The 57,671-nt window shown below is 32.7% G+C and carries 45 protein-coding genes (1 of these 45 running past the window's edge); 24 read left to right on the top strand and 21 right to left on the bottom strand.

The annotated features are described in order from the left end of the window. Positions 1 to 128: 128 nt before the first annotated feature. Positions 129 to 1,766 (bottom strand): hypothetical protein, encoded by a 1,638-nt coding sequence (locus BBI01_RS07985; protein ID WP_065394164.1) that lies wholly within the window; start codon positions 1,764 to 1,766, stop codon positions 129 to 131. A gap of 803 nt (positions 1,767 to 2,569) precedes the next feature. On the opposite strand from BBI01_RS07985, the gene BBI01_RS07990 reads away from it, so the two are divergent. From BBI01_RS07990 to BBI01_RS08030, 9 genes are all read left to right on the top strand, one after another. Continuing rightward, complete coding sequence (locus tag BBI01_RS07990; RefSeq protein WP_065394165.1) at positions 2,570 to 4,945, top strand: hypothetical protein; 2,376 nt, start codon at positions 2,570 to 2,572, stop codon at positions 4,943 to 4,945. A gap of 5 nt (positions 4,946 to 4,950) precedes the next feature. Continuing rightward, positions 4,951 to 5,928 carry an HNH endonuclease gene (locus BBI01_RS07995; protein ID WP_065394166.1) on the top strand — a complete coding sequence of 326 codons (978 nt, stop codon included), beginning with the start codon at positions 4,951 to 4,953 and terminating at the stop codon, positions 5,926 to 5,928. A gap of 491 nt (positions 5,929 to 6,419) precedes the next feature. Continuing rightward, the gene (locus BBI01_RS08000) at positions 6,420 to 8,630 is read left to right on the top strand and encodes a type VI secretion system Vgr family protein (RefSeq protein ID WP_123862111.1); all 2,211 of its coding nucleotides are present in this window, start codon (positions 6,420 to 6,422) and stop codon (positions 8,628 to 8,630) included. 11 nt (positions 8,631 to 8,641) lie between these two features. Beyond that, entirely contained in the window at positions 8,642 to 9,655 is a 1,014-nt protein-coding gene (locus tag BBI01_RS08005; protein ID WP_065394167.1) for a polysaccharide deacetylase family protein, read from the top strand. 2 nt (positions 9,656 to 9,657) lie between these two features. Continuing rightward, positions 9,658 to 9,918, top strand: a complete 261-nt coding sequence (locus BBI01_RS08010) for a hypothetical protein (protein ID WP_065394168.1) — start codon at positions 9,658 to 9,660, stop codon at positions 9,916 to 9,918. 4 nt (positions 9,919 to 9,922) lie between these two features. Beyond that, a complete protein-coding gene (locus BBI01_RS08015; RefSeq protein WP_065394169.1) occupies positions 9,923 to 10,252 on the top strand; it encodes a DUF4280 domain-containing protein in 330 nt (109 codons plus the stop codon). Positions 10,253 to 11,151: 899 nt separating this feature from the next. Beyond that, positions 11,152 to 17,409 carry a P-loop domain-containing protein gene (locus BBI01_RS08020; protein WP_065394170.1) on the top strand — a complete coding sequence of 2,086 codons (6,258 nt, stop codon included), beginning with the start codon at positions 11,152 to 11,154 and terminating at the stop codon, positions 17,407 to 17,409. Further along, positions 17,366 to 18,070, top strand: coding sequence for a hypothetical protein (locus BBI01_RS08025; protein ID WP_065394171.1), 705 nt, complete (start codon positions 17,366 to 17,368; stop codon positions 18,068 to 18,070). The genes BBI01_RS08020 and BBI01_RS08025 overlap by 44 nt, the downstream gene beginning before the upstream one ends. 602 nt (positions 18,071 to 18,672) lie before the next feature. Further along, positions 18,673 to 19,377: a hypothetical protein gene (locus BBI01_RS08030; protein WP_065394172.1), complete on the top strand. Its 705-nt coding sequence runs from the start codon at positions 18,673 to 18,675 to the stop codon at positions 19,375 to 19,377. Positions 19,378 to 19,411: 34 nt separating this feature from the next. Here BBI01_RS08030 and BBI01_RS08035 read toward each other — a convergent pair whose 3' ends face one another. Further along, positions 19,412 to 20,020 carry an alpha-ketoglutarate-dependent dioxygenase AlkB family protein gene (locus tag BBI01_RS08035; protein ID WP_065394173.1) on the bottom strand — a complete coding sequence of 203 codons (609 nt, stop codon included), beginning with the start codon at positions 20,018 to 20,020 and terminating at the stop codon, positions 19,412 to 19,414. A 39-nt stretch (positions 20,021 to 20,059) separates the two neighbouring features. Further along, a complete protein-coding gene (locus BBI01_RS08040; RefSeq protein ID WP_065394174.1) occupies positions 20,060 to 20,860 on the bottom strand; it encodes an XRE family transcriptional regulator in 801 nt (266 codons plus the stop codon). 61 nt (positions 20,861 to 20,921) lie between these two features. On the opposite strand from BBI01_RS08040, the gene dinB reads away from it, so the two are divergent. Further along, positions 20,922 to 22,070, top strand: a complete 1,149-nt coding sequence (gene dinB / locus BBI01_RS08045) for a DNA polymerase IV (RefSeq protein ID WP_065394175.1) — start codon at positions 20,922 to 20,924, stop codon at positions 22,068 to 22,070. Between the two features lie 17 nt (positions 22,071 to 22,087). Beyond that, the gene (locus BBI01_RS08050; protein WP_065394176.1) at positions 22,088 to 25,141 is read left to right on the top strand and encodes a DNA polymerase III subunit alpha; all 3,054 of its coding nucleotides are present in this window, start codon (positions 22,088 to 22,090) and stop codon (positions 25,139 to 25,141) included. A gap of 53 nt (positions 25,142 to 25,194) precedes the next feature. Here BBI01_RS08050 and BBI01_RS08055 read toward each other — a convergent pair whose 3' ends face one another. The 5 genes from BBI01_RS08055 to BBI01_RS08075 all read right to left on the bottom strand — a co-directional run bounded on the left by BBI01_RS08055 (position 25,195) and on the right by BBI01_RS08075 (position 30,280). Further along, positions 25,195 to 25,587 (bottom strand): hypothetical protein, encoded by a 393-nt coding sequence (locus tag BBI01_RS08055; protein ID WP_065394177.1) that lies wholly within the window; start codon positions 25,585 to 25,587, stop codon positions 25,195 to 25,197. Beyond that, on the bottom strand, positions 25,574 to 27,664 hold the full coding sequence (locus tag BBI01_RS08060; protein ID WP_065394178.1) for a hypothetical protein: 2,091 nt from the start codon (positions 27,662 to 27,664) through the stop codon (positions 25,574 to 25,576). Before BBI01_RS08060 ends, BBI01_RS08055 begins: the two co-directional genes overlap by 14 nt. Further along, complete coding sequence (locus tag BBI01_RS08065) at positions 27,645 to 28,763, bottom strand: site-specific integrase (RefSeq protein WP_083190055.1); 1,119 nt, start codon at positions 28,761 to 28,763, stop codon at positions 27,645 to 27,647. The genes BBI01_RS08060 and BBI01_RS08065 overlap by 20 nt, the downstream gene beginning before the upstream one ends. 76 nt (positions 28,764 to 28,839) lie before the next feature. Next, a complete protein-coding gene (locus BBI01_RS08070) occupies positions 28,840 to 29,136 on the bottom strand; it encodes a hypothetical protein (protein WP_065394179.1) in 297 nt (98 codons plus the stop codon). After that, complete coding sequence (locus BBI01_RS08075) at positions 29,123 to 30,280, bottom strand: tyrosine-type recombinase/integrase (RefSeq protein ID WP_065394180.1); 1,158 nt, start codon at positions 30,278 to 30,280, stop codon at positions 29,123 to 29,125. The genes BBI01_RS08070 and BBI01_RS08075 overlap by 14 nt, the downstream gene beginning before the upstream one ends. Positions 30,281 to 30,394: 114 nt before the next feature. Between BBI01_RS08075 and BBI01_RS08080 the strand changes: the two genes are divergently transcribed. The 3 genes from BBI01_RS08080 to hisS all read left to right on the top strand — a co-directional run bounded on the left by BBI01_RS08080 (position 30,395) and on the right by hisS (position 32,664). Further along, entirely contained in the window at positions 30,395 to 30,703 is a 309-nt protein-coding gene (locus BBI01_RS08080) for a single-stranded DNA-binding protein (RefSeq protein WP_083190056.1), read from the top strand. A 14-nt stretch (positions 30,704 to 30,717) separates the two neighbouring features. Then, positions 30,718 to 31,170, top strand: coding sequence for an HRDC domain-containing protein (locus BBI01_RS08085; RefSeq protein WP_228393959.1), 453 nt, complete (start codon positions 30,718 to 30,720; stop codon positions 31,168 to 31,170). 126 nt (positions 31,171 to 31,296) lie between these two features. Continuing rightward, positions 31,297 to 32,664, top strand: a complete 1,368-nt coding sequence (hisS, locus tag BBI01_RS08090) for a histidine--tRNA ligase (RefSeq protein ID WP_065394182.1) — start codon at positions 31,297 to 31,299, stop codon at positions 32,662 to 32,664. A gap of 110 nt (positions 32,665 to 32,774) precedes the next feature. Here hisS and BBI01_RS08095 read toward each other — a convergent pair whose 3' ends face one another. After that, a complete protein-coding gene (locus BBI01_RS08095; protein ID WP_065394183.1) occupies positions 32,775 to 33,740 on the bottom strand; it encodes a dimethylarginine dimethylaminohydrolase family protein in 966 nt (321 codons plus the stop codon). A 228-nt stretch (positions 33,741 to 33,968) separates the two neighbouring features. Here BBI01_RS08095 and BBI01_RS08100 point away from each other — a divergent pair, with 228 nt between their 5' ends. The 5 genes from BBI01_RS08100 to BBI01_RS08120 all read left to right on the top strand — a co-directional run bounded on the left by BBI01_RS08100 (position 33,969) and on the right by BBI01_RS08120 (position 37,978). Further along, positions 33,969 to 34,832, top strand: coding sequence for a PH domain-containing protein (locus BBI01_RS08100; RefSeq protein WP_065394184.1), 864 nt, complete (start codon positions 33,969 to 33,971; stop codon positions 34,830 to 34,832). 131 nt (positions 34,833 to 34,963) lie between these two features. Then, positions 34,964 to 35,848: a PH domain-containing protein gene (locus BBI01_RS08105; protein ID WP_083190057.1), complete on the top strand. Its 885-nt coding sequence runs from the start codon at positions 34,964 to 34,966 to the stop codon at positions 35,846 to 35,848. 11 nt (positions 35,849 to 35,859) lie between these two features. After that, on the top strand, positions 35,860 to 36,708 hold the full coding sequence (locus BBI01_RS22495; protein ID WP_123862112.1) for a PH domain-containing protein: 849 nt from the start codon (positions 35,860 to 35,862) through the stop codon (positions 36,706 to 36,708). Positions 36,709 to 36,719: 11 nt separating this feature from the next. Then, positions 36,720 to 37,364, top strand: coding sequence for a GNAT family N-acetyltransferase (locus BBI01_RS08115; protein ID WP_228393960.1), 645 nt, complete (start codon positions 36,720 to 36,722; stop codon positions 37,362 to 37,364). A gap of 62 nt (positions 37,365 to 37,426) precedes the next feature. Further along, on the top strand, positions 37,427 to 37,978 hold the full coding sequence (locus tag BBI01_RS08120) for a PH domain-containing protein (RefSeq protein WP_065394188.1): 552 nt from the start codon (positions 37,427 to 37,429) through the stop codon (positions 37,976 to 37,978). Positions 37,979 to 38,050: 72 nt separating this feature from the next. Here the strand turns inward: BBI01_RS08120 and BBI01_RS08125 are convergent, their stop codons facing one another. From BBI01_RS08125 to BBI01_RS08135, 3 genes are all read right to left on the bottom strand, one after another. Continuing rightward, entirely contained in the window at positions 38,051 to 38,287 is a 237-nt protein-coding gene (locus BBI01_RS08125; protein WP_065394189.1) for a YtxH domain-containing protein, read from the bottom strand. Positions 38,288 to 38,384: 97 nt separating this feature from the next. Then, the gene (locus tag BBI01_RS08130; protein WP_065394190.1) at positions 38,385 to 39,227 is read right to left on the bottom strand and encodes an isoaspartyl peptidase/L-asparaginase; all 843 of its coding nucleotides are present in this window, start codon (positions 39,225 to 39,227) and stop codon (positions 38,385 to 38,387) included. Between the two features lie 357 nt (positions 39,228 to 39,584). Then, complete coding sequence (locus BBI01_RS08135; RefSeq protein WP_065394191.1) at positions 39,585 to 40,475, bottom strand: cyanophycinase; 891 nt, start codon at positions 40,473 to 40,475, stop codon at positions 39,585 to 39,587. Between the two features lie 197 nt (positions 40,476 to 40,672). Between BBI01_RS08135 and cphA the strand changes: the two genes are divergently transcribed. Beyond that, positions 40,673 to 43,303, top strand: a complete 2,631-nt coding sequence (gene cphA / locus BBI01_RS08140; protein ID WP_065394192.1) for a cyanophycin synthetase — start codon at positions 40,673 to 40,675, stop codon at positions 43,301 to 43,303. Positions 43,304 to 43,419: 116 nt separating this feature from the next. Here the strand turns inward: cphA and BBI01_RS08145 are convergent, their stop codons facing one another. From BBI01_RS08145 to BBI01_RS08185, 9 genes are all read right to left on the bottom strand, one after another. Continuing rightward, positions 43,420 to 43,911 carry a MepB family protein gene (locus BBI01_RS08145; RefSeq protein ID WP_228393961.1) on the bottom strand — a complete coding sequence of 164 codons (492 nt, stop codon included), beginning with the start codon at positions 43,909 to 43,911 and terminating at the stop codon, positions 43,420 to 43,422. Between the two features lie 164 nt (positions 43,912 to 44,075). Next, positions 44,076 to 45,260: a hypothetical protein gene (locus BBI01_RS08150; RefSeq protein WP_065394194.1), complete on the bottom strand. Its 1,185-nt coding sequence runs from the start codon at positions 45,258 to 45,260 to the stop codon at positions 44,076 to 44,078. Positions 45,261 to 45,455: 195 nt separating this feature from the next. Next, positions 45,456 to 46,289: a type 1 glutamine amidotransferase gene (locus BBI01_RS08155; RefSeq protein ID WP_065394195.1), complete on the bottom strand. Its 834-nt coding sequence runs from the start codon at positions 46,287 to 46,289 to the stop codon at positions 45,456 to 45,458. A gap of 33 nt (positions 46,290 to 46,322) precedes the next feature. Next, positions 46,323 to 47,441, bottom strand: coding sequence for a carboxylate-amine ligase (locus tag BBI01_RS08160; protein WP_065394196.1), 1,119 nt, complete (start codon positions 47,439 to 47,441; stop codon positions 46,323 to 46,325). A gap of 30 nt (positions 47,442 to 47,471) precedes the next feature. Next, on the bottom strand, positions 47,472 to 48,425 hold the full coding sequence (locus tag BBI01_RS08165; RefSeq protein WP_065394197.1) for an ATP-grasp domain-containing protein: 954 nt from the start codon (positions 48,423 to 48,425) through the stop codon (positions 47,472 to 47,474). Positions 48,426 to 48,476: 51 nt separating this feature from the next. Beyond that, positions 48,477 to 49,190 carry an alpha/beta hydrolase-fold protein gene (locus tag BBI01_RS08170; RefSeq protein WP_065394198.1) on the bottom strand — a complete coding sequence of 238 codons (714 nt, stop codon included), beginning with the start codon at positions 49,188 to 49,190 and terminating at the stop codon, positions 48,477 to 48,479. 21 nt (positions 49,191 to 49,211) lie between these two features. Then, a complete protein-coding gene (locus tag BBI01_RS08175) occupies positions 49,212 to 50,426 on the bottom strand; it encodes an ATP-grasp domain-containing protein (RefSeq protein ID WP_065394199.1) in 1,215 nt (404 codons plus the stop codon). Between the two features lie 141 nt (positions 50,427 to 50,567). Next, entirely contained in the window at positions 50,568 to 51,983 is a 1,416-nt protein-coding gene (locus BBI01_RS08180; RefSeq protein WP_065394200.1) for a M17 family metallopeptidase, read from the bottom strand. 5 nt (positions 51,984 to 51,988) lie between these two features. Continuing rightward, positions 51,989 to 53,110, bottom strand: a complete 1,122-nt coding sequence (locus BBI01_RS08185) for an alpha/beta hydrolase-fold protein (RefSeq protein WP_065394801.1) — start codon at positions 53,108 to 53,110, stop codon at positions 51,989 to 51,991. A 201-nt stretch (positions 53,111 to 53,311) separates the two neighbouring features. On the opposite strand from BBI01_RS08185, the gene glgB reads away from it, so the two are divergent. The 4 genes in view from glgB to BBI01_RS08205 are tightly spaced (at most 15 nt apart) and all read left to right on the top strand, a layout consistent with a single transcriptional unit that may run on beyond the window. Continuing rightward, on the top strand, positions 53,312 to 55,252 hold the full coding sequence (glgB, locus tag BBI01_RS08190; RefSeq protein WP_065394201.1) for a 1,4-alpha-glucan branching protein GlgB: 1,941 nt from the start codon (positions 53,312 to 53,314) through the stop codon (positions 55,250 to 55,252). 2 nt (positions 55,253 to 55,254) lie between these two features. After that, positions 55,255 to 56,661 carry a glycogen synthase gene (locus BBI01_RS08195; protein WP_065394202.1) on the top strand — a complete coding sequence of 469 codons (1,407 nt, stop codon included), beginning with the start codon at positions 55,255 to 55,257 and terminating at the stop codon, positions 56,659 to 56,661. A gap of 1 nt (position 56,662) precedes the next feature. After that, on the top strand, positions 56,663 to 57,199 hold the full coding sequence (locus BBI01_RS08200) for an FEKKY domain-containing protein (RefSeq protein ID WP_065394203.1): 537 nt from the start codon (positions 56,663 to 56,665) through the stop codon (positions 57,197 to 57,199). Positions 57,200 to 57,214: 15 nt separating this feature from the next. Then, positions 57,215 to 57,671 carry the 5' portion of a glucose-1-phosphate adenylyltransferase gene (locus BBI01_RS08205; protein ID WP_065394204.1) on the top strand. The gene runs 812 nt beyond the window's last position, so the window shows 457 of its 1,269 coding nt (coding positions 1-457); it begins with the start codon at positions 57,215 to 57,217; the stop codon falls past the right edge of the window.

Below are 57,671 nucleotides of genomic sequence, written 5' to 3' on the forward strand. Positions count from 1 at the left end.
TCAATAATGACACTACTATAAACTATGACATTGGTGAAAATAAAATTTCAAAAAGAGAGGATGTTGAAATACCTCCAGCTGCATAGTTAAAATTGCCCAACTGTCAGATCAGATTCAAACTATTACAATTAACGTTTAGTGGTTGATTTATATTTTGATTTCTTAGGATCTTGTTTTATAATCTGTTTTTGTGGGATATTATTAATAGTTTGCAATGTACTTTTATTGCGTGATGAAACTCTCTCTTTAAATTCCTGTTTAATATCATTGGGAGCTTTCCAAAGATAATCTTTTGTAACATCTTGATATATTTTATCCCAATCTTGATTCTTTAAATTACTAGGCAAGGAGTCTAAATATTTAGATATCTCATAAGCCGATTTGTATTTTGGAGACATCTTTTCTAAATCTTCAAACTTATTTTTTGCAATCTGAATATCTTTATTAAGCAAAGCTATATATGCATCTCTTTCGATTTGATCTAAAAGTGGTATTTGTTGCAACTCCTCACTAAGTGTTTTAATTTGTGCACTATCAATTGTTGTAGGATAAAGTAATTTTAAAATTAATGAGTATTGTTCAGTGTCATTATGATGTTGTACAGTATTCAATGTTCTTCTATTTTCTAAATATTCTTTGTACTGTTTTTCAATAAATTCTTTTTCTTGTCCATAATAAGCATAAAGCATACTGTCAGATTTTTTTGAACTTCTAATCATTTTCCTTTCAACTTTTTTTAATTTTTTTTCAAATGATTGTATAAAATCTAAAGAATTATCGTCCGTAATAACATCTGTAACGCGATATTCATCCATTACAGGAATTAATTGAGGCTTGAATAGAATTGTGGAATCATGTTTAATTAAATTCCCGTTCAGATTAGTATTTCGATTGATATTATCAGGGGTATCTCCTTTGAAAGTTCTTATGAAATCAATAATTTTTTGATAATCGGCATATGTATCAACATTGAAACTGGTATTATTAGGGATATTAAATTTAGCTCCTAGTCCAGTTATTCCTATTGTTTTAATAGAAATATTTACATGTTTGTTATTTATTTGGGCATCAGCTGCAATTGCTGGTAAGCTGCTTATATTAATATTTGATTTACTCGAAAAATTATAAAAAGTAATTTCAGCTCTTATGCCAATCGCATGTCTAATTTTAGGTAACCCTGGGCAATTATTATCAGTATACTGTAAGTAATCAATAATAATATATTTAGCTTTTGCCCCGAGTGTACTATTGATGCCAAACGCTTTAATAGCAGCTGTATTATCTTGATCAAAGACATAATGTCTGAACTGGAAGCCTGATGTAAGATCTTTTACCATCAAAGGAAACTGAAAAAAACATTTTTCAACTCCTACCTGTCTCAATTTTCTTATTTGCTCATCTCTTATGTTGTCTTTTCCATCAACATCGAATAATTTCATGGTAGGGACACCATTTTTTATACAGAATTCTCTTTTTAATATTTCTTTATTTATAGAATCCTTATATGATTTTACACTTATACTGTCCATCTTATTTTTTAATAACAAAGACAGTAAAGGTTTTTCTTTAGGTAAAACTTGATCAATCGTTCCAAATCTCGAAATAACATGATTTAAAATTTTGTAATTTAAAATTGCTTTGTCATAATAGTTCTGATCAGCGGTAATGGCATTAATATATATATTAGGACTCTTTTCACTTTTTTCTTGTGCTATAATAGTGGTTGCTCCTAACACAATCATCATTAAGAATAAAATTGTTTTCATGGTTTATATTTTTTAGTTAAAAGATTTCGTCTTCATCATATTCTTGATAATTAATTCTCAGGTGGATTATTTTAATACTTTGAAGATGTTTGAGTTTAAATTTTAATTTGGTTTTTCCCATTTTGCTAACTTTAGTTTGTTTTAAATTATAGTAAAAACACGTTTTTTTAGAATGTCCAAAACGTTATATAATGTTTTATGTATACTGGAAATATGATTAAAATCAAATGGTGTTATTATTAAGAATATTATGGATTCTTAATTACTGTCTGCTTTGAAAGTAAACGAAACTTTTTTATCATGTGTTTGGAATTTGTGGCTATTATAGTTCCTAAATTTAGGGATTTTTGAATAAATTAGAATACCACAAAAGGGGTATTTTTTACTTAATTGATTAAGGTTTTTCAGAGTAAATGTGAAAAATAGTACTTCAAAGTTTTTTAGTTTATAATAGTAATAATATGAAGTACTTTTTATTTTTTTTAGATTAACATTTTGATGTTTTCAAAAAACGATACTAAGTTAATTATCACTGCTAAGGAAGTCTTCTCTTTGACTATATTATTTATAAGATATCGTTATGAAACTATTAGAATACATAAAAGAGTAAAAAGTTTGAGATAAGACCTTTGAGATTTTGTATTTTGGAAGATTGCTAGTTCTGCTTTAAAATAGTTTCTCTAGGTTTACATTTAATTGATATACAAATTTGACAATGTGCTTGTATAAATTTTTTTGAATAGATTTAATGAAAATTATTTACATAGAATAATTTTTATAATTAAAAACTAATATATCATTTTATGAGTTTCAAGTTACTAGCAATACGTCCTTTAATTGAATGTGAATCAATTTTTCTTAAAAATCTAAGAAAAAACTGTATTTACAGATTTTACAACGAATATGATTATGAATTTTTGGATAATGATAATGAAAAGGTTTCTGCAATTGATGTACAAAACAGATTTTTAGAAAGTGAAAATCAAAAAGAATTAGAGTATTATGAAATAACAACAATACAATATATTCAAAAAGTACCAGATTTTTTTTATGGAAAAAATGTAAGCGTATCTGCAATTGTCGGAAAAAATGGAAGTGGAAAAAGCACTTTGCTTGAACTTTTGTATTCATTCATTTTCAATATCAGTAAAAAAAGCAAAATATTGAAGTTTAAGTATGGTGAAGTGAACTATAATAAAATAGATTTGGAAATTTATTATTTATATAATAATGAATATTATAAAATTGTACATAAGAATACAGCTTCAGAGGTTAAAACTACTGTTTTTAAAGCCATTGATAATGATAATTTTATCAAAGTAAAAAATGTAACTGAAATTTTATTTAAGTTTTATTCATTAGTGATTAATTATAGTATTTACAGTCTGAATAGTAAAGTTTCAGGAAACTGGGTTAAAACACTATTTCATAAAAATGACGGTTATCAAACTCCAATAGTAATCAATCCTTTCAGAAATGAAGGTAATGTAGATGTAAATAATGAATATAATTTAGCTCAAGCAAGGTTAATACTCAATCATTTTGTTATTGAAAATGACACTTTGGTTGACGGTATAGAGCTATACAAAGTAAATTATTTTCTGAATATTACCAAAGCTCAATATATAGCTAATGATCAATCTGAAGGAGGAAAAGAAAAGTTAATCATAGATGATATCATCACATTTGTTGATATAAATAAATTTGCAGGGCCAAATAAAATCTCAGATCTCATAGACATTATTTTTAGTAAAAAAAATAGTGCAGCAATTAAGTCATTAAAGCTGTTTATTAGAGGAAGAGTTGAAGACAGGAATTTTTTATTAAATGACTTATTTATAAACCATCAAGAAAAAATTAGCTATCTATGCTTATTGTACATTTTTAAAAAGCTGAAAAGAATTTCATACAATTATGATGAATATAAAAAATATCACTTTTTATTTTGGGGGGATAATGACATTTTTAAAATTGATATTGAAAAATTTAAAAAAAATTTAAGAAAAAAGACTGGAGTTGAAAGTCTAGATGAATCTCTTCCTATTAGAATATTTGATTTTCAAATTCTGGAGTCCTTTAAATCTTATATCCAAAAACATCCTATATTAAATTTAATTGATATTAATTTTGAAGAAAAGATCCTTGAAATTATAAATTTATCTTCTAAACAAAATCATTCAAATATCAATAATGTTGTTGATTTTGTATTTGATAAGCTTAGCGATATCGTTGATAATAATAGAATAATTGTTTTGTCAAACTATATTGCTGATTTAAGTAGAGACAATACACACATTACATTTAAGTTCAAGCAAGCTATCAACTATTTTATTAGTAATATTTTTGGTTTGATAAATATTAAATCTACATTCGATGAAAATAATCAAATAAATAAAGACTTATACAATGTTGAGATTGGAAAAAAGTTTTTAAATAAAGATATTTATAATATTCCCATTTCTTTTTTTGAGCCAGAAATATTAATGAAAAAAAATGGAAAAGAATATCCATTTAATAGGCTTAGTTCAGGAGAACAGCAGATGATTCATTCAATACTTAATATTACTTATCATCTTTATAATATCAAATCAATAGAAGAAAAAGGTAGAAAAAAAGTATATAAGTATATTAATATCATTTTTGATGAAGTTGAGTTATATTTTCATCCTGAATTCCAAAAAAATTTTATTAGTAATCTTATTCAAAATTTAACTATTTCAGAATTTAAAGATTTTTCTTTTAATATTATTTTTTCTACACATTCTCCATTTATACTATCAGATATTCCAACCGAGAATATTTTAAGATTAAGCGAAGGAATACCATTAAGTAGTAATGATGGAGCAAATTCTTTTGGAGCAAATATTCATGACTTATTAGCAGATGAATTTTTTTTAGGAGGTAACACAGTAGGAAAGTTTGCAAGTAATAAAATAGATAAAATTATTAATCAAGTTTATTGCCAATATAAAATAAACGAAATTAATAATGATATTGAAAATTCATATTTTTCTGCTAAGACCAATGCTGTTTTAATAAAGTTAAAAGAAGAGATAGAAAATGAATTAAAAGATTTATCATTATATAAAAATCAGGATATTTCAAAAATCATTTCTATGATCGGGGAGCCATTAATAAGTAAGAAATTGGATGAAATGTTTAAAGAAATATCTAAATAGATCTTATGCTATATATTAATGAATATTCTGAGGCACTAAACTTCTACAAAGAGACTGTTCCATGCTGGCTTAAAGTTAAAATCCATGGCAAAAAACCTTCTAAAAAAGGAGAAAAGCGTACATGCGATTATTGTAAGCGTACAGATTGTAAAAATTTGAAAACTAAACTTCATCAACATACTTTCAGTAAGCGAGTAAAAGATTTTTTTACTTTAGATGTTATAGATCAATTATTAATGAATGAGCCTCATCTATTAGTTGATTTGGATGATAAATTTGATAAGGAAAATTTCAGTAAAGATGATCGTGAGGCATTATATAGTCTTTTTAAAGAATCAGGTTATAAAACATATTTTCAGACTAATAATGGGAAGCAATTTTTAAATCATTTAAATCGGTCAACTTGCACATATTGTAATAGAAATTATACATTGTCAATAACATCAAAGTATGCGTCAGCCCAACTTGACCATTGGTTTCCAAAAGATAAATTTCCGATTTTAGCACTATCATTTTACAATTTGATTCCCGCATGCTCATCTTGCAACCATATGAAAGGAAGCACGGATAAAAATAAAGATTGGTGGAGAGGTGAAGCTTTGAGTAACTTGCTACACCCTTATTTTGCTGAGTCTAACCATAAATTTAAATTTGATTTTAATTTTGATAAGAATACAAAAAAGCTTTTTGTTCTCTTCAGGGATATAGAAGGAAATAAAACTCTAAAAACACTAAAATTTAATCTTATTGAAGATATTTATCAGGCTCATGCTCAATTGGAACTTAAAGACCTTTATGATCTTAGGAAAAAATATCCCCAGAATTATCTCAAATATTTATTAGATAAATTGCATGAAAAGGAACCTTCTGAAGCTGAGAAATATAGACTACTTTTTAATATAGAGAAAAATGAAGAGGATTATCATAAACGTCCTTTTAGTAAATTTAAAAATGATATTATTGAAAAATTGTTAAGCCTTTGATATGATTTGTGAATTTGCAAAGTAAAATTTAAATCCTTTTTGATTTACATCATCCTAGATATAAATTTTTTTATGGGATCTATGTTAGCTCATTTATCTATGTATTCTTGTGGAATTATATCTACTTTCTTGTTTAGTAGGACTTTTGCATTTGTAGATATTCTTACTTTCCATTCTTTTTCTAATTCTGTCAATTACAAAAGAGGATATGAAAAACTAATAGTTATTGTGAACACTACACAAGTTAATGCTAATTAATAGAGTATAACCTTGGTTTAAGAAATGATTTTAGTACCAGCAGATAATGCTTATTTTAATAAAAGTTATCTTAACGTTGTTTTGGACACTATAATTATGAATACAAAATTCCATTATTATCTTTCTCATCAATCGTAGTTTTACGACACTTTTTTAAGTTTTTCAAAATTAGTATATGTGGTATTATACATTTGTCTATATTTGGTGATATAAACACAAATACCACAGTATTAATGAGAAAGAATACTTCCAATTCTGAAAAGATTTCAGAGAACCATATAGCAGGTATTAACCGTGTGGTTAAACTTGATATTGTGGTTGAAGGGAAATCTATCAGTCATTTTAAACACTTCCGTTTACAGCAGAGTGCCAGAACCCATCACTATTTTGAACTGACTTTAGCTCATGATTCTTTGGGTGAAGTACAGAACCATAATCTTGAAGAAGCCCAACAATTTTTAGGAAAACGAATTACAGTAACATTTAAATATAAAGATGCTGAAAACGAAAGCCCTGAAAGAACTTTTGTTGGTGTCATTACAAAGATTGCATTTAGTCAGGAGCAAATGAGCCTTGGTAATATTGTGCTTAAAGGCTACAGCCCAACAATTCTGATGGATTCAGCTCCACATACTCAGAGTTTCGGAGGTAATCAATCTGTAAATACTGCTATCATTGCAGATAGAATTATTAAGGAAGCATTAGGAACGAGTATATTTGATTTCAGAATAGAAACTCAAAATAAGGGTTATATCAATTACAGTGCACAGTATTGTGAAACACATTACAATTACCTGACAAGATTGGCAGAAGCTTACGGAGAACAATTTTACTATGATGGGTACATATTACATTTTGGAAAACTCCCTCCATCTGAAAAGCCTATACAGCTTATCTATGGAAGCAATGTTACAGATGTACAGGTAGAATTAAAAGCAGTACACACTAAACCTGAATACTTCGGTTATAATAGCAGTAGTCATGCTAAAATGAACGGTTCTAACAATGAGATTAAGCATTTAGGAGACCTATCATCCAAAGCCTATGAGTTGAATGATAATATTTTCAGAACAAGGTCACTTACTCCCACTCCTATCAATGCCAATATGTTTTTGGATGTGGATGACTCTCAAAAGAGTGCAAGAGGAAGTAAAGCAGTAGAAGTTTTTACGGTTTCAGGAAAAACAACAGTTCCTTTTCTGTTCATAGGGTGCGTTGCAGATATAGACATGAGAAATCAGGATAGTAATCAGACCTCCCATTTCACAACCCTAATGATGACAGAAATAAGCCATGAAGTGGATGCCAGAGGTTATTATACAGGAAGTTTTGAAGCTATAGCCGAGGGAACAGGCTTTATGCCTAAACCTGATTTTGTTACACCTAAAGCAGAACCACAGGTAGCTACGGTCATTTCTAATGCAGACCCTTTAAATCAAGGCAGAATACAGGTGCAGTTTGATTGGCAGTTGAATGATACTACTAATTTTATCCGAATGATGAGCCCAGATGCTGGTGGCACAGATGCAGTAAGCCAGAATAGAGGCCTTGTAACTGTTCCAGAAATTGGAGACCAAGTGATGGTCAACTTTGAATATCATAATCCTGATTTCCCTTTCGCAATGGGTGGAATGTTCCACGGTGGTGTAGGCTTGGGAGGTGGTATGGATAACCGTGTAAAATCCCTACAGACCAGAAGTGGCCATAGGCTTGTCTTTACAGAGGATGAAAGTATTTTACTGACCGATAAAAGTGGTAATGAGCTCAGATTTGATACAAAGGGAAGTAACATCAACATTACTGCCCATGAAACCATTACTATAAAATCTAAGAACCTTAAGTTTGATATTGAAGAGAATATTGAAACCAAGGCAGGAAAGAATATGGATACCAATGTGGGGCAAAATATAAAGATTATTGCCAAGCAGGAGATAAGCCAAGACAGTGGCAAGAAGACTATTATCAATGCTGGAACTAATACTGAAATTTCAGCAAGAGCCCACTTAGACTTGTATGGCAAAGAAAAATTCATAGGATATACTGATGGACAGACAGAGTTCGGAGCAAAAGACAGAATGCATGTATATGGAGCTAACTCATTATTAACAGCTAAAGATAAGATTGAGTACAAAGCTCCTCAAATGAATAAGCTCCCTCAAAATGGTGAGTTTGAGTATACTAAAGAAAAGCAAATAGTAAGTGCCCAATGGATGGATGCAGATATGAATAAAGAAATTGCAATGGCATCTTATGATGAGGAAATAAGTTTATTGGTTTATACTAGAAACTATGAAGAGGGAGAATCGATTACACTAACTGTATACGAAGTAGATGATAAAGACATAAATAATGGAGAGAAGGAAATAACTCTTACGGGGAATGTTAAAAAAGATGGTTTTGCAGAGTTAAAGAGAAGTGTAAAAGTAGAAAAACAACAAGCTTAATTGTTAAAGTCATGGGAGATACTAAAATATTAGCTATACGGGAATTAAAAGACTCTAAGCCTGTTAAGATTGTGCAGAGAGAAATCTATTTAACTTTTGATGATGGAATACAAGCAGGAACGGAAGAAGTCTTACAATTATTAAAGGAAAAAGGAATCAAAGGAACATTTTTCTTAACGGGGATACATTTATATTACTTTATTGAGAAAAGTAAGGATAGAAAGAGAGCTTTAGATGTATTAAAAGATATATATGAAAATCACGCTATAGGTAACCATAGCTATTCACATGTAAATGATTTTTATAAAAATGCCTATAAGGAAGGGATTAAATATATAGGAGATGGAAGTAAACCAGAAGATAAAAGAAGTGTATTTACTGATTTTACAAAATGTAAAGAACAAATTTTATATTACTTAGATGAAATTTATGGAAAAGGAGCTATAAAGAATAGGAGTGTTCCTTTATCTAAAAATCAGACTGTCCCATTGGCTAGATTTCCAGGAAGAAATACCTGGCATACTAAAGAGTTTGTAGATATTGATTCCGATAATAGTAAGGATACAAAAGATGAAGCCAAAGAATTATTTGAAAAAAGAGGATATCAAGTATACGGTTGGGATTGTGAATGGAATATAAAGAGTTGGGATTTTAAAAATGCTTCTGTTGCAAAAGTTCAGGAAAAAGTTACTAATAAAACTATGGATTTTGGTAATGATGATGATGTCCATCCTTATTATGATATGTACTCGAAACAATATATTGGATTTGATAGGGTTTCAGAATCTTGGGAAACTGTTCGTGATGAACTATTAGATATGTCTTATTATGGAGGTTTATGGGATGCTGTTGGAAAGAAAAATGGAAAAGTTATCTTGTTAATGCACGAAAGAGCATTCAGAAATGGAAAATTAGTTAATGGAGTTGTAGATTTGAAAAACAAAGATGAAATAAACAAATTGGGGCAACTTATTGATTATTTTCAAAAACGGAAAGCTGATTTTAAAACATTAGATAAATACTAACTATGAAAAAAATATTTTTAAGAATGTTATTACTTCTTTGTACTGCTTTATTTATTGTAGGATTGTATTTTTATCCGTTTGAAACTAATAAACAGTGTGGAGAGCTCTCATTATGCTGGGTTAAATTTGGCGTATATGAGTATGATTATGACTCAGAGGTGGGAAAGGCTTATTTTGGTAAAGATATCCAGTTTTATAGAAAGGTTGGAGGTTTCTGGGAGTATATGGGATTGAAAGAAATAGATTGTCATAAAAAACAATAAAAGAATGTCTCAATATATAACAGATACCACCCAACTAAAGTGTGATAAAGGAGCTTCACGAACGCCGCTCACAGTAACAAGTCAATCCTTTATGAGCATTGATGGAAAACTACAGGCCACAGAAGAGGACAAACAGCCCAACATTAACATAAAACCCTTTGGAGTATGTAGTATTTTAAGATCTTCCTGTACTCCTTCACCAATTAAGTGGGATAATACCTCTGATTTTGAGATTGAAGGTAAAAAGGAGCTATTAGACAATTCTACCTGTCAGTGTTCTGTTGGAGGCGAAATTTCGGTTGTAAATATTAGTCAAAATTTTGTTGAAGAATGATACTGTTTTGCAAGGTGGGGAATAATATCTTGTATAGCCAAAGAAACATTCAAATAGCTAAGTTTTTTTGCATATCTAAAGGGACTGAAAGTAAAAATTCACCATTGTTAAGTAGACTTTTTTAAGATATTTAACTTAGAACTCTAATTGTGGCTATTTAAGAGGAGAGTATCTATAGGTAAATTAATACATGCTGATCAGATAATTTTTGGACCGACACTAGTGAGTGCATATGAGCTATGTTATATCATGTTGTATTTTTGATTTATTTCAAAATTTATACGTAAATTAAAATAGAAGGTGGTTGTATTTTCAATCATTTGGAATGAAAAATTGATATTTTTTAATATTTCAAAAAAAAGGATTGTCCATTTTTGATATAAAATTACTAAAATGAAGGAATGTTTTTTATTGTGGATTTCCGTATTTATAGATAAATATTTCTAGTTATTTTTAATTTAAAAGAAGAACTGAAAGAAGAAATATGGTTATTTATAATCTTGATGGAATACTTAAGTGTTTGATATGAAAAGTAGATATTTTTTCTGTAGCAATATAAACTTCAATTCGGTATTTATTTGTAAATTAATCAAAAAATAATAACAAGAAAACTTTAATTGTGATTTTGGAAATTCTGTTTGCTACAGTATTTCTTTTTTCTCAAAATCTCATATCATAAACCAACGGTTCGCAAATGTACTACATATGAATTTATATACAATCCGTTTATAAGGGGTTCAACCAAAGCTCCAAAAGAGATTTATCATCCTTTTTTCACTACACTAATGTTTTACCGATGGGACAAAATTATTGAAAACCATACTAATTAGAGAAATGGCAATTAAAAAATAGTTATGCAAAATTATATTAATAAAATTTAAAACAAAACAAATCAAATAATGTCAAATGAGTTAGTTGCTTATTCTAGGGCTGGAGATATTTTTCATTATCGCTGGGCTGCTCGCCGTTGCTTATCACTAATTTATCCTATTTCTTCTTTAAAATCTGTTATTATAGAAGGCTCGAATGAGGATGGTAAACAGGGAGAATATGTTATTGATGTTTCAGAATATTATGATACAACGGAAGGAGAGACTATTATCAAGTATTATCAACTTAAGCATACAACTCAACAAAAAGATAATCCATTTGTTATTAGTGATTTAAAAGAAACGATAGAAGGTTTTGCAAAAAGATTCTCTCAACATTTGCAAGAACCTAAAGTACCAATATATTCTTTCCATATAGTTACTAACAGACCAATAGAAGCTTCTTTCAAAAAAAATATTTCCTATTTAGCTGATGGTAAAAAAGTTAATGGAAGGTTTCTGAAAACAATTGAAAAGTACAGTGGATTGACTTCTGAGAATTTATTTAATTTCTGTTCACTTTTAGAATTCCAAGATAGTGAGGGTAATTATAACAACCAAAAAAATGAATTGAGATGGGAATTGTCTCAAATTTTTGCAGGAGCAGTAGATAATGCTCAGGTTGAAAATATTGTTGCTCTTGTACAAGAAAAGATATTACCAGATTCCAATAGAATAATTACCCGAGAGGATATTTTAAAGCGTTTTGGTTTCTCTTCTGAAAAGGAACTCTTTCCAGCACCAGCAATATGGGAGGTTTCTGAAAATATTGTTGAAAGAACACAGCATTTGAAGCTTATTGAGACTATTTCAAATTCTAAATATCCGGTAATTGTGCATGCTTCTGGTGGAGTTGGTAAATCTGTTTTTTGCAGAAAACTTATAGATACTTTACCTTCTCATTCTATAGCAGTAGCTTATGACTGTTTTGGAGCAGGACGTTATCGAAATCGTAGTGAACCAAGACATAGGCATAGGGACGCACTGGTTCAAATTGTAAACGAATTAGCAGTGAAAGGATTATGTGATCCTCTTATAGTCCAAGACAGTACTTTGGATAGTAATATCATGAAGAAATTCTTATGGAGGATTGAAGCGGCTATAGAATCATTAAAAAAGACAAATGAATCAGCTAGATTATTTATATTGATTGATGCTGCGGATAATGCGGAGATGGCAGCGCAGGAAAATAGCGATCCATGTTTTGCTAAAGAACTATTACTTGAAAACATACCAGAAGGATGTAAACTTGTTTTATTATGTAGAACAGAACGAATCGATTTATTAAAGCCGTCTTCTAAAATTTCTAAATTAGAACTTACAACATTTACAAAATCAGAATCATTATTAAATCTACAAAAATGGTTTCCCGAAGCTGATCAAAAGGATGGTTACGAGTTTCATCGTTTGACAAGCGGAAATCCAAGAGTGCAGGCAAATGCTCTGAATACTAAAGCATCTAGTATTTCAGAATTACTAAATCGGCTTGGACCTGCAGGAACGACTGTTGAAAAACAAATTGAATTACAGTTAGATAGCGCAGTATCTGCAATAAAAGATTTTTTATCTGAATCATATCAAGATCAGATTCAAGCGATATGTATGGGATTAGCAAGCTTACCACCGCATATTCCTATCCAAATTTTAGCAAAAGCAGCTAGAGTAAGCCCTGATGCTGTTATCAGCTTTGTTGCAGATATTGGTCGCTCTTTATGGCTTTCTGGTGAATCAGTACAATTTAGAGACGAACCTACTGAAACATGGTTTAGAAAAACTTTTTTTGCAAAAAAGAAAGATTTTGAGTCGTACATCAGGTTGTTAGAACCATTAGCTAGTCAATATACGTATGTAGCAGAAATATTACCTCATTTATATTTACAGTCAGAGCAATATCAGAAACTGATTGATCTTGCCCTTTCAGAGGATCATTTACCACAAGATAATCCAATTGATGCAAGGAACGTAAGAGTATATAGATTGCAATTTGCATTTCGTGCTGCACTTAGGGCAAAACAATATGATAGTGCCATTAAGATTGCTATGCGTGCAGGTGAGGAAGTTGCTGGTAATCAAAGACAACTTAATTTGTTTCAAAAAAACATCGATTTGCTGGTTGCATTACAGGACAAACAACAAGTTCAGGATATTGCATTTAAGAGGTTGTTATTTGGTGATTGGAATGGTTCAGAAAATATATACACCGCTTCCTTACTTTCAGGTATTCACGAGTACAAAGGAGAAGCCAGAGGATATCTGAGAGCTGCGGTGAATTGGTTAAAAATATACTATGAGGAAGATAATGATGAAAATGATCATTATTCGCATAATAAAGTTACTGCGGGTGATGTTTTAGAAATTGCCTATTCATATTTTAATATTTATGGAGTAATAGATTGTATTGACTTTCTTAATCGTTTCAGATCTAAGAAATATGCTTTTGGAATTCTAAAAGACTTAACAAAGAGATTGATAGATCTAGATAATTTTGAAGCAATCGACAGTTTCCTTGAAAATTGCACTCAAGAACCATACTATATTCTCGCACTTGTTAGTGAACTTGCAGAAATTGGTAAAGTCCCTGAAAAAAAATACCTTCAAAATTGTGTGGTACTCCTATCTTCTTCAAAATTTAGAATAAAGAAACCGGATCAATTCTATAATAATACAAGCTTAACTTCTGCTATTGTAGCTTTTATTGAGGCGTGTGTATATAACAATTTAGAATCTCACATGCTTCTTCGAATATTAAGACATTATATTCCTGAGAGAGCTTCGTCAATGATTTACAATGGCTATCAAACAACAGAAAGAACAATTTATTTGAAAGCATTAGCTATAAGAAGTTATTTAAATGGAGAAGCCGAAATTGATATTGAAACCATTTTACCTAAAAATCTTATTGGGATAAAGAAAAAATCATACGATGATAACAATGAAATAAAAGAGTTTCGAGAAGTAATTTATGGACTATTACCATGGTACTTAATTAGAATAAAAGTTCTTAGTCAAAATATCCTGAATTTTCTAGAGGAAGTTTCTGCTGCTCAACAAAAATCAAAAGAATCAAGGGCTAGAAGATATAAATCCCATGATACTTTAGAAAATGAAATAGCATTTATTCAGTCATTGATTTTGATTATATCTACTAGGATAGAACGCAATGATTTATCTTGTTTTTATGAAAATTACATCGAAGACAATAAGAATTTATGGATTCCTGATGAACTTGCTCTTGTTAGAACAGCATTTAGAACATCTCATATTGCTCATATAAAAGAAAACCTTGAGTATAAACTCTATAACCGAATTAAAAGCATAACTAATAATGGTCCGGAAGAAACAGCTGAAAGATTTATCGGATTGGCAAGAGCTGTATTTAATACAGCCCCTGAAGATGCTAGTATTTATTTTGAAGAAGCTGTAAATATAGTGTCAAAATTTGGTGATGAAATTGTATTAAGATGGGAAAGCTTAGTCTCCATTTCTAAGCAAAGTTGTTTATCAAATACTGTTTCAGATCAGCTTGCATACCGGTTCATTCGTTGTGCGGAAATAGTAGCGGAGTATGCAGGTGATAGGGATTGGAATAGCAACGAAGCAATTGCTGTTTGTACAAAAATGTCTAGTGGGATGGGATTAGCAGGATTGAGTAGATGGCGAGATAAAAATGTGGGGGGATTTACGTCTCAGTTTAAAGCACTACTTGTAGAGCTTATAAAATCTGATAAGATTTCTTCTTCGGAAGCTTGGGGAATGTTAAGATTCTTGCCTGATCATCACCATCATGAAAATTTACTTTCCTTATGTATAGAAAAAGAAAAGGATAAAAAAATCAAGGAGGATATTTTCAGCGATGCGCTTTATCTCCTTCAAATAGAAGGGACAAGTTTTGAATATTACAAAAAAATTGAACAAATAGCATTACAAAGTAATATTGAAAGTAGTGAGCTAGATCGTATATTATCTTGTTATCAAGATAAAAAAGAAATTGTTGATCATAATCCTGATAAAATACCACCTTCACAACAGATTAAAGATGAAATGGACTGGGATGAATTATTTGGAGAGCGGGATGTTCTTAATAATGATGTATTTGAGGAGTGTATACAGTCATTGAAGGCAAAAAGAAAGCATTCTTTTATTAATATTGAGTCTTTTTGGAAGGAAATTTTGCAAAGACTAAATAGTAAAGATTATTTTAGATTTATTGATGTAGTACTGAATTCAACGATAAATCGCTATGAAATAATAACTTTTTTCAAATTACTTTCCGAGATATGGAAGAATAAAGTGAGTTTTAGAAAAAAAAGGCTATCTATTATCAATCAAATAGGGATTAATTTTGCTGTAGATCTTGCCAGCCCATACTCTTACAAAATTTTTGTAGAGGAGCTTAATTTAGATGAATCTGAAATAGATAAGCTAAAGGAAGGTATACTTGAGGGTTTGGCCAGCAGGCATGAGCTTTCCAATGCTTATATGTTCTTTGGTTTTGTAAGTGTTGCAAGTTCGCTAATTAGTTCTAACCAAGCTTTAGATTTAACCGATTATGCATTGAAAAGATTCGAACTTCATATTGAAAAAGATTTTGGAGAAGGAGAATGGTCAGATTCACTAATGACTTCAAAATCTATTAGTAATCAAATAGCTGGTTTTATTTGGGCCTCGCTTGGTTCTCCACGCTCTAAAGAACGCTGGAGCAGTGTACATAGTGTAAGGACTCTCTGTAATTTTAATTGTATAGAGATCATTGATGAATTGATTAAATGGCTAAAGGAAGAAAAAATAGGTGCCTTTGGTCATGTTAAATTTCCATTCTATCAACTTCATGCTAAAATGTATTTGTTGATTGCTTTTGCGAGAGTTTCAAAAGAATGCTCTGAATTGTTAATTCCTTATAAACATTTGTTTATCCATTATGCAACTGAAGAGCAGCATATTCTTATTCGGAAATTTGCAACAGAAATTATACTCAATATATCTGGAGATAAAAAATATGTTTTCGAACCCAAAATATTGGATAAGTTACAAGCATTTGGTAAAAGCAGTTTACCCTTGATAAATCTTGAATATGGAGAGATGGTTGATAGCTATTGGCATATTAATGAGGAAATTAATATAGAGCATGACTTTCATTTTGGCCTCGACATGGGAGACTATTGGTTTAAATGTTTGGGTGATGCGTTTGGAATACCCACAAAGCAAGTGGAAGATTTGGCAGCAGAAATAATCATAAATGAATGGAACTTAGGATATTTGAATGGTTATATGAATGATCCCAGACATATTATATGGGATCGTTCATATGGAGAGAGGGATACTTGGTATCATAAAACTGATTATCCTAGAACAGATGACGCAACCTTTTATTTGGCATATCATTCAATGATGGTTGTTGCTTCTAAATTACTTGAAAAAATGCCATTAGTTTCAAAAGGAGATTGGAATGCCGGGTTTGATTATTGGATTGAGAGGCATTTGCTGACATGTGAGGATGGATGGTGGTTGGCAGATTTTCGTGATCCCGTACCATTAAAACGTCCCGAATGGATGTTTGAGGATAGGAATAATTGGCGATCATCCATTTCTGAAAAATGCTTTTATACTGCATTAGTAACAGACTCAGAAAATGATGATATATGGATAAATGTCGAAGGTACTTGGGAAGAAACTAACCTTGATAAAAATGAAAGAGTTCTTGTTAGATCTGCACTGGTATCAAAAGATAGCTCCTCATCATTGATGAATGCATTAGAAACTTGCAGTGATCCCTATGATTATAAGTTACCCTATTATAAAGAAAAGGATATGGAAATTGATTCAAATAAATTTAAATTAAGGGGTTGGATTGTGAAAGATTATTCTTCAAAAAAAATTGATGAATATGATCCGTATGCTGATAACATAGATTATCCTCCTTATATCATAGGTGAAGACATAATAAATAAATTGGGCTTAAAATCAAATCCTATTGGAAAAAAATGGTTTTTACCAAAGTCTTTAAACGTTTCTCTTAAGTGTCAAATTTGGAGCAGCTATAGACGGAATATTACTGAAAATCCTGGCCAATCCGGTAAAATTCTAAAGGCATCGTTAAATTTTTTAAAACAATTGTGTAAAGAGTTTGATTGTGAACTCATTTTAGAAGTTGAAATAAAAAGAGATATCACATATAAATATCGTAGAGACGATGACAATTACAAATATTCAAAACCAATACAAAAACTATTTTTATTATCAGAAGATGGAAAACTCAGAACAACAGAAAAAGATTATAAACTTGGGTAAACTCTTTGTGAAGGAATTAGAGCTAGAACCAGGTGTTGATACCTTGTCACGATGGATGGCTCATTATCTTGCAGAAAAGATTTCATACGCAGAAGAATCAATAGGAATGGATAAGGATAAAGCTGAAAAGGAATGTTTTGAAATTATATTGTCATTATGGAAAAATCGACATACTCTTCCCCGGGGAAGAAGACCATTTTATAATTTTGAAAGTATTATAGATACATTAAATCAATTGAGTCCTGATAACGAAGAACCTTATTTTTATACTGCTATGCAGAGAGATGAGACTACTGAATTTGCAACAGAACATTTTGATTACAAATCAGTAGAGGATTGGTTAAATATTGTTAAGGAAATTGATAAAACGGCTAGAATATGGATTGAATATTCTTTAAAAAGGGCTGCTTCTAAAGCCATAGATAAAGATATTGGAGAATGGGTAGAAAATTCAACAGAATTGGATGATAGAGCAGATGTAACTATAATTACAACTATACTTGATAATCAATTTTTACTATATGATGAGAACAAAGAAGATTTAGTAAAAAACTCTGAAATCAAGCGATTACAAAAAAGAATTGCTGAACTTAAAAAATATTTAGAATTAAATAAGATTTTATTAGTAAACTATGAAAATGATTTAAATAATATCTTATAAATTACTTTAAAATGTCCTTATGTAAAGTCAATGTGAAATAGCAAACTAAATTCAAAAATTTGTATTCAAATGTGAAAATAACGCCTCAAAGTTTTTAATTTGAAATGGAATAATATGAAATACTTTTTAATTTGTTTTATATTAACATTTAGTTGTTCTTCAATAAAACGAAACTAGGTTAATTATCACAGCTAAGAAATAAAACAATTGATAGTTTTAAAGTTGAACTTATTGATTGTAAACTATAAGTACAAATTATGTCTGAAGTATTAGAAGAAGAGAGAATTAGAAGTGAAGAAAAAACAGATTATTTTCTTGAGGTAAGGTAGTATTGCAAATATTATAGGACAAAACCCCGTATTTATACGTTAATAAAATCCGTATAAATACGGGCGAATGTAGTCAGATAAGTTTGTAATTTTAGAATAGAAATTAAAAAGTCATGATAAATACCAGAAAGATCTATTAATTTGCTCCATACAATTTAAATAATATTACTAATTTGGGTCTATGAACTTATTTTTTAGCAAATAGTAAGTTTTTTGAGGAGGTTTTGAGCTACAACACTTCGTCTGGATCTGCTCCTAATAAATATAAAAAAAATGAGAAGATTTTTTGATGCACTTCTTGCAAATAGTATATTAACATTTCTAAAGGAATATTTTACAATTATTATTTTTGTACCTACGTTGTTAGGTGGATTGGGGCAGCTTTACCAATTAGTATCACTTGCTCCATCTCTAATAGAATACTTTTCTATTAGTCAGCTTCTAATTGATGGTATTTTAATACTTATCAGGTCCCCCTTATATATTATAGGAATTCTTTCCTATGGTTTTTATTTGGTTATTAAGAATGATAAGCGACAACGTATAAAATTCTGGATTACTTTATTCTTTGCTTTTATATTGCTAACACTAAGTATTTATAGGGATTTCGTAGATGAAAATTATTATAAACTGTTCAAAAACTTTATAGTACTTGGAATTAATATTTTTTTCATTTTTCTTTATAAAAATATGGGAAATGCAAAGACTAGTTTAAAAATTTTTGGACTAGTTATCACTGCTGTTTTATTCTCAATACTATTAAATATTTTGGATAGACAATTTGATTATAATTCTATAGAAAATATTTCTTTATTAACGGATAAAGTACAATCTCAGTATCCTAAAGCTGAATTTAGATATTATAATGATAAGTTTGTGATTTTTGAGAATACAAGTAATCAAAAATATATCATTAAAGAGTTTGGAGATTTGTTTAAGGAAAGTAATTTAAAGGATAGTACCATCATGATAAAATGAAATGATTAAACATTTTCAGGATAGCTTAAAAAGTTTACCTCAATCGAAATCGGAAAGTTAAATTAATTCTTTCGTTCATCGGTATTGTGGACTTAGCAATTCTATGTTCCCAATATTCCTGAAGGTCACCTTTCATAATGAGTAATGAACCGTGAGTAAGCGGTAAACTATATTTACTTTGATGATGATCCATTTTTCTGAAATCGAAATTTCTGGTTTGCCCAAGGCTTACTGATGCAATAATCGGTCGTTTGCCGTATTTGCTTTCTTTATCTCTATGCCAGGCAACAGAATCATTATTATGCCGGTACAAATTGAGTAAGACACCATTGAAGCGATAACCAAACTCTTTTTCAATTTTTTCTTTCAGAAACAAAAGTTCAGGAGTCCATGGATTGGTTTTCTTTTTATTATTGTCTGATTCGTTAGATTCTATACTTTCCCCATACCATGCAGTGAGACGTGGTGTTAATACCATCTTATCGTACATTTTTTGCGTACGCTGTTCCCATTGAACGGTATGTAGTAAATGATCTTTGAGTTCATCGGCTTCCTTTGGCTGAAGAAAATTTTCCCTGTGTTCCAATAGATCTTTTGGAAATTCATAAAATTCTTCTGAATTGAATAAACTGAGTTGACTCACTGTAGATTTCTTTAAAAATTTGTAGTAACAATATTCCTTTTATAAACTTTCTTTATTAGACCGATTGTTAGCGTTAAATGCTAAATTTTCTAATCTCTGAATATCTTTTCGTAGTTCTAGAAACATATCTTTTACGTTATGGTCTGGATTGTCAGGTTCAAAATCCTCTGGAAATATACCGGAAGCGTATTGCCATATCTCCACAATATCTTCTAATGGAATATCATAAGGCTTATAAAACGGATTATCAGCTGCTACGGTAATTGATTTTTTCTTCTTAGCATTGAATCTTTTGTAAGAAATCCCATCATTGAAGGTAACAAATATGTAGCTTTTACCAGGTTTCAGATCTTCAATATTTTCAACATACTTTCCGATAATATAAGATCCATCTTTAAAAGGAGGCATGGAATCTCCCTGAGCTGGAAAAGCTCGGTATTTTCCATTGGTTAAAAAAGGAAGAGTGATCCTTTGCAGCCTTTCAACATATTCCGGGTCACTGTAGCCGGATAAATAACCCATTGATGCTTTTTGCGGAACTATCTCGATACTGTTGTTTCCTAATTGGTCTACAACAACAGGTAAGACTATTCTATTATCAGGAAGTTTCAGGATTTCTTCCAATGGATATTTTCGGATATCAACAGTAAGAAGTAAATCAATACTTATATTGAAGTACTTTGAAATCTTTATTAATACTTCGTAGGGCGCTTCTGAGCGACCACTTTCATATTTGGAATACCGGTCTCTGCTGATGATTAAAATATCATTAGCAAAAGCATTCTGGGATAAACCTCGTTTACCTCTCAAAAACCTTATATTATCTGCAAAAGTTGACATTGGGACAAATTGTGCCAGCAAATATAATAATTTTGGGACAAATAGTCTCTAATTTTGTAACATGAACCGGGCAATTGTACACATGGACCTTGATACATTTTTTGTATCCTGCGAGAGGCGCAATAATACTCAGCTTCAGGGTATTCCCCTCATTATAGGAGGTGGAGACCGTGGAGTGGTAGCCTCGTGTTCCTATGAAGCTAGAAAGTTTGGAGTTCGTTCTGCAATGCCAATCCGTATGGCGCTGAGATTGTGTCCTGATGCAAAAGTGATCCGGGGCGATCATGAAATGTACTCCAATTTATCTCATACTGTAACTGAAATTATACAGGGAAAAGTTCCACTAATGGAGAAAGCAAGTATTGATGAATTTTATCTGGACTTATCAGGGATGGATAAGTTTTTTGGCTGCTATCAATGGACCAAAGAAATCGCTGAGACCGTTACTAAAGAGACTGGCCTTCCCATAAGCTTTGCACTATCGACGAATAAGACCGTTTCAAAAATTGGTGCGGGAGAGGCTAAGCCTGTAGGTAGAATGGAAATCAAAGAACTGGAAGTGCAACCATTTTTAAATCCTTTATCCATTAAAAAAATTCCAATGGTGGGTGACAAGACTTTCCAGTTGCTATCAAGAATAGGGATCCGGACGATTCATACCTTATCTGAAATGCCGGTACTTGTTCTGCAGCAAATGATTGGAGCCAACGGGAAAGAACTTTGGAAAAAAGCCAATGGAATTGATGAGAATCCTGTTATTCCTTATTCTGAAAGAAAGTCTATTTCAACTGAAAGGACTTTTACTAATGATACTATGGATATTATCGAGCTAAAACGATTGATTTCAGGAATGGCAGAACAGTTAGCCTATCAATTGAGACACGAAAAATGGCTGACTTCTACAGTGGTGGTAAAAATAAGATATGCCAATTTCGATACGGAAACCAAGCAATGCAAAGTATCTTATACTTCTGCAGATCACACCTTGTCAAGAGTTGCTCTGGAATTGTTCAATAAGGCGTATACCAGAAGAATGAGGCTTCGTTTGGTAGGGCTTCGTTTTACAGGCCTTGTTCATGGAAATCACCAGATGAATCTATTTGAAGATACTGAGGAACAGATGAGTTTATATCAAACCATGGATTATATCAAAAATCGTTTCGGATCCGATGCTGTAGGGCGGGCATCCGGCTTTGATTTCGGGAAATAATTTTAAATCTTTTCAACATGTTTATTAACTGTCATTCTTTTCATAGCCTTCGTTATGGAACTTTATCCATCGAGGAATTGGTAAAACAAGCGTATGAATCAGGAGCCAAAGAACTGGTATTGACTGATATCAATACAGTAACCGGAATTTATGATTTTAAAAAAGAATGTGAAAAGTTTAATATAAAACCCATTCCCGGGGTTGAAGTCAGAAAGGATGGTAAACTTCTTTATGTAGGTATAGCCAGGAAGTTCTCAGGAATTGGTGAAATCAACAAAGTCATTACAGGTCATAACTGCGATGGTAAAGAACTATCTGAAATAGCTCCTGAACTTAAGGAGGTATTGATTGTTTATCCGATGAGTAATATTCCCTCAGAATTGAAAGCCAATGAATATATAGGAGTAAGAATGGAGGAATTAAATTTCCTGATCCGCCCTGAATATGAAAGGTATATTTCTAAAATGGTTATTTTTCATCCTGTCACTTTTAGTACTGATGAAGAGTATGAACTGCATAAGATTCTAAGGGCAATTGATAATAATACCTTGCTTTCTAAACTTACCAAAAGAGATGCTTGCCGCAGATCGGAATATTTTATTGCTGAGCAGCAAATTGTAAAAGCATTTGAAAGATACCCTCAGATTATTGAAAATACAAAAAATATTCTTGTTGAATGCTATTTTGAATTTGATTTTAAAGAAGTTAAGAACAAGAAGTTCTATACAAAATCAAAAGAAGATGATTTGAAACTTCTCCGCAGATTAGCTTATTCAGGGTTGGAAAAAAGATATGGATTAAACCATGAAATTGCTAAAAAGAGAGTAGAAAAAGAACTGAAAGTTATCGATGAGCTTAACTTTTGTTCTTATTTTCTTATTACCTGGGATATTGTGTGTTATAGCAATAGCATGGGGTTTATGCATGTGGGAAGAGGAAGCGGTGCCAATTCCATTGTCAGTTATTGTTTAGGAATCACAGATATTTGCCCTCTGGAACTTGATCTTTACTTTGAACGGTTTCTTAATCTTAATCGTAAGACCCCTCCGGATTTTGATATTGACTGGAGCTGGCAAAACAGAGATACGATCTTAGAATATATTTTCGACAGATATGGAAAAGACCATGTTGCATTTTGTGGAACTAATGTTGAGTTTAAGTACAAATCAATTTTTAGGGAAGTTGGAAAAGTATTTGGCCTACCGAAGGAAGAATTGGATGACTTGACAAGCAAATCAATGGAAAGGCATGATCAGAATTCTGTAGTGGAATTGGTGCAGAGGTATGGTAAGTTATTGGAACAATTTCCCAACCAAAGAAGCATGCATGCTTGTGGAATATTGATTTCAGAAGAACCAATCACCAATTATACGGCATTAGAAATGCCTCCCAAAGGATTTCCAATTGTTCAGTTCGATATGAACGTGGCGGAAGATATTGGTTTAGAAAAATTTGATATTCTTTCCCAAAGAGGATTAGGGACCATTAATGACACTGTGAATCTTATTCGAAAGACAAGAGGAATCACGGTAGATATTCGGGACACAAAATTATCCAAGGATGAAGAAAGATCCAATGAATATTTGGCGATAGGAAGAACTATTGGGTGTTTTTATATTGAATCTCCAGCAATGCGAGGACTTTTAAGAAGACTAAAATGTGATAATTATAGAACATTGGTTGCCGCTTCATCTATTATTCGCCCTGGAGTTGCTCAAAGTGGAATGATGCGTGAATATATATTTAGGCATAATCACCCAGATAAATTTGAATACTTTCATTCAATATTTGAAGAACACCTCAAAGAGACTTATGGCATTATGGTATATCAAGAAGATGTTCTGAAGATTGCCCAGTATTTTGGAGGATTATCTCTAGCTGATGGAGATATTTTACGCAGGGCAATGAGTGGAAAAGGCCGTTCAATTGAGAAACTCAGAGAGGTAAAAGCGAATTTTTTTGATTCCTGCAGAAAGCTTGGGCATTCTGAACCATTAACTGCTGAAGCTTACAGGCAAATTGAATCTTTTGCCGGATATTCTTTCTGTAAGGCTCACTCAGCTTCCTACGCTGTGGAGAGCTACCAGAGTCTTTATTTAAAGGTATATTATCCGCTGGAGTTTATGGTTTCTGTGATTAATAACCAAGGAGGGTTTTATCGTACAGAAGTATACATCCATGAAGCAAAAATGTCGGGAGGAAATATCCAGACGCCTTGTGTTAATACCAGTGAATACCAAACAACACTTAAAGGAGCAGATATTTACTTAGGGTTGATGCTTCTGGAAGGACTAGAAACAAAAGTTGCTCATAGTATTGTTGAGGAACGTGAACAAAATGGAGAATACAGGTCTCTGGAAGATTTTATCAGACGCATTCCTATTGGTATTGAAACTGTACAGATTCTGATTTTTATTGGTGCATTCAGATTTACGAGGAAGCCCAAAAATGAGCTATTGGTTGAAGCTCGGATATTATTAGTGAATTTTAAACCTGAACAAAGAGGACTTATGCTGATTGAGGAGCCTGTTCAAGAATTCAAGCTTCCACAATTAAAAAGAGAACAGTTTGAGGATGCTTTTGATGAAATCGAGCTGATAGGCTTTCCTATTTCTTGCAGCTCATTTGATTTACTAAAGACCAAATATAGAGGATCTGTTTTTGTAAGAGATTTACTTCAATATCATAAGAAACAAGTAAAAATGTTAGCTTATCTTATTGCAAGAAAACATGTCCCAACGAAAAAGGGGACCATGTATTTTGGTACGTGGATCGATGTGAATGGTGATTATTTTGATACAGCCCATTTTCCTGATAGTTTGAAAAAATACGACTTTCAAGGCGGAGGATGTTATTTATTATTAGGAACAGTAGAAGTTGATTTTCATTTTCCAACCATTACCATTCACAAGATGGCCAAAATGCCGATGATTCCGGATCCTAGATATGCGTATGATAAGGAAAAACAGTATGATGTCCACAGACAAATTAAGGAAGATATCAGTATGACTCATAGAAAACCTTATCCCCAAGAACAAGAAATTGGATTGCCAAGAAAGCAATTTAAATAGATATTGCTTAAGTCAATTTCATGGTATTTATCAACTTCTAATATAATTGATATTTATCGGAGAGGTCGCATAATTTCTTCAACATCAAGGCCTCTTGAATTAATATTATACATTATTGTTGTAATTTGTGCAAGTAATAATTTATTCTCCTTTTCAAGTTCTGTATATTTTTTTTTATAATTATCTAATTGCTCTATTAAACTTTTTCTATGTGATTTACCAGTAGGATTTAATCCCAAATTATTTAACTGAATTTTTCGAGCATTATCAATTAGGGTTGCACGGTTATTAAGTAATAAGGTACTACGACTCTTATATCCAAGCTTTTTTAGGATGGATGTTCTTGAAATAGGAGAGATTGCATACCCATCATTAATCATTACTTCTAAAATCCGTTTTAGCTCAATGTCTGTGTCTTTGCCTCTTAATTTTTTATTGTTTTCCATTTATTATATCTGTTTTTTTATTTATTTCGGACAAATTATTTCCATTTGGGAACACTTGGACATTAAAACCTTTTATCGCTAATTCTTTAACATACTTCATATTTTTTAATTTAGCTTCTAAATCCATTATCCAATTATTAGCACCGTATTCTTCGATGCCATTTTGTTTTAACTTTTCTAATGAATTTTCTGTAATATGAATAAGCTTTTCTAAGTTTTCCCATTCATGTTCTAAACCTGTTAAATGAAGATTGTTACATGCATTCCAACATTGCAAGTGCTTTTCGCATGGATTTAAACTAAAATCGTTAGTACATGCTCCAAAGGGAGTGATGTGTAAGGCATTCCCATGTGTATGTAAAAAAGTTTCTGCATTTTCGTAGCTTTCAACTTCTTTTATATTATGATAAGTATCTGTTAATTCTCCAATAATGATTTTCTTACGGATCCCATTACGTAAAAAAGAGATTTTTTCATCAACAGTATTAAAGTTCAAATATTCCTTATGGGATTTTGTGTACTCTTCAAATGTTGGATGTTGGTAAACTTTATTTTGGCTAATATTTTCTCTTCCTAAAGCTAATGCTTGGTTAATATTTGACATACCAGCTAATTCATATAATGTATTTTTCCAATGCCGAAATTGATGGCTTGAAATTTTAATACGACTGCCATCTGCCTCAGTTAGGCCTCTTCTATCAAAAATCGATTTTTGAGAATCAATACTCCGTGACCCTAGTGCAACATTTATTTGATCAATACCAGTTCTGCTAGGCAATAATTTTATCATACTTTTTGGTTGTTCATCATAATAATAACCAAAACAACCAACAAACCTTATTGATAAAACTTCGCTTGTTTTTAAAATAGTTTTATTATTATGTTTTAAAGCTACATGATTTACTCTTTTATAAAATAAATTTTCTATTTCACCAGCAATATATAAATGTTGTGGACATTTTTTTTTGTGGTCTGTTAGTCTCGAATATACTATATCTTTATTGATGATTTTTGGAGAAATATTTTGTCTTTTCAAAAAAGAATTCAGAGACTCAATATTTTTGTGTCCAAAGTATTTTAAAAGGTCAGAGTCCGCAATAAGCTTATCCGCAGGAATATTCCAAAGTCTATTATGATCTTCTTGAAACTTTGCTATTTTTCTAGGTTCAGCTGTAAGTGTTTTCAGATCATTTATTGCTCTTATTACTAGAGGTACATCTTGTTCAGATAGCCAATGAACCTGTGGTCTAAAACTTTTTTGAGCATAATATTTTATGCAATAATCATAGATGTTTTTATTGTTTGAATTTTTTAGAATATTACCATTTTCGTCTTTTCTGACTTTTTTTATTAGGCAATTATACGGCAGTAAAAGTATTTCATTTGCCCTCAATCCGGTGGCAATTATTAAGTCAATTGTTCGCAAAAGTATTGCTTCATAATTGTTTAGAGGGGAGTTAGTACATTTTGCATAAGCCACTATAGCTTCATATGAAGGCAACTTCTTAGATTCGATTCTATCATCAAAATCCATAGAAGAGATACTTGTATACGTATAGTCTTTACATTTTACATTATTTTTAAATTCTATGGGGATGGGAGAGAGTTTAAACTGATCAATAAAATCTGAAATTCTTTTTAACCGCGTTGAATTATTATAAATTGTTTGATATTTCAAAGAATTATCTTGCATATTATGTATCAATTCATCAAAATGCCATCTTGTAATATTAGAAATAGAAGACTCATTTCTTTTTAGCATTAAAGTATATAGCATACGGAATAAATTCAGATAAGATTTTATATTACCAAAACCTAATTGCCAATTTCTACTAATATTTAAAATAAAACTTTTTGTAAAATCTGCAAAATCTTTTGGCATAGCAAAATTTGGATCGGCTATTTTACAAATATGAGCATTAAAGAAAAAATTACACCCTAACCCTCTGTGAAATAGCCAATCACGTGTATTCCATATTATAGAGTCCCAATCTTCTTTTATTGGTAATGTATTGAAATATTTTCTTTCTTTTTCGATGAAGTTTGAAATGTTTTTCTCATTTATTGGCTTGTTCATTTTGTGATATGATTTGGATTACTGTTTTAACTGCAGTTATAGTTTCACGCAGTTGAATAATTGTTCTATTATTTTTTATATCATTTCTTTTAAGTCCAATATCAATAAACAATTGAACATGTTTTTCTAGTGCTTCTAAAACTTTATGATGGTCACCATTTTTAAAAGGATGAAATTTTTTACATGTATAGCATGAGTATATAGGGTTTTTAGGGCATATTTGTTGTAAATTACATTTACCTATTTCACCAATATATTCCATTCCGACAATTCCTTGAACCCAATTTTTTTCAATTGATTGTGGTTTGTTGATGATTTCTCCTGTCAATAACATATTGATAATTTTATGATATGGCTCAAATTTACCTAACGCTTTTGTCTTTATTTCTACTATTTTTGGGGTTGCTTTAATATAGGCTTTAGAAGCAATCAAAGTATTGTGTCCTAAAATTTCTGCAATAATTTCAATTGGAGCTCCATCATCAGCAAAAGATTGTGCTAAATGGTGTCTTAATTCGATTGAGCCAAGATTGACAAAAGAAAAAGATTCTAATAAAATCCTATTAATAATATGACAAGGACATCTTACATGATTATTGTAACTAGTAACAAACATAGCATTAGTTGGAGGTGAAACCTTTTTAGTTTCTGAAATTAAAAGTTCTAATTCTTTACCTAAAATAGAGCTTATTCGTCTAATTCTTTTTCCATTTGTTATCTGACCTAGTTTTTTTGACATTGGCAGATCAAGAGAATAATATTTTTTATTACTTTGATGATTTTTCATTACTAATAGATCTTCAAAGTTTAAAAAATAGATCTGTGATGGTCTTGGAGCTAATTCCCAACATAATCTAATGATAATATGTTTTTGTAATTCTTGTAATGAAAAATTTGATATTTGATTTTCATTTTGTTTTAGTTTTTCAAGTATTTTATTTACAATACCATCTTCTAAATAAGTCTCTCTAAGTCGAATTCTTTTATAACTTATACCTTTGGGGTATTTATATTCCTGTAAGAAAGTTAATCCTTTCTTGTCAAAGCCATTAATTCCTTTCGAATAGCACCATTCATAGAAGATTTTTAGAATAATCAATTTTTTATAGTTAGTTCCTGTAAATGCATTGACAATAGTATCTTCTTTCCAAGGTAAGACATGTAAGCTTTTTGTTTTACATAAAAAAATTAATTAGAGAAAGATCCATTGAGTAAATGCTTGTTGATGAGTTATTTTGAAATCTATGAAAAATGAATCCTTTAAAAAGCTCTTTAAGGTTATCAGGAAGATTCTTTTTTTTCCAGTCAAGACTATAAATTCTACCTGCTTTAGGCCATGTCCATATTTCTTCATTAATATAAAGTCGATTATCAATTTCAGATGGCGTATTGCTAATATAAATTGCTTTATAGGGCTTGAAAATATATTCTGATTTTTCTAATGATATATTGTCTATCTTATTGTTTTTCATTGGTGTAGTCTTTGTTGATTCGTTCAATATTATGTTGATTTGCTTTTTCCCAAATATATTTTCCAGCATAAAATTGAGGCATTTTTGATCCAGGAGACCATCCACATATTTTTTTTAATTCGTCTTGAGCTCGCTCTAGATCTATTTTTTTTATCTCTACTAGGTATTTTAAGAAGGAAAACGCAAAGGAATGTCGAAATTTATGAGGAGTAATTTTTGTGTTTATGATATCGTTATCTTTCACTCTATTAAGTTCATTGAATATATTTTGAATCGAACTTTTAGAAAGTGGCTTGCCGAGTTTACTTGTAAATAGAAATGGATGGTTCACTTTTGACTTTTGCTCCTTATAGGTTACTCTTCGATCATATAAAATATAATCTTCAATTTTTTCAGATAAATTATCAGAAATAAATATTACTCTGTTGCTTTGCTGGTTTTTTATACTAGGCTTATCATATCTTGTATCATTATTTGAATTTACATGATCAATAATTTTTAGATAGCTATTTTTTGAAAAAACTACATCTGTCGTTTTGAGATTAAGTACCTCTCCAATTCTCATCCCACTCTCTAATAATAATTGCAGTATGATTAAATTTCGATTGTTATTCTTTGATCGGGCATTTTTACGTTGATATTGAGAAATAATATTTTCTAAATGTTCTATTCTGATGTCCTTATAAGAATTATTGATACGTTTTTTGATATAAAATGATTTGAATAAGTAGTAAAATCGTTCTAAATAATAGCTCTCTAATTGCGCTTTTTCCTTGTAATGGAAATTTTTTAGTAAATATCTTTTTAATGCCCATTGTATATATTCTTCCACAAAAAATATATGAGTATTATAAGCTTCATTACCTAATTTGTTTAAGGGTTTATATTCTTGAAAGAAAGAAAGAATATTTTTTAATAAATAATCATATTCTCCATTTATTAATATGTCATCTAAGTTTTTATTATGTTCTTGAAAGAATGTATAAACTCTTTTGAAAACAGTGCATATATATAATAGGCGCTTTATTGATAGATTTCTTTTTTGAGTTATTAGATAAAAATTTGGCATTAATAATGGTACACCATCTAAATTTAATAAAACTACAAAATCTTTATTGGCAATATTTATTATACTGGTTTTCATTTACTTAAAGATACTAAAAAATGTACATATACATTTTACAATTGTGGTGAATTTATTATATTAGAAATATTAATTGTTATAAATGAACATTATTAGCATTACATCTTTGTAACATTGATTGGTTACACAGGAAAAGAAGTAGAAATGGTAAACTTCGACAACGGAAACATAAAAGCAAGCGTATCTCTGGCTACAAGTGATCATTACACCAATGCTAAAGGTGAAAAAGTAGAAGAAACACAATGGCACAATCTGATTGCATTTGGAAAAACTGCAGAGATCTTTGAAAAATATGTTCCCAAAGGAAAAGAAATAGCCATTGAAGGAAAGCTTACGTACAGATCTTATGAAGATAAAGATGGGGTAAAGCGTTACGTTACAGAAATTCGCGTAGATGAGATCTTATTATTAGGCGGTAAATAACTCTAAAAACACAAATGATGAAAGTAAAAGTTTTTAAAATAAGAATTCCTGAAGAATTTCTCTACAAGGATCAGAAGATGCTGGATGATTTTCTTGAAGGAAACGAAATTATAAAAGTGGAGACCGCTTTTGTAAATGATGAATGTTATTGGTCTGTTATTTTGTATTTTGAAGAAAAAAAACTAAAAAATACAGTTAAAGAACCAAAGACTATTAAATACTCTGCCGAAAGTGATACTTTAAATTACGATGAAGAACAGATTTTAAATGCGTTAAAACTCTGGAGATCAGAGAAAGCAAGAGAGCAAAATCTGCCTACCTATTTTATTGCAAGTAATCAAGAATTAGTATCTGTAGCAAAGTATAAGCCTGCTAAAAAAGAAGAACTGCTTGAGATCAAAGGTTTTGGAAAGCATAAGATTGAAAATTATGGTGAAGAAATACTGGAGATCCTTGAAAATGTCTGATTTTTTTCAGAAGGAATGACCATATAATTGTAAAAGCTGGGGGAAGATTCTTTCTTCAGCTTTTTTATACTGTGTAAAGTCCATGCAATTCCGTACTTTTGCGTAGATTAAAAAGACATACAAGAAATGAAGCCAAGTTTAGCAAAAGGAACGAGAGATTTTACGGCGCAGGAAGTTTCCAGAAGAAAATATATCATCAATATTTTACAGAATAATTTTGAGTTATTCGGATTTCAACCCTTAGAAACACCTAGTTTTGAAAACCTTTCTACTTTAACAGGAAAATACGGAGAAGAAGGAGATCGTCTGATTTTTAAAATACTAAACTCTAGCATTAATGAAGCTAAGGAAGAAAAGAAGACTCAGATGCTTACAGATTTTCAAAGAGCATTAGAAAAGCCTTTCACTTCAGAAAATCTGACAGATAAAGCCCTTCGTTATGACCTTACAGTACCTTTTGCAAGATTTGTTGCCATGAATCATGGAAAACTGACATTTCCTTTCAAACGTTATCAGATTCAGCCGGTATGGAGAGCAGACAGACCCCAAAAAGGAAGATATAGAGAGTTTTATCAGTGTGATGCAGATGTTGTAGGAAGTGAAAGCTTATTACAGGAGGTAGATTTGGTACAATTGTATTTAAAATCATTCTCAGATCTTAAAGTTCCTGTAACCATTCACATGAATAACAGAAAAATCCTTTCAGGATTAGCTGAATATGCGGGAATTACAGATAAACTGATTGATTTTACAGTAGCTCTTGATAAACTTGATAAAATAGGAAAAGACGGAGTTGTTAAAGAATTGTTGGAAAGAGAAATTTCTCAGGATTCTATTGATAAGCTTGATTTCTTATTTAACCAATCTGATGATGCTTTAGAGAACCTTCTTCAACTAAAAGAGAAATTTGCAGGAAATGAAATTGGTTTACAAGGGGTAGAAGAATTAGAGTTTGTATTGACTCAATCTCTTAATCTTGGAGTTGATATGCAGAATTTGGTATTCAATATTACTCTGGCAAGAGGACTTGATTACTATACAGGAGCAATCTTTGAGGTGAAAGCTGATGAGGTCGCAATGGGCTCTATTGGTGGAGGTGGTAGATATGATAACCTTACAGAAGTTTTTGGTGTTAAAAATATCCCGGGAATTGGTATTTCATTCGGATTAGATAGAATTTATCTGGTGATGGAAGAGCTTAATCTTTTCCCTGATGAAGCTTCTTCTAAAACAGAATATCTATTTGCAAATTTTGGAGGTCAGGAAACTACAGAAGCTTTAAAACTGATTATGCAACTTCGTGTAAAAGGTATTTCAGCAGAATTGTATCCTGAGAATGCAAAAATCAACAAACAATTTACATACGCAGAAAAGAAAGGTATTAAAAATCTTGTTTTCTTAGGAGAAGAAGAAATTAAAAATGGAACTGTTACCTTTAAAAATCTTGAAGCTGGAGAGCAAAAAACAGTTTCTCTGGACGAATTTTTAGGATAAAAACCATTCCACATATACAATATAAAGCAGCTCAGGTTTTTTGATAAAAGAAAACTGTGAGCTGTTTTTTTAGAACAGAAGAAAGGCTTAAGCTAGTTATGAAATTTTTATTAATGCCTTAGAAGTGGTTGTGTACTGCATCTAAAAGAACCTCCAAAGCTTCTGCTGATTGAAAAGTCTATATATTCCACTTTAATTCCGTATTGTTCAATTTGGTCCCCAATATGCTTAAATTCAGGATCTGTAATATAAACTTCAGGAGAAACAGAAAGTCCGTTGGTTGCTAGATTCATAGCTTCATGTAGAGTAACATCAATTCTTTTCCAGTTTTTTAATGCTGTTGGGATCCCTTCTAAAAATGCTTCTTCACAGATAATCATTAATCCTTCTTTCACAAGCCCCAGAGCACAGTCGAGATGTAAAATATCACGATGAAGCTTTACTTCTTCTACTGTGTATCCTTGTGGTTTTAAAAGTTTTTCTAACCATTGAATTCCAAGGCTGTTAGATGCTAAACCAGAATTTCCAACAAAGACTTGTTTTCCGAAAACTAATACATCACCACCTTCCAGAAAAGGACCTTTTCCCAAAGTAGTATCTTCCGGATCTGCAATTTCAGGTGAAGGAACTGCCAAATAATAGCAATCTTCCGGATATATTTCCTCAATAAATAAATCTCTTATCGGAAAAACTTCATTTCTTCGATGTAAAAATCTCAGTGAAGATTCTATGACATGATTTCCTACCGTAAAAAAGGGATCTCTTACAAAAAAGTTGGAATAGCCCGCATTTCCCACTGCCTTTTTCTCAGTATCAGTAAGCTTACGCGGACGAAGAACTTGCACACCGTATTTTTCAAGTGTTTTTTTTAGATTTGTTCTTTCAAGTTCCCATCGTTTTTGAAGATCAGGAAATACTTCAGAATAATCTTTTCCTCTGTTTTCAAAGTTTTCTTTTACTGCATCTTTACTCAGAAACCGAAGATCTTCAGGGCGTGGTTCTAACGGATAACCAAATTCAGATTGAGCAAGAACAACTTTTTTCAAGGGTGCAAATTCATTTTCAACAAAAATCATAGACTTCAATTTTTATATTTACATAGGAGCAACTTTCAAACCGTTAAAGTGTAATACTTTTTTTAATCAGGGCTTAAGGCAAAAATAATAGGAATTTATCTCAATTCTGAAAGACTAAATAGAAAAATGTCTGAAAAACTGTAAGAATTGAATACTTTTGAAGGTAGAAATCGGCTCAGAATTTGTAATTTGGGATCGATATAATAAAAACTTAAACATAAAGACCAAATGAATATGATTTGTGCATTGTGCGGAACACCGCTTACATCTACAGATATGCTTGTAGGAAAGAATAAACTTGCTGATGGCGGTTATTTATGCGCTGAATGTTTTAACAAAGCCATTTCCGTCAATAGAGACCTTATCAATACTCTTGATCAGTTTTATTTTGCTGAAATTAATGGAATGCTTCTTAAAAGTAAGATTGATGCAAGCCAAAATCCCGGCGGTTTTCAATATGGAACTACCAATAGTTACGAATATGATGCTCCTACAAGATTAGATGAAATTAAGGATCAGATTGTAGCCCTGAACGTCAGACTTAGTGTACTGGCTAATGAAGAAGTGAATGAACTGGATAAAGTTCTCGATAAAGATGAAAGGCTGATCGCTATTGCAGAATGTATCGATATGAGTAGCAGTAGGGAAGGAATTCTCTTTTCAACGCAGAAAAGAGTGGTTTTCATGGATAAAAAATTCCTTGGTGGAGTAGTGAAAAATGAATTTACACATCAAAATATTATATCCGTAGATCAGGCGGAAAACCTTTTGTATTCAGTATTGAGGATTAATACTAGAGGAGGTACTGCGGATTTTAAACTTCATAATAAAAGTGACGGAAGAGCTTTCTGTACTATTGTAAACGGGCAGATTAATGAACCTGTAAAATCAACTTATCAGCAACCTGCACAGCCTCAATCATTCTATCAGAATACTCAGGCTTCAACACCACAAAATACAGCTGGTAGCCCAAAAGAATCAACAGAAGTTATTTTTGAACAATTGGAAAAGCTGGGGAAATTAAGACAAATGGGTGTTTTAAGTGAAGAAGAATTTTCATCGCAGAAAGCAAAATTATTAGAACGACTTTAAAAATAAAGTTTAGCAGATCAGAGAATAATGATTTTGAATACTTTTATTGTATCATCATCTGTGCTGTTTTATGATACAAAACGGAGCGTATTTTCTGCTCTATTGTAAAACTTTTAAACATAAAAATTAAAATGAACACAAATTGTGCTCTGTGCGGTATACCTTTAACGTCCATGGATACAGTTTTGGGAGAAAATAAACTGTCGGATGGCGGTATTCTGTGTAATAAGTGCCTGAATAAAGCAACCGGAATCAATAAAGATCTCGTGTATAATCTGATCAATTACAATCTGGCTGAAGTAAGAGATATAGTACTGGGAGAAAGTATTGTAGAAGAAGAAGAGGAAGAGGTTGAAGCACAACCTGTAGTAAAAGAGTCCATATCCAGAACAGTGGTGACATTCTCACACTCTTTTCAGCTTAATGTTAATAGTAGAAAAGAGCCTACAAGGCTTGATGAAATTAAAGACCAGATTATAGCTTTAAATACCTCACTCAGTATTTCTGCAAACACTGAAGTAAATGAGTTGGCAAATGTTTTGGATAATAGTGAAAAGCTTATTGCCGTTGCCGAAGGAAAATATCTGAACAATAATCTTGAAGGAATTTTAGTTTCAACAGAAAGACGGGTTATTTTTATTGATAAAAATCTTTTAGGAAGTATATCTGAAGGTGAGTTTTCACATGATAAAATTGTTTCTGTACAACATAGTTACGGGCTGATTTCTTCCGAGTTGAAATTATTTACAAAGGATGGCGTAAAAGCAGAGTTCAAACTATACAACAGGAATGCCGCAAAAAACTTTTATGAATCAATACAAGGTTACATAAACAGACCTAGGAGCTCATCAGAAGAAAGACCAGAATCTAATCAGGCAGCAGAAGACATCTCAAAAAAAGATGAAACAATAGCTGTCTTTGAGAAACTTGAGAAGCTTGGGAAATTAAAAGAAACAGGAATTTTAACAAACGAAGAATTTGAAGAGCAGAAGAAAAAATTGCTTGGAAAATTATAAAAAATATAAAAATGAGTAGTAATTGTTCATTGTGTAGAACGGAATTAACGTCTATGGATACACTTCTGGGAGAAAATAAGCTGTCAGATGGAGGGATTTTATGCAATAAATGTTTAGATAAAATAAGCTATATCAATCAAGAAGTGCTTTATAATCTTAGTAAGTTCAGTATCGATGATATTGTTAACATTGTAGAGAATAGGAGAACAGAGCAGAATCAGCCTGTTATTTTGAAAGATGAAAATCTCCCAATGACTGTGAATGCTGAGACAGAAATTGTTTCAAAAGAAGTTTATAAAAGAAGAAAGAGAAAAATAAAAAATGAACTGGAAAATTTGAATGCCAACCTTTCTGCATTCACAAGAGGGGAAATTAAAGAACTTCCCAACCTTATTCCGGAAGATGAAAAGATGATTGGTATTACAGACGCTCAGTTTAAAAATACTTTAGATGCCGGAGTTTTAGTGGCAACTGATAAAAGATTGCTTTCCGTATCAAAATCAATGTTCGGATCTGCAAAAATTAATGATTTTCCCAATGATGTCATTAAGTCTGTAAGCTTTGTAACAGATCCGAGATCACCCATAATTAAAGTTCATCTGGAAGAAAGAGTAGTAGAATTTGAATGTTATATGGACAAAGAAGATGCTGAAAAATTCTATGATATTATAAGACCTATTTATAATAAACCTTCTGTACAACAGAAAGCCCAACCAAAGCAAACTGCTACAACGAATCCAATTCCTTCCGGTGAAGTCTTTGCACAGCTTGAAAAACTTGGAAAATTAAGAGAAAACGGAATCCTGACGGATGCAGAGTTTGCAGAGCAAAAAAGAAAACTCCTGGAACAACTTGAATAAAACCTATCATTGTGAAAGTTTCTTCAGATTTATTGGAAAAATGGCTGAAAGCATGGTCCTTATCTAGAAACCTGTCTTTACCTGTTCAATATAAATCAGGGTTTAAAGTGAAAGTAGGTGATGAAAAACAAAAAGAACGTTATATATTTTCTGAACCTAATAAAGATTTCTTTCAGCTTTCCCATACTATTGATGAACCTTGGATTTATCTGAAAGTCTGTTCAGGACCAGATCTATTTATAAATAATATCCCTGAAAAATGGCAATTACAACCGCAAGGATATATGATGAACTGTTCTCATCCAATGAATATTCAGCAATTAAATCTTCCGGAAGGTTACATTGTAGAATATAGTAATGAAGATTATATGTTCATTGTAAAAATTATTACCCCAAAAGGCGAACAGGCAGCAATTGGAAGAGTTATTTTTGTAGATGATATTGCAGTCTATGATAGAATAGTGACGGAAGAAAATCACAGAAGAAAAGGTCTTGCTTCCTTTATCATCAAAGAATTGGAAAAAAATGCAGTGTCAAAGAATATTTTCAAAAATTTTCTTGTTGCCACCGAAGAAGGGAAGCTTTTATATGAAGCTTTAGGGTGGAAGGTTTACAGCTTATACACTTCGGTAGTTATTCCTGCTTTTAAAACTTAATTTTTTGATTTAAATTATTTTCTCGTCAGGAAACAGTAATTTAGGAACATAAAACTATTGCTATGAGTGAAAGATCCAGATTAGATGAAATAAAAGATCAACTTGAGAAGTTAGACATTAATCCAACATTTTTTGCAAGAAAAGAGATCCGGGAACTTCCCGAAATTCTTTCGGCAGAAGAGAAAATTGTTTACCTCGTTGAAGGTAGAAATAAAATCACTACTCATCATATCATCTTAGTCGCTACTGACAGGAGGCTTATTTTCGTTGATAAAGAATTCATGTACGGTTTAAAAGTAGAAGATTTTTCTTACAGTAAAATAAGTTCAATACAATACGAAACAGGTATAATGCTTGCCTCCATAGATATTCAGGTGTCTGATAACCTTGTAGAGATTGATGGAGTAGGTAAATATGAAGCAGAACTGTTTTGTGAAAAAGTAAGAGACTTCATGTCTCGTCCTGAAGAATATTTTCCAGAGATTTCAGAACCTACTGTTTTAGACCAATTGGAACAGCTTGGGAGATTAAAAGAAAATGGTGTTTTAAGTGAACAGGAATTTAGTGAACAAAAGAAAGTACTACTAGAAAAATTAAATAAAGATAAAATATAAAAGCAAAAAAGTCATCGTAACTACTCGATGACTTTTTCTATATATGAATGTTAAAAAAACTACTCTTATTTATTAGCTTAAAGAATCTTCAGCCTTTCCTTTCGCTTCGTCTACTTTATTTTGAACCTGAGAAGCAACATCATTGGCTTTACTCTTAAGGTCATTTCCCCATTTGTTAAGATTATCTTTTGCTGTATTGATCTTATCTTTTACAGCTTGTTGGTCCTCAGGAGATGAGTTTTTATATTTCCAATAAGCTAAAGCACCTAAACCTAGTAAAGCTAATACGCCTTTTGTTTTGTTTCCCATGATTTCTATTTTTATGAATTAATATTAAAATTTGTTATTACTAATCATGTAAAATACGTGCCAAAAAATTGTGTAGAATTATAAAAAAATGTTAAAATTAAGAAAAGACTTCAAAAAATTCACCGTCAAAACTGGCAAAAACCATAGTAGGATAAGAATCCTGATGATATACATTTCCATTTCTGTCAATACCAATAGCTCCCGCAAACCCATCAATAGCTTTAAGCTCAGCAAATGTTTTACCGAAAGCTGTCTCAAGGCTCATTCCGTCCGTAACTCTGGTTACTATTTTCGCAGCAGTAGCATTGCTTACAATATCTTCGCCTACACCCGTACAGCTGACTGCACAGAATTCATTGGCATAATTTCCGGCAACAGTGGCAGAATCCGAAATTCTTCCCGGAATTTCAAAACCTTTACCTCCTGTAGACGTAGCAACAGCTAGTTTTCCATTTTTATCAATAGCAACACAGCCTACTGTTCCTTTTCCGCCGTTGTTCAGCTTTGCTTCATATTCTTTTCTTCTTTGTGGGATCTCTGTAGAAAAATTTTCAAATCCATGCTCTGTAGCATATTTCTTTGCTCCGTTTCCTCCTAAAACTCTATCATCTTCATCAATAAGGTCTTTTGCTACAAAAACAGGATTTTTTACATTCTGAATATTAATGACTCCACTCAGCTTTTGAGTTTCTCCATTCATGATGGCTGCACTCATTCGGATAACACCATCGCTTTGAATCTGTGAACCAATTCCTGCATTATATAAAGGATCATCTTCCAACAAAGAAACGGCATAGGCAACTGTATCAAAGGCAGAGTGAGTTTGAAGATACTGAAATGCTTTTTCAGCAATTTCCTTTAAAGAGTTTTGTTTGGCTGTTTTTACTTCGTGGCTTTGGTCGCTTTCCGAGAAAAAGCCTCCATGAATGATGATTTTCATAAAATGTAAATGAGAGTTGATAAATATTTTTACGAAGGTAATTTATAAATAAAAGATAAAAGATAAAAGATAAAAGATAAAAGATAAAAGATAAAAGATAAAAGATAAAAGATAAAAGATAAAAGATAAAAGATAAAAGATAAAAGATCTTGTCGTTAAACAACTATAGCCATAATGATTATCCATCCGGATATCAACATCAATAGGGGCGGGCTTTAGTCCGCTCAATAAATGAAATATTTAAATTCCATTGGCTTTAGCCAAAACTTATTATATTGTCTGTTTTGATCAAAGAAGTGAATTAAAAACACAAAAAAACGAAACCGAGGTTCCGTTTATATAGTTACATAAGTTAGTCTATTTATCCTGTGGAATTGGATTGAATTGTGAATTCTCAATGGTCAGCGTTTTGGTTGTAAGGTCATAATGATCATTCATAGACATTACATGTACCGTTAAGTTATCAATAGAGATAGGTTCTCCAAGGTTGATATTCGTAAGATTGGTATCCTTGATGAATCTTCCGTCTACAAGGATGACAAGCCCTGAACCTACAGCAGTCATCACATCATTATGAATGAAAAGTCCCGTATCTTCTCCAAGTCCGATTCCCAATGTTCGCGGATTATTGACGACAGCCTGGAATAGACGTCCAATTCTTCCTCTTTGTACAAAGTGTGTATCAATGATAACATTATCTATTAAACCTAGCCCCTGCGTAGTTTTAATTTCTCCTTTTAATAAAGCTTCCGAGCTGCTTCCCTGATAGATCATATTTTCAGAGGCTGCCGCAGCACCCGCAGAAGTTCCGGAATAGATAAAATCCTGCTCCTGATATTTTAATAGAATAGTATCATGAAACCTGGTACCTCCGAGAATAGAAGTCAGTCTCAGCTGGTCTCCACCCGTAAACATCATTACATCCGCAGCATTGGCTCTTGCAACCATAGCATCAGAATTGGCTTCCTCACGGTTATGAATATCAAGAATGTTGACGTTTCTAGCTCCCAGGAATTCAAAAGCTTTTTTATATTCGGTACCTACGATTTGAGGAATCTGAGAAGCGGTAGTTACGATTTCAATCACAGAATTTTCCTTATGTTTTGATTCATTGATGATCTTTCGTAAAATCCCACGCTCAAAAAAGTTAAGGTTTTTTTCAATATTCTGATCATAATCGGTTTCTGCAAAGCTTCCTTTATTTACAGCTCCTCCGATAACTATTAATTTTCCAACAGGTTTCGTCATGGTACAAAATTAAAAAATAATTAACATGTTTGGCGAAATTCATGCCATCTTTAGTTGATTTTTAATCTTTTAGGAATGTTAATTAAAATTAATTCTTTTTTGGCAAATCTTTAAACTTGATGTGGTTTTGTTTTGGGTTTTATATTATATTTGAATGTAAAATAAGTTATTGTTAACTGTTAAAATGCCAATAGACTATGAAAATCGAAAAGATTCAGGCACTACGCGGTCCTAATATCTGGAGTATCAGACGAAAGAAGCTGATCCAGATGAGATTAGACCTTGAGGAAATGGAAAATTATCCCACTAATAAAATTGATGGATTCAGGGAAAGAATAGAAAAATTGATTCCGTCATTGATCACTCACCGATGTTCGGAAGGAGTGGAAGGCGGGTTTTTCCATAGAGTGGAGACGGGTACCTGGATGGGACATGTCATTGAGCATATCGCTTTGGAAATACAGACTCTTGCAGGAATGGATGTAGGCTTCGGCAGAACCCGTGAAACTAAAACTCCCGGAGTGTATAATGTAGTATTCAATTATCTTGAAGAAAATGTGGGAATCTACGCTGCAGAAGAAGCTGTAAAGATTGCAGAAGCATTAATTGAAGGGAAAGAGTATGATTTGAATGCCTGTATTCAAAAACTAAAAGAAATCAGAGAGCGCGTTCGTCTTGGTCCGTCTACAGGAAGTATTGTGGAAGAAGCTGTTTCCAGAAAAATCCCATGGATAAGATTGGGGACAAACTCACTTGTACAGCTTGGATATGGAGTGAATCAACAGCGTTTTCAAGCAACGATCACTGGGAAAACAAGTTCTATTGCTGTAGATATTGCATGTAATAAGGAATTAACAAAAAGAATGCTTCATGATGCTGCAATTCCGGTGCCTATTGGTGATCTGATTGTGGATGAAGAAGGGCTTAATAATGTCATTAAAAAAATTGGGTATCCTATTGTATTAAAACCTTTGGATGGTAATCATGGTAAAGGGTCTTCCATTAATGTTAACGACTGGGATTCTGCTAAAATAGGGCTGGAGCACGCACAGAAATATTCAAGAAAAGTTATTGTTGAAAAATATATTACAGGATACGACTTCAGAGTATTGGTAATTGATAATAAAATGGTAGCTGCTGCACGAAGAGTTCCCGCTCATATTATAGGGGACGGAGAATTGAATATCCAGCAACTTATTGATAAAGAAAATAAAGACCCAAGAAGAGGTTATGGTCATGAAAATGTCCTTACAGAGATTGATATAGATAAAGATACTACAGAACTTTTAGATAAACTTCAGTATAGTCTCGAAACGGTTCCGCAAAAAGGAGAAGTGGTTTATCTGAAGTCTACGGCTAACCTTTCGACTGGAGGAACCTCCATTGATGTAACCGATATGGTACATCCTGAGAATATTACAATGGCAGAAAGGATTTCTAAGATCATTGGATTAGACGTCTGCGGTATTGATATCATGGCTGAAAACCTTACGCAACCCTTAAAAGAAAGTGGTGGGGCTATTATAGAAGTTAATGCCGCTCCGGGATTTAGAATGCACTTAGCTCCAAGCGAGGGATTACCAAGGAATGTTGCTGCTCCGGTTGTAGATATGTTATACCCGCAAGGAAAGCCTTTCACAATCCCAATTATTGCGGTAACGGGTACGAACGGTAAGACAACCACAACAAGATTGATCTCTCATATTGTAAAAAGCAATGGTTATAGAGTAGGTTTCACGACTTCCGATGGTATTTATATTCAAAATACTATGTTGTCAAAAGGAGATACTACAGGACCAATTTCAGCAGAATTTATTTTAAAAGATCCTACGGTAGAGTTTGCTGTTCTTGAAACGGCAAGAGGTGGAATTTTACGTTCCGGATTAGGATTTTCACAATGCGATATCGGTGTACTTACCAATATTGAAGAGGATCATTTAGGAATGAATGATATTCACAGTTTAAAAGACCTTACCAAAGTAAAACGAGTGGTACTGGACAGCGTAAAGAAAAACGGATGGAGCGTACTGAATGCTGATAATGAATATTCCATGAAGATTATAAAAGATCTCGACTGTAATGTTGCAATTTTCAGTATGGATGAAAATAATCCGCATATCGTAAAATTTGCGAAAGAAGGAAGAATTACTTGTGTGTACGAAGAAGGTTTTGTAACCATTAAAAAAGGAGATTGGAAGATCAGAATTGGAAAAGCCAAAGATTTCCCGATCACAATGGAAGGAAAAGCCAGATTTATGATAGAAAATGTACTGGCAGCCAGCCTTGCAAGTTATCTTCATGGATTTGGAATTGAAGATATTTCAAATTCTTTACGAACATTTATACCAAGTGCACAGCTTACTCCGGGAAGACTGAATGTTTTTAAATTCAAAAACTTTAAAGTTCTGATTGATTTTGCACACAACCCTTCAGGCTATGAAGCCATTGAAGATTATCTGAAAAATGTAGAATCAACAAAGAAAATAGGTATTATTTCCGGTGTAGGAGACAGACGTGATAACGACATCAGAGAGTGCGGAAAAATCGCAGGAAGGATGTTTGATCATATTATCATCCGAAATGAGAAGCATCTTCGGGGAAGAACCGAGGAAGAAATCAATGGGTTAATCATTGATGGAATGCAGGCTTCAGGAAAAGACGTAAGCTATGAGATTATTCCTAAGGAAATAGAAGCGCTGAAACATGCTATTGGAATGGCAGAAGAAGGAACATTTATCACGGCTTTAAGTGATGTGATTTCTAATGCCATTGATCTTGTTCAGGAATATCAGGCAAGAGAATTGCTGGAAGATGAAAAGAATCTGTAAAAATCTAAGTTTGAAATAAATAAAGTGGCTGTACTTTGTAGTGCAGCCGTTTTTTATAAATTCTGAGAATATTTTGCAGATTTTATTTATATAAATAAAAGTTTTGTTTTGAGAATTTAGATCTTCAGCAATTTTCTAGCTTGCTGGAGTACAGCATCCCGATCTTCGGAAAATGTCAGAAAGTATTGGGTCTGCCATTCCTGAGTTTTTTGAGCTTGTTTGCTTTCTGTTTTATCCCAAGCTGGATAAACTCTTATTCCTCGTTTGCCTATCTTTTTTTCGTTAGATAAAATTCCTTTTTCCAATAAAATGTTTTTAGGGAAAATAAATATCCCTGAAAGATTATCTTTAAAAGAAGCAACGAAATAAAAGTCAATATCATCAGCGATATCAAAAGGAGTTGTTTCTCCATTTTCATTTCTTTTCCAGATCGTTACAAACTGTCCCGTTTTGGTAGGTGTTATTTTTGAAATCCGAAATTTTATATTCCAATCATTTACAGTAAAATTAAAACCTGAGTATTCTCTGCATTCTTTATCTTCTTCAATATTTGAACACTTCAATCCAAGGGGCTGGAAGAGCTGTTCTTCGATGGTTTTTACATTCACTATATTCTTGTTTAAAGTTGGTTGGCAAATCCAAAGTAGTTGATCCTAATCTGTTCAGATAGGCTACCTTTTGATATGTGTGGAAATTTACTTCTGCTGGAAAGGTGGCAAAATTCAAAGAATTTTTGGCGGAGTGTTTTAATAAGGTACAATCTTCACTTCATTTATCCTTCTGCAAAAAAAGCATTAGAACTTCCAATCCAGATGGCATCTTTTTTATTGAAATCAACATTTACCATGGCTGCTTTCGTCATTCTTCCCAGATTTTCCAATAGAATGGGGCGATCTTCATTTTCTTTCCAGACGTATAGCAAACGAATCTCTGCTTTTGCAAAGTCACCGTTAATATCCTCAAAAATAGGCTCGTAGTTTACTTTTCTTTGTAAAATATAGTTTTCCTTGTCTTTGATAGCGTCTGTAATTTCCTTTGTCGGATTCAAATTGACACCACTTCCAGCAAATGAAAACAGAGGTTTTAATACAAAATCTTCAAGGTTTTCATTCTCCGGGAATTCATGTAGAAAGTAGCTTTTTGGAACAAATTGATGTTGTAACAACGGTAAAAGAAACTTTGAAATCTTAAAAAACCAGTTGGGATGAGTAATCCATTTAACCTCAACTTCTTCCCGAAAATCAAATTCAGTAACAAGATCAGGAATTCTGTCCAATTCATCAAAAATAACGCGGTTGTAGATTCTTTTAATCTCTATTCGTTTACCTTTATTTTCATAAAAAAGTTTTTTACCTTCTTTCTTTATTTTGGTAAGGCAAACAGTCTTTATGCCTAATAATTTCTCTGTTAAAGCAAAATCAATTGCTGTTTTCTGTTTTTCAGGGAAGATCTCAAGAAGAATAACTTGTTCAGGATTCTCATCACCCACAATGACATCTTGTAAATGTTGCCTAAAAGCTTCATGGGACATAGTATTTCGAATATCCGAAAGAAAAGGATAAACTTCACAGTAAGTATCTTCATAAGCTTTTTGAAAGGCATATAATGAAGGGAAAGCCTGTAATTCTATCAATTGTGGCTCAATTTCTCCATTCTCGTTTTTGCATACCCCAAAATCTATGGTAAAAAAATGAGGTTGATCCGTATCATTAGGAACTTGGCAATTGTCGGGAACAGCTTTTTGAAGAAGCTCAGTAGGAAGTGCTTTGATCTGACTGATGATACTTTCGCTTGCATCCAGTAATTTATTTTCAAATTCTTTGGTCAGAAAAAGAGGGCTCTCCGAGATTCTGAAAGCAGCCTCCACGCCGCTTTTCTGTGCTAAAATGTCCTTAAGCTGCTTATATTTTTCATCTGAAAACTCCTTGTTAAATTGTTTCCTGTATTTTGGGATCATAGTTTTTCTTTTGCGATGGTAAAAAATCGAACAATGACATTCGATTTTGATATTGTAAATGATTTAACCACAAAAGTCACAAAAGTTTTTATTTTTAAGAATATAAAACGCTTTATAATAAGCTTACATCCAATGAAAATCAAAGATTTTCAACAAAACTTAAGTGTTACACTTTTGAGACTTTTGTAGAAGGTATTAAGCCAAAGATTCAGCTTCCTGCAAAATGTTTTTTTTCGCAAATTGAAGAAACCTTGGAAGAATTTGATTTCTGGTCAGGATAATTTTATCTTCATCATCAATTCTGTCCATTGTTTCAAGATATTTTTCCATTCCAAAATTCTGGATCATTGCTTCTTTGTTTTTATCGTCTTTCAGATTTTCAATCAATGCTTCTGGGCTGGCTTCCGGATGAAATTGAGTACCGAATATCTCTTCTGAAAAGCGAACTGCCATTACAGCTCTCTCCAGATTGATATGAGGGCGGAATTTTTCAATTGCCATAATCGTCATTCCAAGTTCTTCAAAACGTTCATGATCCGGCTCAATGAATTGATAAGCACGGGAATCTACCGCATAGAAAGGATCCCGAAGGTTTTTAAATAAGAATTCACTTTTACCTTCATCAGTTTTGTGAACAGGCATTACACCGAAGGAATAGGATTTTCTTTTGCAGATATTTCCTAAATTCCAATGAATGCTTGCTAATTGAAATGAATGACAAATCAGAAACAGATATTTTTTATTCTCGTTATATTTATTATGTTCAAAAACGGTATCTAAAAAATTGGAAAACCTGTTTTCCCACTCAAGACCTTCTCTGTGTGGGGTACCAGGTCCGCCTGAAGAAATAAAAATATCAAAGTCTCCCATTTCCGGCATTTCATTTTTAAACCTCACATCAAATGTCTTGATGATGACATTTTCTTCAGAGTTCTGCTGAAATGCTTCAGAAATTTCTTTAATGTTCCTAAAGCCTTGATTAACATGGTTGTTGTTCATGTCCAGCAGAGCAATTCGAATATCTTTCATTACATCATATTTTTTGTAAAGTTACCAAAAATATTATGAAGCAGGTTCGCCATGTGTTATGCCATACTCAGTTTCTGAGATCATATAATCTACAACTTTGGTGAGATCACCAGTTTCTTTGAAGATTCTGAGCTGTCGGTCTGCACCGGTTCCGTTTTCAAGGATTTTCCAGGCGTATTCAACTTCTTTTCTGCATCCAAGATCATCTACAACATCATCTATAAATTCCAAAAGTTCTTTTAATAAATGTGGATATGGTACAGATTCTTCTTTTCCAAAATCAATCAGATGTGCTTCAATGCCGCTTTTGGATGCTCGCCATTTGTTCTCGTTCAATAATAGTCTTCTGTAACTTCTGAAGCTTAGATTCTGCTGATGAAGTTTATAGATTTTAGCCACTAAGCTCTGCATGATTGCGGCAAGGCATACCGTTTCATCAATTCTTAAAGGCATATCACAAATCCTGAATTCAATAGTAGGGTAGAACGGATGAACACGTAAATCCCACCAGATTTTCTTGGCATTGTCGATAGTTCCTGTTTTTATGAGAAGATCCACGTAGCTGTCAAATTCTGCCAATGAGTTGAAGTAACTGGGAATACCGGTTCTCGGGAATTTCACAAAAATTTCCTGTCTGTAAGATTTAAAGCCTGTATATCTTCCAATCCAAAACGGAGAATTGGTGGAAAGAGCATACACATGGGGAAGGAAATAACGCATTACATTCTGGATTCTTACGCCTTCTTCACGGTTAGGAATTCCAATATGTACATGAAGCCCAAAAATAAGATTTTCGCGTGCTACATCTCCCATATCATCAACAATTTTGACATATCTTTCCCCTTGAGTGATATTATTATCAGACCAATGCGAGAAAGGGTGGGTGCCACCTCCGGAAACGCGTAATCCCTGCTCGTGAGCGATGTTGATCAGATGCCTTCTTAAACTGGTTAATTCAGCTCTTGCTTCCTGGATATTCTGACAGATTCCGGTTTCCATTTCAATCATGGATTCATGCATTTCATGTTTTAAATTTTCACTTAAAACGGCTTTTCCGCCTTCAATGATCTTTGAAACATGAGAAATAAGGTCTCTGCTCTGAACATCAATGATCTGATATTCTTCTTCGATTCCAATAGTAAACTGATGCATTGTGTTGTGTTTTTTAATTTTTTTTCAATGTTATTTTATGGAATCCTTCACAAAGGTTCCCCAAGTAATATTGGGTTTTCCCGGAACATATTCCTTTGCTTTTTCTACCGCTAGTTTTGCTGCATGTTCTACAATCCATGCAAAATTCTCTTCACCTACAGAATTTCTGTCTGCATCGGGAGCCGGATTACAGAAGTCGATGGCATAAGGGATACCGTCTCTTACTGCAAATTCTACGGTATTGAAATCATATCCTAATGCTTCATTCATTGTAATTGTGTAATCATGAATAGTTTTCAATAGTTTTTCAAGCTCTTCTCCTTCTGTCTGGTGAGTGGTTGCGTATCTTAAATGAGGTGCATTTCTAGGTTCATATGGCATGATATGAACATATTTTCTGCCCAGGCAATATACTCTGTAATAATCATCAAAGATAATCTCTTCCTGAACCATCATTACTAATTGTTCTGTTTCTCCGAGCTTATTCCAAAGATCATCAGGATTTTCTATTCTGTAAACATTTTTCCAGCCTCCACCATCGTGAGGTTTCATATAGGCAGGAAACCCTACGTAATTGAATATATATTCCCAATCGTGGGGGAATTTCAGGTTTCTGAAAGAAGTCTCTGATGTATTGGTTGGTCTTTCATGTGATGGAAGTAAGACTGTTTTAGGCAATGGAATTCCAAGTTTGCTCATCAGGGCATTGTTGAAAAACTTTTCATCAGCACTCCACCAGAACGGATTGTTGATGACATAAGTACCGTTAAGTGCTGCATTTTTCAGATATGCTCTGTAAAAGGGAACATCCTGCGAAATTCTGTCGATGATTACAGCATAACCATAGTCTGCACCCTGTTCAAGTTTGTCAATGGTAACAGGTTCTGCAACGATATCTCCACCTCCCAATTCATTTACTTTATCTATAAACGCCCAGGGAAATGTGTCCTCCATACCGAATAGAATTCCTACTTTTTTTGTCATAATTTTTGTTTTTAAAATTGGTGTGTATTTTTTGGATTTTAATAATTGTACTTAAGAAAAATAAGCTCCGATAAAGGTTGGAAATACCATTCTCCACAACGGCCAGTCGTGTCCGATCCATTTTCTTTCATCGTACCAGAAGTCTATTCCCTTTATTCTTAAAATTTCTGCCATTTCTATATTTTTATCTTTACAGATATCCTGATCGGAAGTACTTAGTACAATATGCATATGCTTATACTTCCATGCTTCATCATTTCTTACAAATTCTCTTGGACAGTTGAAGTAGACAAGATCGTCCGAATAACCATCCATAAAATTCCTTATACTAAATGCTCCGGAGAGACAAAACAGATGAGAAACGATATCGGGAAACCTGAACGCAAAATTAGCAGCATGATATCCACCGAAACTGGCTCCTGCTATTGCTACACGATGAGTTTTATGAATTTTCTGAATATAAGGGATAAATTCATTGATCAGAAACTGTATATATCGTTCATAATTTTTTATCCTTTGCTGAGGAGAGATCTTTTCATCATAAAAACTCCAGCTGTCAATGGTCTGGATATTATAGAGCCTTACTTTTCCCTGCTCTACAAACCAATTGATGCTTCCATTAAGATGAAAGTCATGGTTTTGGGTATATTGTCCCTGCGAGGTTGGAAACATAATGATAGGATGTCCTTCATGTCCGGTTACCTCTACTTTCAGACTTATCCCTAGGATATTGGAGTAGTATTCTGTATGTTCTATATATGGCATTGACATATTTTTAAAGTTATCTTAGCTGCTCAGCTTACTGCTTTTAGGGGGAAGAATATTCAGCATTTCGGCATTAATCTTTTCAGCAGTATGATCTAATCTTTCTTCAATAATTTTCGCATCATCGGATTTATAAACGATTCCGACATGGTAATCTATCGGAAGAAATCTTACCACTTCTTCACATTCAAAATCACTGTAATCCGGTTCTTTATCTTTAATTAAGGCAATGATTAATCCTGAATAATATCCTGTAGGAGGTGTAATACTATATTTTTTATTTCTCAGAAGAGCATCTTCAATTTTTGCCCATTCTCTCCAGATATTAATGCTGCTTGAAGCCTCCACCAAATCCGGAATATGTGCACCTCCCACTCGGGAAGAGGTTTCAAGGAAATACCATTTTCCGTCCTCTTTTCCTTTGATAAACTCTGTATGCGTTGCTCCGTTGAGAAGTCCGAAACTGGAAAGCACTTTAGCGTTGATCTCTTCAAGAGCTTTGAATTCTTCAGAATATCTTCCTAATGTTTTGGACCTGAACACACCACCTTCATGGGAAACCTGCATTGGAGGAGCCAGGTATTTTGAAGAAGAAGTAAATACAATTTCTTTATTGAATGTAAGGCTGTCTACATGATAAACATCTCCCGGCTTAAAGCTTTCCAATAGAAAAAGATGGCGTTCTTCACCAAGTTTATTCAATGCCTCGTGAAGCTGTTTCTTGGTTAGAATCTTTTTGATTCCTGATGCAGAGGCTTCCGACCGTGGTTTCAATACCCATGGTGCGGGAACTTTATCTACAAATTCATTAACAGTATTATCATTGAATACAGCTGTGAATTCCGGAACATTTATCCCGGAATCTTTGGCTTTTTGTCGCATGGCAAGTTTATCTCTGAAATAGCGATGAGTGGTCTGTCCCATTCCCGGAATACGAAAGGTCTCCCGGATCAGGGCTGCTTTTTCTACGTCATAATCGTCGAGAGCTACTACAGCATCTACTTTTCTTGTTTTCATCAGGTGTGAAAATCCCTGGATCAGATGTTCTAGGTTCCAGACTGAGGGTTTCAGTTCGGGCATATAAAAGACCTCATCAATGGCATGCCATGGCCAGTTTTTTTCTTTAAGATTCTCTGATGTTACTAAGATGATTTTATTACCAAGCACCTTCATTTCGTCCATGAAATCATAGCCCTTGTAATAGCACGAAATACATACTATAATTTTCTCCTCCATATAATGTTTTTTAGTTTTTAATGATTTTTCAAAAATAAAAGCATTTCTTTATTGTTTGATTAATACTAAAAAACAAAATATGATGCGCTTTTGAAAAATACACAATCAAGTATACAGAGAATTTTTGTAATAAACTAATTTTTAGTGATAATTTTCGATTAAATCAATCAATAATTGAACCCCATAACCAGTGCCTGCTTTTTCTTTCGCATATCCTACATTCCCAAAGGCAACACCAGCAATATCAAGATGTGCCCATTTTGGGTGATCTTCAATGAATTGTTCCAGAAATTTTGCTGCAATGATACAGTCTCCAACAGGTTTTAAAGACATGTTTTTCAAATCTGCTACATCAGATTGTATATCTTCTTTCCATATATCCCATAAAGGCAGATTCCACAACCTTTGATTAGTTTTATCACCGGTTTTAATTAATAGATTTTTCAAATCTTCATCGTTCGAAAACATTGCTGCGCAGGTATCTCCAAACATTCTTACCGAACTTCCCGTTAAAGTGGCAAGATCGATCAGGAAATCTGTTTTGTAGTTTTTCGCAAGGTAGGAAAGCCCGTCTGCAAGAATGAGCCTTCCTTCTGCATCCGTATCAAGAACTTCAATTGTTTTTCCATTATACGCGGTGATTACATCACTTGGAAGCAGTGCTTTTTCAGAAATGGCATTATCGGTAATGGGGAGAATGGCAACAATATTAACCGGAAGCTTCATTTCTGCAGCGTAGATTAATGTTCCCAGAACAGCAGTTGCACCACCCATATCAGATTTCATATAATGCATATTGGCAAATGGCTTCAGGGAAATTCCTCCGGTATCAAAAAGAACACATTTCCCTACCAATCCAAATGTTTTAGCATTTTTAACCGTAGTTTTATATTCTAAAATTGTAAATGCTGCATCATGGGCACTCGCCTGGTTAACGGCAAGATAAGCTCCAAGTCCGAGTTCTTCACATTTTTTTCTGTTAAAAGCCGTATATTTTAATTCATATTTTTTGGCAATATTTTTAAGGTATGAACTGAAAATATCAACCTTTTTAAGATTGGCAGGCTTATTCATCCAGTCTTGGCAGGTAAGTTGTCCGTTACTCAGTGCCTCGGCTTTCTGACCGATGATATCAAGTTTTTTCTGACTTAAATTCTCAAAATGAAGTTCAAATTTTGCATTCCAGAAAGGATGATTTTTTTCAAAAGGATAGTTATATGTTCCGATAAGTAGCCCTTTTACAAATTCTTCAAATTGTTTTTCATTCAGGAAATCGGCAAAAACTAAAGTTGGAACTGCCTGTAGCTTTTCCTTTTGGGTTTGTGAGAATTTTAATGCAACCTGCTGAACTTCAAAATTCTGTAGAGTTGATTTTCCTAATCCGATAAAGTAGGTAATTCCTTCTTCGTGAGCATTGATAAAGACTTCATGTTTTTTTCCGGTGAAAAATGTGGGAATATTTTTATTGAAATTTTTACTTGCTTTTGTCCATTCTTCTTCTGTGAATAAGTGGAAAACCTGAGTGTAGTTTTTATTTTTTTTGTTAATTAATTTCATAACGTTTAGTTCTTAATGCTTTGTTGTTGTGGTTTTACTTCGACAGGGTTTTCTGTATTGTCATAAAACAGCCATTCAATAGCCCTTGGGAATTCCTGTGACCAGTAGAATTCACTGTGAGTTCCTTCCGGATTGATATTGGTTCTGAATTCAAAGTCGAAAAGGTTCTTTTTCTCCCATCTTTTCAGATATTCTTCAAAAATATGAATTCTTTTGACCATTTTCGAGCCTTCCTGCCCACCACCGTATAAATATATTTTTGTCTTGAAAGGTATTCTGAAATTCATCATCGGAAAATTATTGTTCGGTTCTACCCAAAGAGAGGGTGAAAAGATTAATAATTTCGAATAAACTTCAGGATAGAGAAAGCCGCTGTAAATGCTGATTAATGCACCTAGAGAGCTGCCGCCGATTCCTGTGTTGTCGCGGTCTTTTTTAGTGCGGTAATTAACATCTACATAAGGTTTTAAAGTATCTGTAATGAAGCGGATGTATTTTTTTCCTTCTGAACCGTTAGCAACATTATCATTATCAAAAATGTATTCTTTGATTCTGTCCTCACTTCCATGTTCTATCGCAATAATGATGAGGTCACCACGACCATATTCTGCAAGAATGGAAAGTTTTTTATCAATTTCCCAATTCCCGAAACCACTTCCTTCATTAAAGAGGTTTTGTGCATCCTGAAGATACAGCACGGGATAATGCTTGTCTGAAGTATGATAATCATAAGGAAGTACTGCCCAGATTTTACGGTAACGATCAAGTTGTGGGATGTAAAATTTTTCAGAAATTACTTCTGCAGTAGGAAAAAATTCTTGCTTAAAAGGTCCCCAGTTTAATCTCCATTTTTCTACTTTATTTGCGGTCTTTTCTATAGATTTATCTGCTTTTCTGTTGGGTGTTATATTTCCATGCTTATCCAGTTCAACGTTTTCCCAGCCACCTTTGGTGAATTTATATTCAATATTATCAGGAAGTGCCTGTTTGCTGATTTCTATAAAATAATGATTAGAGTCTGTTTGCTGAAGCTGATAATTATAATCTTTGGGGTTCCAATTATTGAAATTTCCGGTGATAAATACTGGTCTGTCGTCTGTTTCTTCAGTATAAAGTTCAAACCTCATCATAGGTGTTTAGTATAAAATTGTTTGTTAAATTTATAAAAAAGTTTGTTTTGGAATCATAAAAAAGTGAATTTAAAAATGATATATTTGATAGGCAGACGAAATAAGGAAACTAACTTGATAATTATTTGATGAATAGTTAACCGCTATTGTCAGTATTTTTCGTAGTTTCAGGGAAAATATAAATACAAATTGGTCTTGATGAATTCTGTTAAAACCTATACGCTTTTCACCGATCATGATGTGTATCTTTTTAAAGAAGGTAGACATTATAAGCTGTATAGTAAATTTGGTGCGCATTCTGTGGAAAAGGATGGCGTACAGGGAGTTTATTTTTCAGTTTGGGCACCTAATGCAAAAAAAGTTTCCATTATCGGAGATTTCAATAATTGGAATCATAAAGATCATATTTTATTCCCAAGATGGGATGGTTCAGGAATCTGGGAAGGTTTTATTGATGAGCTCCCCTGGGGAACCTTATATAAATATGCTATTGAAACGGCAAGAGGTGAAATTTTAGAAAAAAGTGATCCTTATGCATTAAGCTGGGAACAGAATATTCAGGCTGCTTCATTAGTTTCTACCACTTGGTATGAATGGAATGATAAGGAATGGATGGAAAGCCGATGGAAGAAAAATAGTCTTCAAGCTCCTATATCTGTTTACGAGCTCCATTTAGGATCATGGATAAGAGATGAAGAAGATCCTAAACGTTTTCTGAATTATCGGGATATTGCAAATAAACTTGTTCCTTATATCAATGAAATGGGTTTTACTCATGTAGAGTTTATGCCCGTAATGGAATATCCGTACGATCCTAGCTGGGGATATCAGGTGACAGGGTTTTATGCGGCAACTTCACGTTTCGGATCACCACAGGATCTGATGTTCCTGATTGATGAACTTCACAAAAATAATATAGGCGTTATTTTGGATTGGGTACCTTCTCATTTTCCGGGAGATGCTAATGGACTGTATCGTTTTGACGGCTCTCATTTGTATGAGCATGAAGATCCAAGGAAAGGCTTTCATCCTGATTGGAAGTCCCATATTTTCAATTATGGAAGAAATGAAGTGAAATCTTTTCTGATTTCCAATGCAATGTTCTGGCTGGATCGTTATCATGCAGACGGATTACGTGTAGATGCGGTAACTTCAATGCTGCATTTAGATTATTCACGAAACGAAGGCGATTGGGAACCTAATATATATGGCGGAAATGTAAACCTTGAAGCCAAAGCTTTTCTACAGGAGTTCAATACTGCTGTTTATAAAGAATTTGGAGACAGTATTATAACAATTGCCGAAGAAAGTTCAGACTTTCCTATGCTTACCAAACCTGTACATGATGGAGGAGTAGGTTTTGGAATGAAATGGATGATGGGCTGGATGCATGATACCCTTGATTATTTTAAGGAAGATTTTGTTAACAGAAAATATCATCATCATAAGCTTACATTCGCTTCCATGTATATGTATAATGAAAATTATATGATGCCCTTATCTCATGATGAAGTAGTACACGGAAAAGCCAGTCTTATCTATAAAATGAAAGGCGATGAATGGCAAAAATTTGCTAATCTTCGTACCTTATATGTTTATATGTATACCCATCCGGGAGCAAAGCTGCTTTTCATGGGTGATGAATTCGGGCAGACCAGTGAATGGAATTTTACCCAAAGTTTAGATTGGCATCTGTTGAAATATCCTGTTCATAAAGGATTACATAATCTGGTAAAAAAGCTCAATAACTTATATAAAACAGAGTCTGCGTTTTATGAAAATCAATTTGAAAAAAATGGTTTTGAATGGATAGAGGCAGATGATCTTGAAAACTCAGTTTATGTTTATCTTAGGAAAGGAAAAAGAAGAGATGATGTTTTGATGACCGTATTGAATCTTGCTCCAAAAATACTGGATTATAAAATAAAAATCTCTAGCGGGACCCATTGGGAGGTGATTTTTAATTCTGATGAAGCTGAATACAGTGGAAGCGGAGTAGAAGCAGAGATACTGGAAGAAAAGTATGAAGGAGAGAATCAAAAGTTCATGACCATCAAACTTCCTCCGTTGGCTGGAATTATTTTGAGGCAGAAAAAAGATAAAAAGTATAAATTACACAGAATCAAATATAAAAGGTAAAAATGGTTATTTATCACTTAAGTACAGAATGTTATCCGATAGCAAAAGTAGGAGGTCTTGCCGATGTGGTGGGAGCTTTACCGAAATATCAGAATAAAATAAAAGGGATTAATGCTAAGGTTGTAATGCCTTGGTACAACAAACCTTTTGTTTATGACCATGAATTTGAGCTGGTGTTTGATGGTTTCATTCATCAGGGATCCAATATGCTGCAGGTTCAGGTGATGAAAGAAAAATCTGATGTATTGGGATTTGAACTTTATATGGTGAAAATTCCCGGTCTTTTGGATAGAGATAATCCATATGGTTATCAGGATGAAAGTTTTCAGTTTCTTGCCTTTCAGCAAGGAATATTACATTGGATGTGTGCAATGGAGATAAAGCCGGATATACTTCATTGTCACGACTATCATACAGGATTAGTACCTTTTATGGTTAAAAACTGTCCTGAATTTCAGTTTTTAAAAGACGTAAAAACTATTGGAACCATTCATAATGGTGAATATCAGGGAATGATGAGCTGGAATATGGCGAACTATATGCCTGCTTTTGATTCCTATAAATGGGGTTTGATGGATTGGAACGGAATGATGAATCCATTGGCAAGTATGATCAAGTGTGCTGATGCCTTTACTACCGTTTCAGAAGGTTATCTGGAAGAACTTTTTATAAGCTTCCGTGGATTGGAAAGCCTTGTTCGTCAGGAATTCGGAAAAGCCTATGGAATTATCAACGGAATTGATACTGAAGTCTGGAATCCTGCAACCGATCCGATGCTGGATTTCAATTTTAATCATGAAAATGCTGTAGCTCAAAAGAAAAAGAACAAAGAAAAACTGTGTAAAGAGTATGGTTTAAAACCAAATCTGCCTTTATTTGCCTTTATCGGAAGATTTGCTACAGAAAAAGGAGCTGATCTCCTTCCTGATGTTGTATGGAAAAGCATCAAGCAAAGTTATGGTGCTTTAAATATCATGATTTTAGGCTCAGGAAATACCTATATAGAAAATAAATTAAAGGAATACGATTATACCTACACCAATTTTGCGGTAGATCTTGGATATAAAGAACATCTTTCCCATAAGATCTATGCATCCGCAGACTTTCTGTTGATGCCATCAAGAGTAGAACCATGTGGTTTGAATCAAATGTATTCCATGAGATACGGAACCATTCCGGTAGTGAGATATACGGGTGGATTGAAAGATACTGTAGAAGATATTTCAACAGGAGGAGCAGGGCTGAACTTTACTTATGCAGGAGTAGATGATATTGTTCATGCGATGAACAGAGCTCTCGGAATCTATAATCAGAAGAAAGTTATGGAAGATCTTATTCATGCCAATATGAATTTTGATTTTTCATGGGAGAAATCTGCAGAAAAATATATAGCTTTATATAATAGCTGATATGAAACGTATCTTTTCTTTTTTATCAATCATAATATTATTGTTTTCCTGCAACAAGGAAGATGATGGGCTTAACAATGGTTATTTCTGGTTATATGGAGTTGGTCTTAAGAATATGTATGGAGAAGAAGCAATCAATGGGGTTTCTGAAAAATGGAAAATAAAATGGATAGATGCCGGAGGTTGTACGATTGATTATGAAACATTCAAAAAAATAATTAATACCAATAAAAAGACTCGTGCAGCCATTGAAAGTAAATATGGCAAAGATTGGGATGTAAAATATAATAAGGATCTGGAAGACTTTAGGATGAAGCGGGTGGATGTAATGGATATACTCATTGTAAACAAACTCTTCAGAAACAAGCTTAGAGATCATAATATTCCTATTGATGATGTAGATAAAGAAGTAAAAGAATTGAATGATAAAGGACAATATGAAGTAGCTGTAATTAATCCGAAACTTAAATATGAAAATAATATTTGCTTCAGAGTAAATGTAGATACTAAAGACAGAACTGTAAAACTAATAAAATAAAAACGCAATATATTTATGAACCGAAATGTAATCTCTATTGTACTGGGAGGAGGCAGAGGCACAAGATTATTCCCATTAACGTATACAAGATCAAAACCAGCTGTACCTATCGCAGGGAAATACAGACTTGTGGATATTCCTATTTCAAACTGCCTGAACTCGGGATTGAATAAAATTCTCGTTCTGACCCAGTTTAATTCAGCATCTTTAAACTCACATATCAAGAATTCTTATCATTTTGATATCTTTAGTCAGGGATTTGTAGATATTCTTGCTGCTGAACAGAATGTTGAAAATGACAGCTGGTATCAGGGAACAGCAGATGCGGTGCGTCAATCTATGAAGCATCTTGAAAAATATGACTATGATTATATATTAATTCTTTCCGGAGATCAGCTCTATCAGATGGATTTCAGAGAAATGCTGGATTTTCATATCGAAAACGGAGGTGATTTAACCATTGCTACCATTC

Origin of the sequence: Chryseobacterium artocarpi (assembly GCF_001684975.1) — a bacterium.
GTDB lineage: Bacteria > Bacteroidota > Bacteroidia > Flavobacteriales > Weeksellaceae > Chryseobacterium > Chryseobacterium artocarpi.

What these genes read in the sequence shown, in the direction of transcription:
- BBI01_RS07985 (WP_065394164.1), bottom strand. Translation starts at nt 1,766, where the DNA reads ATGAAAACAATTTTATTCTTAATGATGATTGTGTTAGGAGCAACCACT.
- BBI01_RS07990 (WP_065394165.1), top strand. Translation starts at nt 2,570, where the DNA reads ATGAGTTTCAAGTTACTAGCAATACGTCCTTTAATTGAATGTGAATCA.
- BBI01_RS07995 (WP_065394166.1), top strand. Translation starts at nt 4,951, where the DNA reads ATGCTATATATTAATGAATATTCTGAGGCACTAAACTTCTACAAAGAG.
- BBI01_RS08000 (WP_123862111.1), top strand. Translation starts at nt 6,420, where the DNA reads ATGAGAAAGAATACTTCCAATTCTGAAAAGATTTCAGAGAACCATATA.
- BBI01_RS08005 (WP_065394167.1), top strand. Translation starts at nt 8,642, where the DNA reads ATGGGAGATACTAAAATATTAGCTATACGGGAATTAAAAGACTCTAAG.
- BBI01_RS08010 (WP_065394168.1), top strand. Translation starts at nt 9,658, where the DNA reads ATGAAAAAAATATTTTTAAGAATGTTATTACTTCTTTGTACTGCTTTA.
- BBI01_RS08015 (WP_065394169.1), top strand. Translation starts at nt 9,923, where the DNA reads ATGTCTCAATATATAACAGATACCACCCAACTAAAGTGTGATAAAGGA.
- BBI01_RS08020 (WP_065394170.1), top strand. Translation starts at nt 11,152, where the DNA reads ATGTCAAATGAGTTAGTTGCTTATTCTAGGGCTGGAGATATTTTTCAT.
- BBI01_RS08025 (WP_065394171.1), top strand. Translation starts at nt 17,366, where the DNA reads ATGGAAAACTCAGAACAACAGAAAAAGATTATAAACTTGGGTAAACTC.
- BBI01_RS08030 (WP_065394172.1), top strand. Translation starts at nt 18,673, where the DNA reads ATGAGAAGATTTTTTGATGCACTTCTTGCAAATAGTATATTAACATTT.
- BBI01_RS08040 (WP_065394174.1), bottom strand. Translation starts at nt 20,860, where the DNA reads ATGTCAACTTTTGCAGATAATATAAGGTTTTTGAGAGGTAAACGAGGT.
- dinB (WP_065394175.1), top strand. Translation starts at nt 20,922, where the DNA reads ATGAACCGGGCAATTGTACACATGGACCTTGATACATTTTTTGTATCC.
- BBI01_RS08050 (WP_065394176.1), top strand. Translation starts at nt 22,088, where the DNA reads ATGTTTATTAACTGTCATTCTTTTCATAGCCTTCGTTATGGAACTTTA.
- BBI01_RS08055 (WP_065394177.1), bottom strand. Translation starts at nt 25,587, where the DNA reads ATGGAAAACAATAAAAAATTAAGAGGCAAAGACACAGACATTGAGCTA.
- BBI01_RS08060 (WP_065394178.1), bottom strand. Translation starts at nt 27,664, where the DNA reads ATGAACAAGCCAATAAATGAGAAAAACATTTCAAACTTCATCGAAAAA.
- BBI01_RS08070 (WP_065394179.1), bottom strand. Translation starts at nt 29,136, where the DNA reads ATGAAAAACAATAAGATAGACAATATATCATTAGAAAAATCAGAATAT.
- BBI01_RS08075 (WP_065394180.1), bottom strand. Translation starts at nt 30,280, where the DNA reads ATGAAAACCAGTATAATAAATATTGCCAATAAAGATTTTGTAGTTTTA.
- BBI01_RS08085 (WP_228393959.1), top strand. Translation starts at nt 30,718, where the DNA reads ATGATGAAAGTAAAAGTTTTTAAAATAAGAATTCCTGAAGAATTTCTC.
- hisS (WP_065394182.1), top strand. Translation starts at nt 31,297, where the DNA reads ATGAAGCCAAGTTTAGCAAAAGGAACGAGAGATTTTACGGCGCAGGAA.
- BBI01_RS08095 (WP_065394183.1), bottom strand. Translation starts at nt 33,740, where the DNA reads ATGATTTTTGTTGAAAATGAATTTGCACCCTTGAAAAAAGTTGTTCTT.
- BBI01_RS08100 (WP_065394184.1), top strand. Translation starts at nt 33,969, where the DNA reads ATGAATATGATTTGTGCATTGTGCGGAACACCGCTTACATCTACAGAT.
- BBI01_RS08105 (WP_083190057.1), top strand. Translation starts at nt 34,964, where the DNA reads ATGAACACAAATTGTGCTCTGTGCGGTATACCTTTAACGTCCATGGAT.
- BBI01_RS22495 (WP_123862112.1), top strand. Translation starts at nt 35,860, where the DNA reads ATGAGTAGTAATTGTTCATTGTGTAGAACGGAATTAACGTCTATGGAT.
- BBI01_RS08120 (WP_065394188.1), top strand. Translation starts at nt 37,427, where the DNA reads ATGAGTGAAAGATCCAGATTAGATGAAATAAAAGATCAACTTGAGAAG.
- BBI01_RS08125 (WP_065394189.1), bottom strand. Translation starts at nt 38,287, where the DNA reads ATGGGAAACAAAACAAAAGGCGTATTAGCTTTACTAGGTTTAGGTGCT.
- BBI01_RS08130 (WP_065394190.1), bottom strand. Translation starts at nt 39,227, where the DNA reads ATGAAAATCATCATTCATGGAGGCTTTTTCTCGGAAAGCGACCAAAGC.
- BBI01_RS08135 (WP_065394191.1), bottom strand. Translation starts at nt 40,475, where the DNA reads ATGACGAAACCTGTTGGAAAATTAATAGTTATCGGAGGAGCTGTAAAT.
- cphA (WP_065394192.1), top strand. Translation starts at nt 40,673, where the DNA reads ATGAAAATCGAAAAGATTCAGGCACTACGCGGTCCTAATATCTGGAGT.
- BBI01_RS08150 (WP_065394194.1), bottom strand. Translation starts at nt 45,260, where the DNA reads ATGATCCCAAAATACAGGAAACAATTTAACAAGGAGTTTTCAGATGAA.
- BBI01_RS08155 (WP_065394195.1), bottom strand. Translation starts at nt 46,289, where the DNA reads ATGAAAGATATTCGAATTGCTCTGCTGGACATGAACAACAACCATGTT.
- BBI01_RS08160 (WP_065394196.1), bottom strand. Translation starts at nt 47,441, where the DNA reads ATGCATCAGTTTACTATTGGAATCGAAGAAGAATATCAGATCATTGAT.
- BBI01_RS08165 (WP_065394197.1), bottom strand. Translation starts at nt 48,425, where the DNA reads ATGACAAAAAAAGTAGGAATTCTATTCGGTATGGAGGACACATTTCCC.
- BBI01_RS08170 (WP_065394198.1), bottom strand. Translation starts at nt 49,190, where the DNA reads ATGCCATATATAGAACATACAGAATACTACTCCAATATCCTAGGGATA.
- BBI01_RS08175 (WP_065394199.1), bottom strand. Translation starts at nt 50,426, where the DNA reads ATGGAGGAGAAAATTATAGTATGTATTTCGTGCTATTACAAGGGCTAT.
- BBI01_RS08180 (WP_065394200.1), bottom strand. Translation starts at nt 51,983, where the DNA reads ATGAAATTAATTAACAAAAAAAATAAAAACTACACTCAGGTTTTCCAC.
- BBI01_RS08185 (WP_065394801.1), bottom strand. Translation starts at nt 53,110, where the DNA reads ATGAGGTTTGAACTTTATACTGAAGAAACAGACGACAGACCAGTATTT.
- glgB (WP_065394201.1), top strand. Translation starts at nt 53,312, where the DNA reads ATGAATTCTGTTAAAACCTATACGCTTTTCACCGATCATGATGTGTAT.
- BBI01_RS08195 (WP_065394202.1), top strand. Translation starts at nt 55,255, where the DNA reads ATGGTTATTTATCACTTAAGTACAGAATGTTATCCGATAGCAAAAGTA.
- BBI01_RS08200 (WP_065394203.1), top strand. Translation starts at nt 56,663, where the DNA reads ATGAAACGTATCTTTTCTTTTTTATCAATCATAATATTATTGTTTTCC.